Annotated in this window: 56 protein-coding genes (2 of these 56 only partly in view); 15 read left to right on the top strand and 41 right to left on the bottom strand. The window is 41.9% G+C overall.

Annotated features, from left to right (window positions below; all coding sequences use genetic code 11):
- The 14 genes from rplE to rpsJ all read right to left on the bottom strand — a co-directional run.
- Nucleotides 1-536, bottom strand: partial view of a 50S ribosomal protein L5 gene (gene rplE / locus I5907_RS11085; protein WP_196990775.1) — the 5' portion only. It extends 34 nt beyond the left edge of the window; only the first 536 of its 570 coding nucleotides appear in the window; it begins with the start codon at nt 534-536; the stop codon falls past the left edge of the window.
- Nucleotides 536-874 (bottom strand): 50S ribosomal protein L24, encoded by a 339-nt coding sequence (gene rplX, locus I5907_RS11080; RefSeq protein ID WP_196990774.1) that lies wholly within the window; start codon nt 872-874, stop codon nt 536-538. Before rplX ends, rplE begins: the two co-directional genes overlap by 1 nt.
- Nucleotides 875-962: 88 nt before the next feature.
- A complete protein-coding gene (gene rplN, locus I5907_RS11075) occupies nt 963-1,331 on the bottom strand; it encodes a 50S ribosomal protein L14 (RefSeq protein WP_147192307.1) in 369 nt (122 codons plus the stop codon).
- A 105-nt stretch (nt 1,332-1,436) separates the two neighbouring features.
- Entirely contained in the window at nt 1,437-1,694 is a 258-nt protein-coding gene (gene rpsQ, locus I5907_RS11070) for a 30S ribosomal protein S17 (RefSeq protein WP_196990773.1), read from the bottom strand.
- 16 nt (nt 1,695-1,710) lie between these two features.
- Nucleotides 1,711-1,920: a 50S ribosomal protein L29 gene (gene rpmC / locus I5907_RS11065; protein WP_196990772.1), complete on the bottom strand. Its 210-nt coding sequence runs from the start codon at nt 1,918-1,920 to the stop codon at nt 1,711-1,713.
- Between the two features lie 33 nt (nt 1,921-1,953).
- Nucleotides 1,954-2,376 (bottom strand): 50S ribosomal protein L16, encoded by a 423-nt coding sequence (gene rplP, locus I5907_RS11060; RefSeq protein ID WP_196990771.1) that lies wholly within the window; start codon nt 2,374-2,376, stop codon nt 1,954-1,956.
- Nucleotides 2,377-2,481: 105 nt separating this feature from the next.
- Nucleotides 2,482-3,270: a 30S ribosomal protein S3 gene (gene rpsC, locus I5907_RS11055; RefSeq protein ID WP_196990770.1), complete on the bottom strand. Its 789-nt coding sequence runs from the start codon at nt 3,268-3,270 to the stop codon at nt 2,482-2,484.
- Nucleotides 3,271-3,291: 21 nt separating this feature from the next.
- The gene (rplV, locus tag I5907_RS11050) at nt 3,292-3,636 is read right to left on the bottom strand and encodes a 50S ribosomal protein L22 (RefSeq protein ID WP_196990769.1); all 345 of its coding nucleotides are present in this window, start codon (nt 3,634-3,636) and stop codon (nt 3,292-3,294) included.
- Nucleotides 3,637-3,675: 39 nt separating this feature from the next.
- Nucleotides 3,676-3,945, bottom strand: coding sequence for a 30S ribosomal protein S19 (gene rpsS / locus I5907_RS11045; protein WP_196990768.1), 270 nt, complete (start codon nt 3,943-3,945; stop codon nt 3,676-3,678).
- A 249-nt stretch (nt 3,946-4,194) separates the two neighbouring features.
- Nucleotides 4,195-5,034: a 50S ribosomal protein L2 gene (rplB, locus tag I5907_RS11040; RefSeq protein ID WP_196990767.1), complete on the bottom strand. Its 840-nt coding sequence runs from the start codon at nt 5,032-5,034 to the stop codon at nt 4,195-4,197.
- 44 nt (nt 5,035-5,078) lie between these two features.
- Nucleotides 5,079-5,378: a 50S ribosomal protein L23 gene (rplW, locus tag I5907_RS11035; RefSeq protein ID WP_196990766.1), complete on the bottom strand. Its 300-nt coding sequence runs from the start codon at nt 5,376-5,378 to the stop codon at nt 5,079-5,081.
- A gap of 26 nt (nt 5,379-5,404) precedes the next feature.
- Nucleotides 5,405-6,040 (bottom strand): 50S ribosomal protein L4, encoded by a 636-nt coding sequence (gene rplD, locus I5907_RS11030; protein ID WP_196990765.1) that lies wholly within the window; start codon nt 6,038-6,040, stop codon nt 5,405-5,407.
- Nucleotides 6,041-6,057: 17 nt separating this feature from the next.
- Entirely contained in the window at nt 6,058-6,675 is a 618-nt protein-coding gene (rplC, locus tag I5907_RS11025) for a 50S ribosomal protein L3 (protein ID WP_196990764.1), read from the bottom strand.
- A gap of 278 nt (nt 6,676-6,953) precedes the next feature.
- Complete coding sequence (gene rpsJ, locus I5907_RS11020; protein ID WP_147192296.1) at nt 6,954-7,259, bottom strand: 30S ribosomal protein S10; 306 nt, start codon at nt 7,257-7,259, stop codon at nt 6,954-6,956.
- 268 nt (nt 7,260-7,527) lie between these two features.
- Here rpsJ and I5907_RS11015 point away from each other — a divergent pair, with 268 nt between their 5' ends.
- On the top strand, nt 7,528-7,917 hold the full coding sequence (locus I5907_RS11015) for a response regulator (protein WP_196990763.1): 390 nt from the start codon (nt 7,528-7,530) through the stop codon (nt 7,915-7,917).
- Between the two features lie 169 nt (nt 7,918-8,086).
- Here the strand turns inward: I5907_RS11015 and I5907_RS11010 are convergent, their stop codons facing one another.
- The gene (locus tag I5907_RS11010; protein WP_196990762.1) at nt 8,087-8,485 is read right to left on the bottom strand and encodes a hypothetical protein; all 399 of its coding nucleotides are present in this window, start codon (nt 8,483-8,485) and stop codon (nt 8,087-8,089) included.
- A 176-nt stretch (nt 8,486-8,661) separates the two neighbouring features.
- The gene (locus tag I5907_RS11005; RefSeq protein WP_196990761.1) at nt 8,662-10,083 is read right to left on the bottom strand and encodes a tetratricopeptide repeat protein; all 1,422 of its coding nucleotides are present in this window, start codon (nt 10,081-10,083) and stop codon (nt 8,662-8,664) included.
- 134 nt (nt 10,084-10,217) lie between these two features.
- Between I5907_RS11005 and I5907_RS11000 the strand changes: the two genes are divergently transcribed.
- Complete coding sequence (locus tag I5907_RS11000) at nt 10,218-10,562, top strand: hypothetical protein (protein ID WP_196990760.1); 345 nt, start codon at nt 10,218-10,220, stop codon at nt 10,560-10,562.
- 15 nt (nt 10,563-10,577) lie between these two features.
- Here I5907_RS11000 and I5907_RS10995 read toward each other — a convergent pair whose 3' ends face one another.
- The 4 genes from I5907_RS10995 to I5907_RS10980 form a co-directional block, all read right to left on the bottom strand.
- Complete coding sequence (locus I5907_RS10995) at nt 10,578-12,245, bottom strand: hypothetical protein (protein WP_196990759.1); 1,668 nt, start codon at nt 12,243-12,245, stop codon at nt 10,578-10,580.
- Nucleotides 12,246-12,286: 41 nt separating this feature from the next.
- Nucleotides 12,287-12,844 (bottom strand): hypothetical protein, encoded by a 558-nt coding sequence (locus tag I5907_RS10990; protein WP_196990758.1) that lies wholly within the window; start codon nt 12,842-12,844, stop codon nt 12,287-12,289.
- Between the two features lie 99 nt (nt 12,845-12,943).
- A complete protein-coding gene (locus I5907_RS10985; protein WP_196990757.1) occupies nt 12,944-14,656 on the bottom strand; it encodes a BamA/TamA family outer membrane protein in 1,713 nt (570 codons plus the stop codon).
- Between the two features lie 68 nt (nt 14,657-14,724).
- Nucleotides 14,725-17,769, bottom strand: a complete 3,045-nt coding sequence (locus I5907_RS10980) for a tetratricopeptide repeat protein (protein ID WP_196990756.1) — start codon at nt 17,767-17,769, stop codon at nt 14,725-14,727.
- Between the two features lie 224 nt (nt 17,770-17,993).
- Here I5907_RS10980 and I5907_RS10975 point away from each other — a divergent pair, with 224 nt between their 5' ends.
- Nucleotides 17,994-18,404 carry a DoxX family protein gene (locus I5907_RS10975; protein ID WP_196990755.1) on the top strand — a complete coding sequence of 137 codons (411 nt, stop codon included), beginning with the start codon at nt 17,994-17,996 and terminating at the stop codon, nt 18,402-18,404.
- A gap of 210 nt (nt 18,405-18,614) precedes the next feature.
- Here I5907_RS10975 and I5907_RS10970 read toward each other — a convergent pair whose 3' ends face one another.
- The 4 genes from I5907_RS10970 to I5907_RS10955 form a co-directional block, all read right to left on the bottom strand.
- The gene (locus I5907_RS10970) at nt 18,615-20,411 is read right to left on the bottom strand and encodes a peptidoglycan DD-metalloendopeptidase family protein (RefSeq protein ID WP_196990754.1); all 1,797 of its coding nucleotides are present in this window, start codon (nt 20,409-20,411) and stop codon (nt 18,615-18,617) included.
- A 165-nt stretch (nt 20,412-20,576) separates the two neighbouring features.
- Nucleotides 20,577-22,205, bottom strand: coding sequence for a hypothetical protein (locus I5907_RS10965; protein WP_196990753.1), 1,629 nt, complete (start codon nt 22,203-22,205; stop codon nt 20,577-20,579).
- Between the two features lie 110 nt (nt 22,206-22,315).
- Nucleotides 22,316-24,319 (bottom strand): tetratricopeptide repeat-containing sensor histidine kinase, encoded by a 2,004-nt coding sequence (locus I5907_RS10960; protein ID WP_196990752.1) that lies wholly within the window; start codon nt 24,317-24,319, stop codon nt 22,316-22,318.
- 195 nt (nt 24,320-24,514) lie between these two features.
- On the bottom strand, nt 24,515-25,156 hold the full coding sequence (locus tag I5907_RS10955; protein WP_196990751.1) for a response regulator: 642 nt from the start codon (nt 25,154-25,156) through the stop codon (nt 24,515-24,517).
- Nucleotides 25,157-25,541: 385 nt separating this feature from the next.
- On the opposite strand from I5907_RS10955, the gene trpS reads away from it, so the two are divergent.
- Both trpS and I5907_RS10945 read left to right on the top strand, forming a co-directional pair.
- The gene (gene trpS / locus I5907_RS10950) at nt 25,542-26,540 is read left to right on the top strand and encodes a tryptophan--tRNA ligase (protein WP_196990750.1); all 999 of its coding nucleotides are present in this window, start codon (nt 25,542-25,544) and stop codon (nt 26,538-26,540) included.
- 105 nt (nt 26,541-26,645) lie between these two features.
- Nucleotides 26,646-27,281 carry a deoxynucleoside kinase gene (locus I5907_RS10945; RefSeq protein WP_196990749.1) on the top strand — a complete coding sequence of 212 codons (636 nt, stop codon included), beginning with the start codon at nt 26,646-26,648 and terminating at the stop codon, nt 27,279-27,281.
- Between the two features lie 47 nt (nt 27,282-27,328).
- On the opposite strand, the gene cydB is transcribed toward I5907_RS10945, so the two are convergent.
- From cydB to I5907_RS10905, 9 genes are all read right to left on the bottom strand, one after another.
- Nucleotides 27,329-28,363 (bottom strand): cytochrome d ubiquinol oxidase subunit II, encoded by a 1,035-nt coding sequence (gene cydB, locus I5907_RS10940; protein ID WP_196990748.1) that lies wholly within the window; start codon nt 28,361-28,363, stop codon nt 27,329-27,331.
- A 123-nt stretch (nt 28,364-28,486) separates the two neighbouring features.
- Entirely contained in the window at nt 28,487-29,875 is a 1,389-nt protein-coding gene (locus I5907_RS10935) for a cytochrome ubiquinol oxidase subunit I (RefSeq protein ID WP_196990747.1), read from the bottom strand.
- A 258-nt stretch (nt 29,876-30,133) separates the two neighbouring features.
- Entirely contained in the window at nt 30,134-30,646 is a 513-nt protein-coding gene (locus I5907_RS10930; RefSeq protein ID WP_196990746.1) for a YeeE/YedE family protein, read from the bottom strand.
- Between the two features lie 3 nt (nt 30,647-30,649).
- Nucleotides 30,650-31,219 carry a YeeE/YedE family protein gene (locus I5907_RS10925; protein ID WP_196990745.1) on the bottom strand — a complete coding sequence of 190 codons (570 nt, stop codon included), beginning with the start codon at nt 31,217-31,219 and terminating at the stop codon, nt 30,650-30,652.
- Between the two features lie 46 nt (nt 31,220-31,265).
- The gene (locus I5907_RS10920; RefSeq protein WP_231402025.1) at nt 31,266-32,063 is read right to left on the bottom strand and encodes a sulfite exporter TauE/SafE family protein; all 798 of its coding nucleotides are present in this window, start codon (nt 32,061-32,063) and stop codon (nt 31,266-31,268) included.
- 54 nt (nt 32,064-32,117) lie between these two features.
- Entirely contained in the window at nt 32,118-32,759 is a 642-nt protein-coding gene (locus tag I5907_RS10915) for an NAD(P)-dependent oxidoreductase (protein WP_196990744.1), read from the bottom strand.
- Nucleotides 32,760-32,826: 67 nt separating this feature from the next.
- Nucleotides 32,827-33,168, bottom strand: a complete 342-nt coding sequence (ytxJ, locus tag I5907_RS10910) for a bacillithiol system redox-active protein YtxJ (protein WP_196990743.1) — start codon at nt 33,166-33,168, stop codon at nt 32,827-32,829.
- Nucleotides 33,169-33,180: 12 nt separating this feature from the next.
- Nucleotides 33,181-33,315 carry a hypothetical protein gene (locus tag I5907_RS21775; RefSeq protein WP_283016270.1) on the bottom strand — a complete coding sequence of 45 codons (135 nt, stop codon included), beginning with the start codon at nt 33,313-33,315 and terminating at the stop codon, nt 33,181-33,183.
- Nucleotides 33,316-33,687: 372 nt separating this feature from the next.
- A complete protein-coding gene (locus I5907_RS10905; protein WP_196990742.1) occupies nt 33,688-35,415 on the bottom strand; it encodes a M14 family metallopeptidase in 1,728 nt (575 codons plus the stop codon).
- A 29-nt stretch (nt 35,416-35,444) separates the two neighbouring features.
- Here I5907_RS10905 and I5907_RS10900 point away from each other — a divergent pair, with 29 nt between their 5' ends.
- Nucleotides 35,445-36,143: a response regulator transcription factor gene (locus I5907_RS10900; protein WP_196990741.1), complete on the top strand. Its 699-nt coding sequence runs from the start codon at nt 35,445-35,447 to the stop codon at nt 36,141-36,143.
- Nucleotides 36,140-37,522: an ATP-binding protein gene (locus I5907_RS10895; RefSeq protein WP_196990740.1), complete on the top strand. Its 1,383-nt coding sequence runs from the start codon at nt 36,140-36,142 to the stop codon at nt 37,520-37,522. The genes I5907_RS10900 and I5907_RS10895 overlap by 4 nt, the downstream gene beginning before the upstream one ends.
- Nucleotides 37,523-37,820: 298 nt before the next feature.
- Here the strand turns inward: I5907_RS10895 and I5907_RS10890 are convergent, their stop codons facing one another.
- From I5907_RS10890 to I5907_RS10875, 4 genes are all read right to left on the bottom strand, one after another.
- Nucleotides 37,821-38,831, bottom strand: a complete 1,011-nt coding sequence (locus I5907_RS10890; protein WP_196990739.1) for a bestrophin family protein — start codon at nt 38,829-38,831, stop codon at nt 37,821-37,823.
- A 61-nt stretch (nt 38,832-38,892) separates the two neighbouring features.
- Nucleotides 38,893-39,381, bottom strand: coding sequence for a hypothetical protein (locus I5907_RS10885; protein ID WP_196990738.1), 489 nt, complete (start codon nt 39,379-39,381; stop codon nt 38,893-38,895).
- Nucleotides 39,382-39,549: 168 nt separating this feature from the next.
- Nucleotides 39,550-40,920: a sensor histidine kinase gene (locus tag I5907_RS10880; protein ID WP_196990737.1), complete on the bottom strand. Its 1,371-nt coding sequence runs from the start codon at nt 40,918-40,920 to the stop codon at nt 39,550-39,552.
- An 8-nt stretch (nt 40,921-40,928) separates the two neighbouring features.
- The gene (locus I5907_RS10875; RefSeq protein WP_196990736.1) at nt 40,929-41,606 is read right to left on the bottom strand and encodes a response regulator transcription factor; all 678 of its coding nucleotides are present in this window, start codon (nt 41,604-41,606) and stop codon (nt 40,929-40,931) included.
- Nucleotides 41,607-41,792: 186 nt separating this feature from the next.
- Between I5907_RS10875 and I5907_RS10870 the strand changes: the two genes are divergently transcribed.
- Nucleotides 41,793-43,655: an ABC transporter ATP-binding protein gene (locus tag I5907_RS10870; protein WP_231402024.1), complete on the top strand. Its 1,863-nt coding sequence runs from the start codon at nt 41,793-41,795 to the stop codon at nt 43,653-43,655.
- Between the two features lie 301 nt (nt 43,656-43,956).
- On the opposite strand, the gene I5907_RS10865 is transcribed toward I5907_RS10870, so the two are convergent.
- Both I5907_RS10865 and glmS read right to left on the bottom strand, forming a co-directional pair.
- On the bottom strand, nt 43,957-45,939 hold the full coding sequence (locus I5907_RS10865; RefSeq protein WP_196990735.1) for a choice-of-anchor X domain-containing protein: 1,983 nt from the start codon (nt 45,937-45,939) through the stop codon (nt 43,957-43,959).
- Nucleotides 45,940-46,431: 492 nt separating this feature from the next.
- A complete protein-coding gene (gene glmS / locus I5907_RS10860; protein WP_196990734.1) occupies nt 46,432-48,267 on the bottom strand; it encodes a glutamine--fructose-6-phosphate transaminase (isomerizing) in 1,836 nt (611 codons plus the stop codon).
- Between the two features lie 218 nt (nt 48,268-48,485).
- Between glmS and I5907_RS10855 the strand changes: the two genes are divergently transcribed.
- From I5907_RS10855 to I5907_RS10830, 6 genes are all read left to right on the top strand, one after another.
- Nucleotides 48,486-49,085: a GNAT family N-acetyltransferase gene (locus tag I5907_RS10855; protein WP_196990733.1), complete on the top strand. Its 600-nt coding sequence runs from the start codon at nt 48,486-48,488 to the stop codon at nt 49,083-49,085.
- Nucleotides 49,086-49,176: 91 nt separating this feature from the next.
- On the top strand, nt 49,177-50,361 hold the full coding sequence (galK, locus tag I5907_RS10850) for a galactokinase (RefSeq protein ID WP_231402023.1): 1,185 nt from the start codon (nt 49,177-49,179) through the stop codon (nt 50,359-50,361).
- A 259-nt stretch (nt 50,362-50,620) separates the two neighbouring features.
- A complete protein-coding gene (locus tag I5907_RS10845; RefSeq protein ID WP_196990732.1) occupies nt 50,621-52,063 on the top strand; it encodes a circularly permuted type 2 ATP-grasp protein in 1,443 nt (480 codons plus the stop codon).
- 154 nt (nt 52,064-52,217) lie between these two features.
- Nucleotides 52,218-53,156: an alpha-E domain-containing protein gene (locus I5907_RS10840; RefSeq protein WP_196990731.1), complete on the top strand. Its 939-nt coding sequence runs from the start codon at nt 52,218-52,220 to the stop codon at nt 53,154-53,156.
- 9 nt (nt 53,157-53,165) lie between these two features.
- Entirely contained in the window at nt 53,166-54,113 is a 948-nt protein-coding gene (locus I5907_RS10835; protein ID WP_196990730.1) for a transglutaminase family protein, read from the top strand.
- Between the two features lie 214 nt (nt 54,114-54,327).
- Complete coding sequence (locus tag I5907_RS10830; RefSeq protein ID WP_196990729.1) at nt 54,328-54,801, top strand: hypothetical protein; 474 nt, start codon at nt 54,328-54,330, stop codon at nt 54,799-54,801.
- Between the two features lie 189 nt (nt 54,802-54,990).
- On the opposite strand, the gene I5907_RS10825 is transcribed toward I5907_RS10830, so the two are convergent.
- Both I5907_RS10825 and I5907_RS10820 read right to left on the bottom strand, forming a co-directional pair.
- A complete protein-coding gene (locus tag I5907_RS10825) occupies nt 54,991-55,926 on the bottom strand; it encodes an SGNH/GDSL hydrolase family protein (protein WP_196990728.1) in 936 nt (311 codons plus the stop codon).
- A 19-nt stretch (nt 55,927-55,945) separates the two neighbouring features.
- Nucleotides 55,946-57,250, bottom strand: a complete 1,305-nt coding sequence (locus I5907_RS10820; protein ID WP_231402022.1) for an MBOAT family O-acyltransferase — start codon at nt 57,248-57,250, stop codon at nt 55,946-55,948.
- 341 nt (nt 57,251-57,591) lie between these two features.
- Here I5907_RS10820 and I5907_RS10815 point away from each other — a divergent pair, with 341 nt between their 5' ends.
- Nucleotides 57,592-57,671 carry the start of a hypothetical protein gene (locus I5907_RS10815; RefSeq protein WP_196990726.1) on the top strand. Its footprint extends 1,957 nt past the window's final position, so the window shows 80 of its 2,037 coding nt (coding positions 1-80); its start codon is at nt 57,592-57,594; its stop codon lies beyond the right edge, outside the window.

Genomic DNA, 57,671 nt, shown 5'->3' with positions numbered 1-57,671 from the left:
AACTCTTTCAACAGTTCGTAAGCCTCTTCATTATTCTGGGCAGTAGTTACGAACGTAATATCCATACCGGTGATTTTAGATACTTTATCAATATCAATTTCAGGGAAGATGATCTGTTCGGTAACTCCTAATGTATAATTTCCACGGCCATCGAAAGCTTTATCGCTGATGCCCTTAAAGTCGCGTACACGCGGCAATGCAACAGAAACAAGGCGGTCAAGAAACTCATACATCTTCTCTCCACGCAATGTAACCCGTGCGCCAATTGGCATTCCTTTGCGCAACTTAAAGTTTGAAATATCTTTCTTACTCAAAGTAGGAACTGCTTTCTGACCTGTAATCATTGTCAGTTCTTCAACCGCAACGTCAACAGTTTTCTTATCAGCCACGGCACCGTTAACGCCACGGTTAATACAGATTTTTTCCAGCTTCGGTGTTTGCATTACACTTTTGTAAGCAAATTTTTTCATTAAAGCAGGAATCACATCATTTGTGTATTTTTCCTGCAATCTCGGAGTATATTTAGCAGTGCTCATTATTTAATTACCTCCCCGGATTTTTTTGCAATACGAACTAATTTTCCGTTTTCCCTGGTGCGTTTAACCTTGGTAGGTCCGCCAGTTTTAGCATCCCACAACATAACATTGCTTATGTTGATCGGAGCTTCCTTCTTTACAATACCACCTTTGGTATTTCCTGCAGAAGGTTTTGTATGTTTAGTTACAATATTAACGCCTTCAATAACCACGCGGCCCTTGTCAACGATAACGCTTAAAACAGTACGTGGCTTTTTCAGATCTTTATCATCTCCTGCGATAACCACTACTGAATCGCCTTTTTTAATATTGTACTTTGGTTTAAATCTGTTGCTCATTTTATTTTGTTTATGAAGTCAACTTTATAACTGTCTTCAACTTTTGTTGTGTCACTCACTTGTACATCCTGTACGCTATGCAGCACCCTTAAAGCACTTCCGGCGCAAGTGAAATAATCTTCATGTATCCTTTATCCCTCAGTTCTCTTGCTACGGGTCCGAATATACGGGTGCCGCGAGGTTCATCGGCATTGTTCAACAATACCACCGCGTTATCGTCAAAGCGGATATAAGAACCATCTTTACGGCGAAGTTTATTTGTTGTACGAACGATTACTGCTTTTGAAACAGTACCTTTCTTTATACCACCCGCAGGGATGGCATCTTTCACAGTTACCACGATTTTATCGCCTATTTTGGCGTAATCCTGGCCGCTATTACCCAATACGCGGATGCACAATACTTCTTTTGCACCACTGTTATCGGCTACATTAAGCCTGCTTTCCTGCTGAATCATTTTATTTAGCTTTAAACTCTAAGCGTCGGGCTTCGAGCAATTACTACAATTTTTATTAATCAGTGCGGCATAAAGCTTATAGCTCGCAGCCCGCAGCTTATTTCCTTATTTAGCTTTTTCAACGATCTCAACTAATCTCCAACGCTTTGTTTTGCTCAGCGGACGAGACTCCATGATCTTTACGATATCGCCTATACCGCACTCACTTTTTTCATCATGAGCATGGAATTTGGTAGTCTTTTTTACAAACTTACCATAGATAGGGTGTTTTACTTTTCTTTCCACAGCAACAGTGATAGTTTTTGTCATTTTGTTGCTGCTAACTACCCCAATCCTTGTTTTACGCAAATTTCTTTCGGCCATTGTTGTTTATTTTATATTAAATACCGAGTTGTCTTCTCCTTAATTCGGTCTTTAAACGAGATATATCTTTCCTTAGACCACGAATAGTCATTGGGTTCTCAAGTGGAGAGATCGCATGTGCAAATTCCAGCTTCTTTAAACGCAACTGGTCTTCCTGTATGCGTGCACTAAGATCTGTTTCGTTCAGATCTTTCAGGCTTTTATTAAATTCTAACTTCTTAGACATTGTATGTAAATTGAAATTCTTTAATTGAACTTACTATGCCTGTTGCAAATCTCTTCTTACAACAAACTTGGTTTTTATAGGAAGTTTCTGAGCTGCAAGCTTCATGGCTTCCTGTGCTGTTTGCAATGCAACACCGTCACATTCAAATAGTATACGACCTGGTTCAATAACAGCCGCGAAATATTCCGGGTTACCTTTACCTTTACCCATCCTCACTTCAAGTGGCTTCTTGGTAATTGATTTATCAGGGAATACTCTGATCCACACATTACCCTCACGCTTCATAGCACGTGTCATTGCCTGACGCGCAGCTTCTATCTGGCGGTTGGTTAACCAGATGGGCTCTAAAGCTTTCAATGCATAAGAACCGAAAGAAATGGTTGTACCACGTTTTGCAACTTCCCTAATACGACCTTTCTGCTGCTTTCTATGTTTCGTTCTTTTTGGCTGTAACATCTTATATGATTTTGAGTTGCCGGTTGTCAGTTTCCTTTTTGCCGGCTTTTCAATTGTTATTTTTAAAACCAGTACCTTTTGTCAGATAACCGGTAACAGCAATTATTAGTTTCTTCTGTCTCTTCTGTCGCCACCGCCTCTTCTGTCATTTCCACCACCTCTTCTGTCATCTCTGCGATCCTGTCTTTCTCCGCCATCCCTTCTGTCTCTTCTGTCACTTACATCACTCTTACCACCAGTGAAGTTCGGATTCAATTCACGTTTGCCTAAAACCTCACCTTTACAGATCCATACTTTAATACCAATTTTTCCGTACACAGTCTGGGCAAAAACATTCGCGTAGTCAATGTCCATACGGAATGTATGTAAAGGCGTACGACCCTGTTTAAATTCTTCGCTACGTGCAATTTCAGCACCGCCTAAGCGACCACTTACTTTTACCTTTATACCTTCAGCACCCATTCTGAGTGTAGAAGCTATCGCCATTTTGATAGCACGCTTAAAGTTGATACGGTTCTCGATCTGGCGGGCAATGGTGTCTCCCACAATGTTCGCATCAAGCTCAGGACGACGAATCTCCAGAATGTTTATCTGAACATCATCTTTGCTGGTAAGCTTTTTCAACTCCTCTTTAATGCGGTCAACTTCATTACCACCTTTACCTATAATGATACCAGGCTTAGACGTATGGATAGTTACAATCAATTTACCGAGTGTACGCTCAATAACAATTTTGGAAATACCACCCTTGTTAATACGTGCGTTCAGGTATGTTCTGATCTTGTTATCCTCGATGAGCTTGGAGGCAAAATCTTTCTTTGCGGCATACCAGTTGCTCTCCCATCCGCGGATGATACCTAACCTGTTACCTATAGGATTTGCTTTCTGACCCATATAATGGTTTAAAAGTTTTTATTAATTTTTTGAATCAACGATTAATGTTACGTGGTTGCTGCGTTTACGCACCCTGTAACCACGACCCTGTGGTGCAGGACGCATGCGCTTAAGTACGCGGCCTCCATCTACGAAAATTGTTTTTACCACAAGACCGGCATCAGCTGCACTGCCACCTTCATTTTTCTGTTCCCAGTTATTGATGGCACTCTTGAGCAACTTAGCCAAAGGCTTGGCGTTGTGTTGTGGATGATGTTCCAGGATAGCCAATGCTTTCTCTACTTCCATGCCACGCACCACATCTGCCAGCAAACGCATTTTACGCGGTCCTGTAGGATAATTTCTAAGTTTCGCTACTGCTTCCATTTTTTTTAGTTATACGTTGTAAGTACCTGGTACTTTAAACTATTTTTTTGTTCCTGCATGTCCTTTGAAGTTTCTGGTTGGCGCAAACTCTCCAAGTTTGTGGCCTACCATAAATTCTGTTACATATACAGGTATAAACTTGTTTCCGTTATGTACAGCAAAAGTGTGCCCTACAAAATCAGGAGTAATAGTAGAACGGCGGCTCCATGTTTTCAACACAGACTTTTTGTTCTTTCCTTCATTTATTGACAACACCTTACCTTCCAGCTTTGCTTCTACGTAAGGACCTTTTTTAATCGAACGACCCATAGTAATGAGTTAATTTGATAATTTGATAATTTGAAAATGTCTTTTATTTAGCGTGGCAGTTGAAAACCATTTTCAAATCTTCACATTGCCACATTTTCAAATCTGCTTTTTGTTACCGGCATTTGGATCTTTCTTCAGCTAACGTTGTGTCACTCACTTGTACGTTCAGATCATTTCTGATCAAACTGCTGAAGAGTGCGACGCAACCGGTGCTTAATGCTTATACCTCAGCCGGCTACATCATTGCCTTTATTTTGCCAGCTTCTTACCATCCCTGCGTTGGATGATCAGCTTATCGCTGCCTTTTCCTTTTGTTCTTGTTTTTTCGCCTTTAGCATATTTACCTGTGCGTGAACGAGGGTGACCTCCTGATGCTCTACCTTCGCCACCACCCATCGGGTGATCTACGGGGTTCATAGCTACACCACGATTACGTGGACGAATACCTTTCCAGCGGTTTGCACCAGCTTTACCTTTCTGCTCAAGGTTATGATCGCTGTTAGATACAACACCTACCGTTGCATAGCAGTTAATCAAAACTTTTCTCAACTCGCCACTTGGCATTTTTAATACCGCGTATTTTTCTTCTTTGTTGGCAAGCTGTGCTGATGCGCCTGCGCTTCTTACCAGTTTACCACCCTGACCAGGCTGCATTTCGATATTATGAATCATAGTACCAAGTGGCATATTCTTCATCATTAATGCATTCCCGATTTCCGGGGCTGCTGCATCACCAGACATTACAGATGCACCCACCTGTAAACCCTGCGGAGCAATGATATATCTCTTTTCACCGTCTGTATATTCCAGCAGCGCGATGAATGCTGTGCGGTTGGGATCGTATTCTATTGAAACAACTTTTGCTTCAATATCTTTCTTATTGCGTTTAAAATCTACAATACGGTAATGCTTCTTATGTCCGCCACCTATATAACGCATGGCACGACGCCCCTGAGCATTACGACCACCTGTGCTGTGAATCGGTTCCAATAAGCTTTTTTCCGGTTTGTTGGTAGTGATCTCAGCATAGGCATTACCGATTTTCCATCTGGTACCTGCGGTAATTGGTTTAAACTTCTTTAATGCCATTTTCTTTTCTTTTGTGCGAACTTATCAGCTTCGCTTACTATTAATTAAATGTTTGCGTACAAATCAATTGTTTCACCGTCTGCTACAGTTACATAAGCTTTTTTGTAGGCAGGCTTTACACCTTTGATAAAGCCGGCTTTTGTAAAGCGGGTTTTATTTTTACCGGGAACAACTATTGTATTCACATCTGTTACTGAAACACCATAGAACTGTTCTATAGCTTTCTTGATTTCCAGTTTGTTTGCCTTACGGTTGACCTTAAAGGCATATCTTCTCAGTTTATCCTGCTGAAGATTTGCTTTTTCTGTAAGTATAGGCTTTACTAAAATTTCACTCAGTTTCATTGTATAATTATTGAAACGTTATTCAATTATGCTTCTGCAACAGCTTCTTCAGAAAATACTTTGGCTGCGCTTTCTGTAATTACCAACACGTCAGCATTCATGATATCATAGGTATTGATATCTGAAAGGATAGTGTTAGCGATGTTTGGAACATTGCGTGTGCTGAGGTACAGGTTATCATTATATTCAGCAGTTACAAGCAACGACTTTTTGTTCGCTATGTTCAGCACTTTCATCACATCAACCAGTTGCTTTGTTTTAGGAGCATCGAGGTTGATTTCTTCCAATACTACTATAGCATTTTCTTTGGCTTTATATGAAAGGGCACTCATTTTAGCAAGATCCTTTACTTTCTTATTCAGTTTAAAACCATAACCATGGGGTTTTGGTCCAAAGATGGTACCACCACCTTTATACAAAGGGTTACGGATGTTACCTTTACGGCTACCACCTGTACCTTTCTGACGGTGTAACTTGCGGCTTGCACCTTTTACTTCTGCACGCGTTTTTACTTTGTGCGTTCCCTGGCGCTGTGCTGCCTGGTATTGTTTAACTGCCAGGTAAAGTACGTGGTCGTTAGGTTCAATACCGAATATATCCTCCGGCAACTCAATCGTTCTACCGGTTTTTTCACCTTTTATATTTAAAACTTCTACTTGCATGTTTCTTCGATTAAAGTTTATTTCTGGATTAAAACGATTGAACCGTTGTGGCCCGGAACAGAACCGCTCACAAGGATATAGTTTTTATCAGAGAAGATTTTTACCACTTTAAGGCCTTTAAGCTTAACACGGTCATTACCCATACGACCCGCCATTCGCATCCCTTTAAATACGCGTGAAGGATAAGAAGAGCCACCAATAGAACCTGGTGCCCTCTGACGATCGTGCTGACCATGTGATTTTTCACCAACACCACTGAAACCATGACGTTTTACTACACCCTGGAATCCTTTACCTTTTGTAGTGCCTACAACGTCAACTTTATCGCCTTCGGCAAAAATGTCAACAGTGATGGTATCACCTAAATTTTTATCCTCGAAATAATTGCGGAATTCTTTTACGAAGCTTTTTGGAGCTGTCTGAGATTTAGAGAAGTGATTGATCTCAGATTTGTTGGAGTGTTTTTCTTTCTTATCGCCGAAACCTAACTGTAGTGCGCTATAACCATCTGTATCTGCAGTTTTAACCTGGGTTACCACGCAAGGACCAGCTTCAATAATGGTGCAGGCAGTCTGCTTACCATCCGGGGTGAAGATGCTGGTCATCCCAATTTTTTTACCAATAATTCCTTTCATCTTTTTGCGGTTTATGCCCCGCAGGTTGTAAGGACATTCCGCTGATGAGAGCGGAACTCGATCCTCTGTTTGCCACCGACCTTTTCTTTTGTTTCTTCTGCTTTGAAGATTCAGAAGTACCGGCAGTAAACAAACCTCGAAGGGCTTGTTTATATGTACGCTCCTGTTTTAACAGGATTATTATCTTCTTCAGAGCTCTTTTCTCTCTCCGGATTTTGCGGAGCAGATTGAGAGGTGAATTGTTATAAGAACTTTGACCGCGTATCAAACGCGAAATTTTACGCTTTAATCTCTACTTCTACACCAGAAGGCAGATCCAGCTTGCTCAACGCATCTACTGTTCTTGAAGAAGAAGTGTAAATGTCTAATAAACGTTTGTGCGTGCAAAGCTGAAATTGCTCACGGCTTTTCTTGTTAACGTGTGGTGAACGTAGTACCGTGAAAATTCTTTTGCGCGTAGGCAAAGGAATAGGACCAGTTACTACGGCACCAGTACTGCGTACTGTTTTTACGATCTTCTCTGCAGATTTATCTACTAAACTGTGATCGTAAGACTGTAATTTTATTCTGATTCTCTGGGACATAGCGTGAACCAAACTTTCAATTTGGGAGCGCAAAGGTATAAGTCTCCATTGTAACAGACAAGAATTTTGAAAAGAATTTTTAAAAAAGCCTAAAAGTTTCTAACCCGGCTCGCTGCATATTTGCTGTTCCTGCAAAGATAGCCGCACTCAGGCGGTCTTTATAGTACAAATTCTACAGCATAACTTATTCATATAGTACAATAAACAAAGCCATTTGTCTATTTTTTACTTTTTACGGCCATTTTATTTTTGCAGAAATTAAACGGCATTGTTCAAAAACCTCAAAATATTGATCATTGAAGACTCTATACTGCTGATAGAACGCTTTCTTATGGTAATTGAGGAAACCGGCATTGTAAAAGGTGCTGAATATGCATTGAATTACCATGAAGCGCAGCTTTCGTTTAGTAAAATAACACCGGATATTTTGGTGCTGGATATAAATCTCCCGGACGTAAACGGAATAGAAATGCTAAAAATTTTCCGTAAGAATTACCCTTCACTCAAGATTATTATCTCTTCTATTCATACAGACGACTATTACCGGGTTGTATGCAGAAACCTTGGCGCTGACTATTTTGTAAGTAAAACCGATGCTTTTGAAGCACTTCCCTCAATCATTTATGAAATTGCCGCAGCCGAAGCTGTGCCTGCATAACGTTGAATCTGTAAATCAATGGTTTATATATTATTGTCCCGGCTGCAGTTTTTTATGGCATCGCCGGTTGTGTCACTCACTTGTACTTTCTGAACTTTGTGGAACAGCGGGTATATTTTCAATAAAGCCTTATTTGTCAATAAAAAAAGATGGCTTTCGCCATCTTTTTTTATTCCTGTGGTTTCATTCTTTTCTTCTTCATTTTTTCCCGCTGCTCCGGTGTTAACACATTGTTCAGTTTTGCTTTGGCGTCTTTTTCCGTCGCTTTCAGCTTTTCTTCTTTCTGTGCATCCGTTAATGTGGCATCGTTTTTAATTTTTTCCTTTTCCTTCTTTGTATTGATCAATATATCGTCTACCTGCTTTTTTTGATCCTGCGAAAGGTCCAGATCCTTCAGGTTTTCTTTTGTGATGCCTTTTTCCTTCAGATTTTGCCTGCGGGTACTATCCATGTTCTGTGCGTGATTCTGTATACGCTCTTTTTTGGTTTTCCTGGCAGTACTATCCTGTGCATTTGAAACCGAAGTAACAGCAACAAGAGAAAGAAGTAACAACATTAGTTTATTCATGATTGCATTTTGCGTTATTAGAGCTTGTGTTTGTGGGAAAGTTTAAAAGGGTGAGATGTTTTTTACCGCCTAAAGCGCTGACGTGTTATAAATCAGCATCGAAAAGCTCAATAATGTGTTGCAGTACAAGTGAGTGACACAACCGAAGCTTAATAATAATTCTTCAGCCGGCTACCTTATATTTTTTTTCTTTTTTTGTACGCTGCCAATAAATCTACCACCTGGTTATTTTGTAAAATGGCCGGATTTAATTCTATAAACTTTTTTACCAGTTTTGGCGCTTTGCTGAGGCCTTCTTCCAATTGCAACAACGCTTCTTTTGGCTTTGCCAACACAAAAAGTACGGCACTATAAAGAAAGAAAAACACAGGCTTATCATCTGTAGCTTTCCTGGCCTGGAGGCATTGCCGTGCCGCCTCTTCATAATGCCCGGCATTATAAAGACACCTGATCAACGCATCCCAACCGCTAACGTTTTTTGGCCTCAGGCGTACTACCACACTGAAATACTGGATAGCCTCGCGATAATTTTTCATTTGCATGTAACATTCGCCCATTGCCAGGTTATACTCCGGCAGGTGGCGGTGAATGCGCATTGCCTGCTCAAGCGAACCTAATGCCCTGCTGTATTGCTTTTCAGCAATATATGTGAGTGCGATTTTATAGTGCAGCTTACTATCATCGGGGTTCATATGAGAGGCTTTGCGGTAATTAAACCTGGCCTGTGCAAATTTATTCAGCCGGTGATAGCAGTGACCAATAGCTTCATGGATAACTTCTTCAGGTCTTGTGAGCTCCAGTACTTTTTCCAGTGTTTCAATTGCTTCTTTGTATTTGCGTAGCCGAATATACGCATCGCCCATGTTGCGGTAAGCATAATCGAATTTTTCATCTATTACTACGGCATACTGGTACGCATCTATTGCCTTTTCGTATAATTTGAGACCCTGAAATGCGGCCCCAAGATTGAACCATGCCAGCTCATTATATGGAAAATCTTCTATGATCCTGTGATGTAATTTTATACTTTCTTCATTCCGGCCTGTGAAATCTGTCCAGAAACAAATTTTATACAACGCTTCTTCGTTGGTAGGTTCTTTTTCCAGTATTAATGAAAGACAATCAAACACTTTATCGAATTCCTCGTAATCGTCATATACATCTGCCAATTCGAAAAGAAGATCAATTTTTTCTTCTCCTTCGAAGAGGGATAATGCTTCTTCAAGTAATTCTACTGCTTTGTCCTGCTCATCAAGGGCCAGGTATGCATCTGTCTTAAGTATATAGATATCAATGTCATTGTGATCGAACAAAGAGGCCTGATCGAGTATATCCAATGCATCGCGATAATGGCGGGTGGCAATAAGTAAATCTGCTTTTTTTATTAGCAGGTGAGATGAAAAAGGGAAATACTCCAAACCTGTTTCCACAGCTTGTATGGCTTTGGAAATTTCGTCGTTCTCGTCAAAATAGTCGATGATTCGTTCGAAGGCTTCTTCTTCAAGAAATGAGTGACTTTTACCCGCCCGCAGATTTTGATACTGTTTAAGTAGTTCTTTTAACTCATCCCGGTCTTCGCGTGAAGGATTTTCTTGCATAGGAACGTAGGTTTCTGTAAAATAGCCAGATATTTTTAAAATTCCAATAATTTTTGTAACAAATACAATACTTGTACGTTAATAATTTAGGAAAATATTTTGTTAACGAACTTTTACGTATTAATTTTGGCAAAATGAGAAAAGGACTGAGATATAGCAAATACATAGCTGCTGCACTAAGTGTGCTTGCTGTGCAATTTGTTTATGGTTCTTTTACAGGAAACTCAGATGGCTCGAAAGATAAATTTAGTCTAAGACACTTGAGCACTGTAAGTAAGTCTTATTCCCTGTCGTCGCTCAAAACAGGTACATTTCGTTACAAAGGTTCATCTGAGATATCTCAGCAGAATACAGGTGGTAATGTTGAAGTTACTTCAATGATTCGCCTGGAAAAAGGTAATACAACTTACGTTTACCCATATCGTTATAATGTAAAAGTTCCCAAATTTGTAACTCCCAAGGCGCCTTCCATGCGCTAGTTTTCGATACGCTTCTTAATCATTCTTTCCTTTTATTGTATCACCTAAACCAGTAAATATCGTTTTCCAGATAAGATTAAAAAACGATTTCTTCGGATCTCTTTTATATGAGACTTTTTTAGGGTCGCTGTTCTTATCACCTTCTTTATTGGACTTTTCGATAATGAAGCTGTTTGCAAGAAATGTGATGAGACCTTGTTTTTTTAGTTTGCCATTATTATCATCATCCTGCTTTAAAACTTCAACTTTCAAATTGTCATAGTAAAAAGCGACAGTACCCCTGGAATTAAAATCGTTAGCCGTCATATGCACGATAATTTTATCGATGTCAGCACTTTTGATTTCGAACAGTCCAAGTGTTTTTGTAGCTACGTTTAGCGCAGTACCATTCATTTTGCCTATTTCAACGTCCAATGCAAAAGCCCCCTTAACAGCATTTTGAAGATCAAATTTAAACATGGCATGTAAAGGACCCGTATTCATAAGTTGAGCATTTGCTTCGAGCGTCAAAAAAGGGTTTTGTTCAATAGCTGTTTCAATATTTGTGACATTGGAAAACTTTCCTTGCACATCTGCAAAAATTATACTACCGGTACGACCGGTTTTTTGATTTAGTTCTGTGTAAGTAACTGTAATGTTACGAATGTCTATATTATCAACCCTTACAGGGAGTTTAAGACGTGTAAGTATCTGATGCGGATAGTTACCAACTTTGTCTTTCTGTTCATCAGGCAACGTACGATCAGCAAACACCTCAACATTTCCATCAGCAAGTATCATTTTTCCAACATTGAACCCCTCCCGGGCAAGTAAGTTCCACCAATCTACTTTTTGAAGAGAAATTTTGTCAATTGCTATATCGTACCTGTCTTTGTAAAATTTTAATTTCCTGCTGAAGTCTTTTTTAGCACCCCGGGGTTTTAAAGATGTATTGATTAATTCCAGATTACGAGCACCTGCATTTAGTGTAAGCGAATCAATATGGAAAATGTAAAGACTGTCAGCTGTGGAAATGCTGTAATCGTTTAATGAGATAGCTGCATCTTTTGCATACAAAAACCTTGTTGAATCATTTTGCGTGCCCGAGTCAATTAAGATATCCCTGAAACTTGCATTCAGTTTTGTAAATTTTGTTACCTTATTTTCATCAGCCACATTATAATAAGTAAAATCGATATCCTTTACAATAAGATCTGTAAGGCTGAAATGACCAATTTGTTTTGCAATTTTTTTGTAAAGCGAAGTGGTATCCGGAGGCGTGTAATTATAAGTTCTTTCGTGGTGATAAATTTCTACAACCGGTTCATTAATATAAAGTGTTTTAAGGTCTATGGCGTTCTTGTTCAGCAAGTCATTTACGTTGATTCCTTCGATAACAAGATTATGGAGCGTTATTTTGTAGATATCATCAGGGGCTTGTTTTCTTTCATCAAGCTGACGCAACCTGTTTGAATCTATGTCTAACCTTGCGTTTGTTACAATAACCTGAGAATTAACAACATCTACCGTAATTCTGTCAAGGTTCAAAATATACAGGCTATCTGAACCATCCTGAATTGCCTGTTGTAGCTTTTCTTTAATGAGCGGTTCGAAATCTTTACTTCCGCGCAGCCTGAAGTACACAAAGATGCCTGTGGTAACAACAATGATGGCTGATAAAAGGATAATCCATTTTTTGCTCATGAAGTATTATGAGATAGAAAATGGTGCCAACGTTAAAGAAGCTATTTGGTGAGATAATAATAAAGAACCGCGGATACACCAATAACGCCCAATATTACGGCACCAATCCACCACCTGCTCGCAGTAGTTTCTGCTTGCAACAATTCCTGCATCTCTGAAGAGGTTCTGTGATCTTCTCCAACCCGAACGCTGTGCGGGGCATTTTGACGAATTATTTTACCAGCTGTAACGGCTGTATAAATTGTATGCAGTGTTTCGCTTTGCCGAAAATGATAGCCCAGGCCATTTCCTGAGAGTATGCCCAACCCGGGAATGGGATAAACTGTGCCAGCCTGCAATTTTGCAGACAGGTGGTGCATAAATTCTCTAAATCCGGCAGCCGCATCTGCAGCAGTTACCTTCATTTCGTAAGAAAGAAATGTGTTGATTTTTTCGTCATTGGGCGAATCATGTACGAATATAATGTTGTACTGCGGAGCGTGTAAGGTTTTTTCTACAAATTCCAGTTCTGCGGGTTTAGTTTCTGCAACCAGTGACCCTATACCGGGTAAAACGAGCCTACCATGAATAGAAAAATATTTGACGAGGTGCTGAATCATTAACTAAGGTGTTTACCTGTTGCATAAAGATATACCGTACAAGTGTGCGACGCAACGAAAGATGAAAAAAGTTATACAGCCGGGCTCCAAATGATCCAACTATTTTGCCATAACGGTTTTAATATCTCCAAACGACCAGATAACACCGGCCATAACATTAAAACCAAGTACCGGGTATTGTTTCCAGCGCTCATACTGATTATTGAAGATGTTGTTGATCTGCACCCAGCCTTTGAGTTGTGGAAGCACCTTAAACTCAACACCTGCATTTAAATCTAAAGCGGGGTCTAATTTGCCATAGCTTAAATCTTTGAAGCGGTAATTGGCACCGTCCCAAAAGAAAAGATCACTCTTTAGTGTAAAATCTTTGAATATCTGCCAGCGCAGTGAGGCGTTTATTTCCATGGGAACCAGCCCCCAGGGTTTGATGTTATCTTCCAGGCCGCTGTAGCGATTGATGGTTGCACCGGCAAGTAATGAAAATTTTTCCTGCACCGTATAGCCCAGTTCTCCATGCAGGCGAATTGCTTTCATTGCAGATTCGTTCAATACTTCGAATGAACGACCCGTGATTGTATCATTTACAAAAAGCGGTTGATTGGCAAATTCGATATAAGAAACTTTTGCATTGTATGTAAGATGAGAACCAACAGAACCTTTAAACCCTGCATACAACTCATTCATCTTTGTGTTGAGCAAAAACTTTGGCTGCTGCAACCATGGATTTACTGAAGCGAGGTATTGGTAACTTGTTTTGTTGAAGTAACCTGTATAACCGGCCTGTGCAATAAATTTTTTTTCGCTTAACTTAAATTCAACACCGATGTTTGGCAACATGGCAAATTCATTATTATCCCATGATGGCGTAATACCTGCGATAGCTTTAAAATTTTCCGTTTTATACGTTACTGAAGGAGTAAGATAATACAAGGTGTTATCTATGCTGGATGTGTCGCTTTTGTACGAAGTGATGTCTGCGGTAAGACCGATATTGAAGGAAAAATTCTCACCAAAATCTTTTGAAATGGGAGCCTTGATTACAAAGTTGCTTTCCCTTGCACCATGGTTGTCTCCAAACATATTTAACGAAACGGCAGGATTGTAATTGATACCTGCATCGTTTGTGGTTTTATTTCTTAATGCAACTGAGCCGCCCAAAGTGGAAAAACTTTGCCGCAGATCATCTTTACTAAATTTCAATGTGTCTGGCTGAAATCCGTACTGGTATTGCGTGTTATTATCAAAGAAAACCCTGCCGGTCCATTCATTCTTATTATTTGGAGAACTGAATATACCAATACCTTCCGCACCCGCTTTGCTAAACCTTTGAAACTCGTTTACAGCGCTTTTAGAAGAGGTGTAATAACCTCTTAAATTGATAGCAGATTTTACGCCATCGCCCAAGGAAACGCCAGCCTGGAGCAAAGGGCTTGTAAAATTACCATAGCCTGCTTTGAGATAGCCTGCATTTTCCCAATGTACAGACGTATCGATATTTTGTGCAAGCGGTTTTAAAGCCGGCGACTGATAAGTAAAAGAAAGATTCTGCGCAGGTACATTGTACTGCAAAACTGGTCTAACAGAATCAGGCAACGGAGATGCGCCACTGAAATTAATTTTTGCAGTTGTTTTCAATGATGGCTGAAATGCAGACGTAACAATGACAGTGCGTGTAGGCAATACTGTATCTGCTCTTGTCGCTTTTGTTTCAGCTTTTACTTCTTTCTTGGGCTGTTGCTTTTTTTTCCGTGCCTGTGCAAAAACATTTGATGTTAACGATACGAGTAAAACTATATAAACTGCTTTTTTCATTGTCTGCTTTTTCTTTGAGATCTAGATTTTGTAACCCTTGCATTGATACAGAAGCACAGCGTTAATCATTAACCTTGCTCAACTTTACTTTTGCTGTTTTTCTCAGCAACAACTGCATCCAGTTTTTTCTGCGCTTCTGTTTGCAATTCAGGTATAGCAGCATTTTCTACTACGCTCTTTAGCGTAGCTTCTGCATTGAAATAATCCTGTTGTTTGAAATAAATGTCGCCCAGCAGGATGTAAGATTTGGTGATCCAGTAATCGTAAGAACCTGCTTTGTTAATTACGTCGAAGCATGCTTTTTCTGATTCTGCATATTTGTTCTGGATCAATAATATTTCGGCTACCCTATACCTGGCTTCAGCCGCATATTCCGACTTACCCAATGCTATAACATCTTTATAAGCTGCAGCGGCTTCAAAGAGCTGGTTATTGTTCTGGTAGCTTTTTGCAATGATCATGTTTGCCATCATTTTATCATCTGTGGCAACGCCTTTTTGCTGCAATAATTCCTGGGCATTAGGTACAGCCTGTGCAAACTCAGACAATTTGTATTGGCAACGCAGCAGGCCGCGCATGCTTTCCAGTTTATTTTCTGTTGACACAGCAATATCTTTCAGCTGCTGAAAGTACTGTGCTGCTTTTGCATAATCTTTAAATTCAAAATAGGCAATACGCGCCGCCTGTAGTACACTGGCTTCTGCATATCTATTTGGCGATTTGGCAGCAACAATATTGTAGTAATTGAGCGCATTTTTAAAATCTTTGCGGTCATTGTAAATACCGGCAATTTTATAATTCGCTTCCAATGCATATTGCCCCTCAGGAAACTGGCGTAAATAATTACCAAACCCTTCCAGCGCCTTATCATAACTCCTGCCCTCGTAAACATTATTGGCAGAAACATAAGTAAGAGAGTCCTGCTCTGAATAACTTACATCTTTACCATTTTGCTTCATAAAATTGATGAATTCTGCGGGCCGCTGATTATCTACAAATATGTTTCTTACATAATCAACCGCATCATTGCTCTCTTCAGAATTAGGATACCCGGCAATAAGCTTCTGGAAATTCTTAAGGGCCTCATTATTATTCTGCTGATTGTAATACGCAATACCCAGCTTCAAAAATGCCTGCGGTTTAAGTGATTCTGCATTTTTATTTTTAAGGATATCATTTAAAGGCGGAATAGCAGCATCGTATTTCTCAGTAGCCAAATAAGTATTGGCCACTTCCATATTGGCATCAGGTGCAAGCATGGAAGAAGGAAAGCGATTGGGAATAGATTGAAGTATCGATATCTTTTGCGCATATTGCCCGGAAGCGCCATTGATGATCGCTTTTTGATACAATGCGTAGTCTGCACCTTTCAGGTTCTTTGCCAGTATGTTATCGTACATCTGTGAGGCCTTGCTGTAATTCTTTTTCATAAAATAACAGTCAGCAATTCTCGCATAGACATCCTGCTCTAGCGGTGAAGGATTGGAGGGTAAGCCATTTGTTATCTGCTCGAAGTATTTCAGCGCATTGTTGTAATCTTCCTGTCTCATAGCACTGTAACCCAGCGTGTACCTTGCATTTGTTGCATTCACCTCACCATAATTGATCGGGTTACGCATATATTCGCCGAGGTAGTAAACTGCGGAATCGTACTGGTTGGTGCGAAAAGCTATTTCACCCTTCCAGAAATTGGTATACGTTAACTGGTCTTTATTGTACTCACTGGCATACACCGCATTCAGCAGATTGTCTGCCTGCGCCAATTGCTGATCATTCACAAGTTCAACAGCACGACCGTATAAAATTTTTGGATACACTCTTTTTACAGTTTCCGTTTTACTCTTCATGTTATTTACCAGGTCCAGTGCTTCTTTATAGTTATTCGTATTGGCCAACACACTTACCAGTAAATCCTTGGCTTCAGTATTATATTCCGATTTTGGATACGTTGCTACAAAATCTTTGAGCTCATTCAATGCCACGTCCGTATAGCCCAGTTCGTAAGAAAGCTTACCGTAATTAAATTTTGATATTTCTTTTTGTATAAGGTTGCTGCTGTTTAATGCGCAAAATAAGAATGCACTTCTTGCACTGGGCTTCTGCCCTATCTGCAAATAGGAATCAGCAAGCAAATACATGGCATTTTGTGCAAGAGAATCCTGCTTGCCACCAATTTCCTTAAAGCCATCCACCGCCTTTTTATACTGCTTTGCATGGTAATAGCAGTAAGAAAGCTCATACAGGTCTTCCCTGCTTACTTTCGGCGTCTTACTTACATACTGCTCCAGGTAGGGAAGTGCTTTCGAAAAATTTCTTTTCTCAAAATAGATATGCCCCACAATCTGTTTTATCTGCAGATCGTAATATTGATTGCCACTCTTCAGCGCTTTTTCCGCATACTCTAGCGCCTGGTCTTTTTGGCCTTTAAAATAATATATCTCGGTTATGTAGTATGGTACAATGCCTTTGTATTTTTCTTTTCCGTCTGTAACCTTGAAAGCCCCAAGTGCCTGGTCGTAGCGTTTTTTACTAAATGCAATAAAACCGTAATAGTAATTGGCATCAACATAGTTAGGGTCAGTTGGTATTTGCCTGATGGCATCAAACAAGGGTTCTGCATCATTAAACTGTTTCAGCGTAAAATAAGCGTAGCCCTGGTGAAACTTCATATTCGATATCTCGGTATTACCAAGATTATCCGTAGAGGTCTTCTCGTAATATTTTACAGCATCGGTAAATCTCTGGCGGCCATAATAATATTCACCCAGGTGATAGCTCATCATTTGTGTGCGTGGCTCATTGTGCTCATACGCTATAAATTCAACAGCTTTTTTTTCTGCTGTTTCATCTTTCATTTCAAGTGCACAAACAATAGCATAATATTTAGCTTCCTCCTGCACAGAAACAGGAATGCTGCTGTTAATTTTATCGTCAGTATAAAGTGTTTTAAAAAGCGGGTAAGCAAGCGTAAACTGGTTATCCTGGTAAAGCGCTTTGGCCTGTTTAAAATCCGCATCAGGATCGTTATTGGCTTTTGTAAACTGAGCTTCCACAGATGTTGTAAAAGCAACTGCAATCGCAAATATGCTGAACTGCTTAGAGTATAGATTCATACGATGTTTCAACGGAGAGTTTTGTCAAATATTTTAAAACCTTTCTTAATAAAACGCAAAAACCTTTTAAAGGTAACAACTGCCCCTGCAAGCAAATGGCGTTCCGGGACTATGTGCATAAACTTTGCAAACACCAATATTTACTCACATCCGCTTAATTAACGCAAACATTTAACAAGCTAAAACTATTTTGCCCGTTACTTAAGTATTCAATATTTTCTCGTATGAAAAAACTGCTATCCACACAGTATAGTGACGGTGCCTTCAATTTCGCATTACTGCTGCTAAGGCTTTCGTTTGGTCTTTTGATCATCTTCAATCATGCCATTCCAAAGCTTATGGATTTTTCTTCATTGCAATACAAGTTTCATAATTTCATGGGCATTGGCTCCAGGTTTTCACTCATACTTGTTTTATTCGCTGAGCTTTTTTGCAGCATGTTTCTCGTGCTCGGCCTGTTTACAAGATTTGTTGTCATCCCGCTGATCATTACCATGATGGTTGCAATATTCAGTGCCCATGCCGGCGAACCAATTACAGAGTCGGAACTGGCAGTACTTTATGGAACCGTATTTATTACTATCCTTTTCATCGGGCCGGGAAAAATCAGTATCGATGGTATGATGAGGGGATAAGTTTTATGTTACCGGCATTTGTACATGTGGCATCGCCTGTTGTGTCACTCACTTGTACGTTCTGTCGTTAATGCAGCTTTTCGATGCCGGGGGTATAGCCAGCCTTATACAACAATTTACCCGGGCAATACAACTAAAATTTTACATGGTTTGCTTATAAACATAAACCCTGCACATAGCAGGGTTTATTACATTCTATATTTCCCGAGCTTATTGAATCATCACTTTCGATACTATTCTTTCATTATTAGTCAGCACTTCAACAAGATAAACACCTTTTGGTTTGCCTGCCAGGTTTACCTGCTCCTGCAACGTATTGTCGTATTGTTTCAAAGCGTTTTTATACACAACCTGCCCTGTAGCATTACGTATAACAATACCCGCAGAGAACTTTCCTTTTTTGCTGTATTGTACATTGAATAAGCCATCAGAAGGGTTAGGATAGATCTTTACAGGTGTTTTACCACCATTAGCAACGGCGTCTTTATAATTAACCGCATCGGTTGCCGGTGTTGCAGCCACGGCCCTACCAGAGCCTGCCGTGCTGTTGGCACAACCTTCCGTGTTGGCAACAAACCTGCAACCGGAAGTTGCCCTGAAACCGGGCTGCAGTGTTACATATCCATCAGCCATATACTTTATGTAGTTTGCAGAAGAAGCTGCAATTGTTTGAAAAGACGAAATAAAATTACTTACCATATAGCCTTTCTGACCACTAACCGCGCCGCTTAATCCCAACGATACCTGGCAACTTTTTGTGAAGTAATGCGAGTATGTTTTACCACCAAATGTCACCGTATACCTGTATGTGCCGGCAGGATCTGTTGAGGCTAATACATAAGATTGATCTGTGGGGTAAGCTTCCCTGTAAGCGTTTGCATTCGTCCTGGTGTAACTACGCCAGAGCGTGCCATCTGGTTTATAAATATTAAATGTAAGCGTGGCGCCATCTATCCAATCTCTTATCTTGGCCCTGAACCAAATGGTCTGCCCGCTGGTAAAAGCATTATCGGGACTAAGTGTTATAGTCTGATCACATGCATCGGTATAAAAACCGGGCTGTGCATTGTGTGTTTCCAGTGTAAGCACAGCGGGATCATTATACGGCAACTGGTTGAGCCATGATGTGGAGGCAGATTCGGTACAGGTGCTGCCAGCAAAAGGATCGATGCGGTTGCCGGTTTCATCATTTCCGTTGGCAATGTCTACATATCCTGTATTTACCTGGAAATGCAGGTGTGGTTCTGAAGAGCGCCCTGCGCTTGCAACGGTACCAACATAATCACCTGCATAAATAAAATCTCCTTCTTCCTTTGTGGTAAGCGATCCGTCTTTCAGGTGCATATAAAAGCTGGCGGTAGTTCCATCTTCGTGTAGAATAACCACGTTGTTGCCACGGCCGGTTGAGCCTTGCCAGTTATCGAGATTGCCGCAATTCTCATCAAACTCTCCCTGGTGTTTAAACACAATGATACCATCGGCCGCAGCAATAACTTTTATAAACCCACTGTTTTTTAACTCCCACCTGTAAGGGTCGATACTTATGTCGATGCCTGCATGACCATCGTATGTTCTGTCGCCGCAATTGTAATCGCCGATCTCATCGGGGTTGCGATCTGTGTTATCATTAAAGGAATCAGGATCGAGGTCTACAAAATTTACAATGTGCCAGGAAGCAAAATCCCTGTAAGATGCTGTTGCCATTGGCCAGCGAAACAAAATGTTGGCAGCAGGTGCCGCGGCCGCATCCGGGGCAGGTTTTTCGGCAGCCTGTTTATACTTTTTAAAGTCAAGCTTCCCTTCAGCTTTTAGCCGCGCAATATTGATGCGCACCTGCTGGTCAATTTCTTTCATGTCTGCACGTGTAACGCTACAGACGGCAGTTGTTTTTCCTGCTGGCTTTACAACCTGTGCATTGGTTGCAAAACCAATGCAAGCTGCAAAAACAACAAGAGTAATGCATTGCAGTGGTGCAGGTAAATACAGTTTCTTGAATGTTGATTTCATAACAAATAATTTTGAGGTAATAAATGAGCCTTTAAAAAACCAGCCTGACTGAACCGGAACAGCCCAAAAGCGAACAAGGCGTACAAGAGTGCGACGCAACAAAAGCTTAATAGCACTACTACAGCCGGGCTCCCAAAAAATTCAGCCATGCCAATGAGTGGGTTATTATTTGTTTTGCGCTTTCAACGTTTGAATTTCTTCATTTAACTGTATTACATAAAGTGTTAACTCTTCTACTTTTTGCATCAGCAGTTTATTGACTTTACCGACTTCAATGCCATCTTTCATTTCGTTTGCAGCGGGTACATCTGGCAGGTGGTTGTTTTGAAATACGTATTGTTTAAGGCTTTGCAAAGACATTAGCTTGTAATCTTTTGCAAACACATAATCAGGCCATGTACCATTTAACTCAACACGTACTTCTTCTGCCATTACTTTTCCTTTTACACTCAGTGCATAACCGGTTGCTGTTTTACCATCGTTGCTGATAGATACATTGCCCACAGCATCTACCCACAAGCGGCCTGTACCATTGGTGCGCAACACTACCCTGCCTGATGCATTGCCGGAATTTGTTGCCAGCAAAAGATCTTTACCACTTGCACGCAGGTAGGCATTTTCTGCTGTGGCATCTTTAAACTGTATATAAGGATCTGTGCCGGAAATTGTAAGTGCTTCATCATTTGCACCTATGTAGGTATGACCGCTGAAGAAACCTGCATAATTGGTACCGGTACCTGATGCACTGCCAAAAACACCATAACCGAACTGGCCGGTTGCAGTAACCACTTTACCATACACACCATAGTTGGCTATGCCGCCCTGCACATTGCCATATACACCATAGTTGAGCGCAGTGTTTGCAGTAATACTGTTACCATACACGGCATAGTTGTTTGCTGCAGATGCAGTAGCTGTGCCGTATACTCCATAGTTGTTGCTGCTGCCACCCTGGCTCCATCCGTATAAGGCAGCACCTTCTAACGATGTGTTTCTTTTTACGCCAAGCACACCAATTTCGCTGAACGTATTGTTGGGAAAAACCAGCGGGTACATGCCGGATGGATTGTTTACACCGAGGTAGCCAACAGAGTTTATAGTAGTGGTTCCTGAAGTGTTGCTTTCTCCTCGTATAGCAGAATACACCGTTGAAAACAAGCTGCCGGAAGAAAGCTGCCTGAGGGCGGAAAACCTGTGGTCATTATCGGGGGCGCTGTTAATACTGGCTCTTGTGCCATTATCCTGCAATGCACCTGCAACCAGGGCTGTACCATTCCAGCGGGGAACAAAACCTGTTTTGTTTACACCCACTTCAGGATCGCTTTCTGCTACCCCGTTTGCGGTAGATAACGTTGTACCATCAGCAAACTTTACATTGTTTACATATACATCGTTCCAGCTTCGTACTGCTGAGCCGAGCGATAAAGTATTGTGTGCATTAGGCAGCAAAGAGATGTTAACAGCAGTGGTATCGAGGTTACTGAGGTTCCTGTTGGCGGACTTAGGTGTAACTGCCACCCAGTTACTGCCGTTGTAATAATAAAACCCGGTAGTATTGTTAGTCTGGTAAACAAGCAGGCCTGATGCAGGGCTTACTATTGCTGTACGCTGGGCCTGCGTCATACGGGGAATGAGCATGCCTTTGGTGGTGGACTGTAATTCAAGAATAGCAGAAGCGTTTGGCGCTGTAGTGCCAATGCCGGCACTGCCTGTTGTTGGAAAAGTGTTGGTTTGTGCATTAGAAACTGCTGCAGTAAACGCAGCAAAACAAAGGGACAGAAGTGTTTTTTTCATAACAATAAGTTTTGTGCAGACAAAATTGATTTGTTATGAAAGCTCTATCAATACCACAATCGAGGGATAGATGATTGTTATCCGTTGCAGCAACATGTCTTGATTTTTATTTACTGAAGAGGTAAATCTGCAATAATTTCTGCGCCTTCGTTTACATTGGATTTTATAGTAAATTTTCCACGGTGTATCTCCACTCGTTTACGCATATTAGATAGGCCGTTACCATTTTTTGCATTGGCTACGTCAAAACCTTTCCCGTCATCGCTTATACTGATGCGCAAACGATCTCCGGCGATGTTGATCGAGACGCGGATATTTTGGCAACCTGCATATTTTACAGCATTGTTTATGGCTTCTTTAAAGATGAGGTAAATATCCCGGCGCAATTCCATATTCATGCTTAATATGTCTGCTGTCTGTTCGCAATTGAATTCAAAATTTATTCCCGCAGGTATGCAAAGTTCATTGGCGAAGTTGATCATGCGGCCCTGCACACTGCTGAAATCATCATTGCCTGGCTTGATCATCCATACAATGTCGCTCATCGTTTCAATCATCTCTTTACTGTTGCTGCTAATTTTATCAAGCAATTCCGCAGACACCGGTGTTTGATTGGGCTGATGTTTTACAATATCACTGTACATACGTATGCTGCTCAGGGTGCTGCCTACATCATCGTGCAGGTCAGATGCGATCTTGTTTCTGATCTCCACTTCTGTAAGCCGTTGCTTCAATACCCTGCGTTTATAAAGCACGTAAGCTATGACCGCAGTGGCAATGAGTAAAACAACAAGCAACCAGGTATATAAATTTTTACGTGCCAGTTGCTCATTAAATATCTTATCAGACTCATTCTTCTTTTTCAGGTACTCATATTCCAGTTCACTTTTTATACCCTGCTTTTTGAGGTTACTGTTTAGTGTACTGTCCTGCATTCTTTTGTATAGCTTGTAAAAAACGAGTGACTGCTCATACTCATGCTCTTCACTATAGAGGTTAGAAATCATCAAGGCCGATTTGGAAATATCCAAAGGGTTACCAAGACTCAGGCAAATACGATGAGATGCCAGTGCATGAAACAAAGCGCTGTCGGGCATTTTCAGGGTATCGTACAATTTTGCGTAATTATAGTGCAAGCTTTCCTGCAGGTCATCGTCCTGCAGGCTTTTATTCAGCTCAAGGCTTTCAGCAAGCGCGGCCCTGGCATTGTTGTAATCACCCGTTTCTATATAGTTGTATGCAAGATTACTGAGTGTTTGTACTACGCCATATTTATGATTCGCTTCCCGCCGCAAAGCAAGGCTTTCTTTATAATTACGAATAGCTTCTGCGAAATTGCCCATATCTCCATACAGCGTGGCAATGTTGTTTTTTATCAATCCCATATCTTTCTTATTGCCTCTTTTCTCTCTTATCGCAAGGCTCCGTTTGTAATACTCCAGCCCTTTGCTGTAATCCAGTAACTGCTGGTGATAAACCTGGCCTATGTTGTTTAGCGATGTTGAAATATCTGTCTCGTTTTTCATCTTTTCTGCAAGTGCAAGTGATTTAAAATTGAGCTCCAGCGATTCTTCAATAAGGCCGGTTTCTTTATAAATGAAAGCAATGTTGTTGTATGCGTTCCGCAGTTGTGCATCGTCATTCAATGTCTCACGTATTGCAAGGCTGCGCTTTAAATAATCTACCGTGGCAATAATGTCGCCTTTATAATATTTGCATACGCCAATATCATTCAATATTTGTGCTTCGCTAAAAAGGTTATTGGCTTTGCGTGCAAACTGCAATGCATCGTTTAAACTGCTAATTGCTTCGGTATAAGCTTCAGTATTGGCAAAATAGATTCCTTTAAAATAGATCGCATCAGACATGTAATTGTACAATGCTGCCTGCATTTTTCCGGTAGCATTTGTAAGCAGCCTTTTACCATGTGCTATTGCGCTGTCTGCGTACCACAGCGCTGTACTGTCTTCCGCGGCTTCTGCAATTTTTACATACAAGCCTATACGTACGGTATCAGGTTGAGGCAAAGCCAGCAGGTGCTTCAGCGAATCGGCTACCTGGGCTTTCGTTACAGTGCAGGTAAGCGTTGCCATAAGAAGTATATACTTTCTCATCAGCGTTTAGTTGTCAAGGTTAATTAGCGAAATGTTTTGGTTACCTGGTCCCTTTGCCGGCAGTTGTTCCTGCAATTGATTGAATAGATCAGGGATGTTTTCCAGGTGTTTTACATTTGGAGAGGTAGTTTTGAAAGGATATGGTATGCGTGGTAAAGCCTGTTTGAAGGTAAGATAAAAAATCCGGAAAAAAGGTTATACAATTTTTTCATTCAATGCTTTTGAAACAGCTTCTGTGTTACTGTTCACATGCAGTTTGGCGTAAATATTTTTCATGTGGGTGCGCACAGTTTCGTAGGTGCTGCCAATAGTGTCTGCAATCATTTTGAAGCTTTTACCTTTTACGAGTTGCTGCAAAATTTCCTTCTCTTTTGGGGTAAGCTGGTAATCTTTGGCCGCTGCCGGTGTAATGTTTTTTTGAAACAGTTCCAGCACGCGGCGGGCAATAGAGCCCGTCATGGGGCTGCCGCCATTGTACACATCTTTTATGGCCTCTATATAGCCGGCAGGTGAAGTAGTTTTTAAGATGTAGCCAGACGCGCCTGCACAAACGGCTTTAAAAATGTTTTCGTCATCATGAAAAACTGTCTGCATCAGCACCTGCACACCCGGGAAGTGCTCCCTTATTACCTTCACTGCCTCTATGCCATTAATACCCGGCATTTCAATATCCATAAGTATTACCTGTGGTATAGATTTTTTTAGCTGGAACACCAGGTCGTTTCCATCTGCAAAGGCCCCGGTACAAACAAAGCCTTCTGTGCCGTTTATAAGATAATAAAGGCTTTCGCGCAGGTGTTTATTGTCTTCAAATATGGCAACTTTTATTGGCTGCATATTGCGGTGTTGTTTTTACAAATTTCCTCTTTACAATATAAATTTTATCTACCACAAAAGGGTGAGTAAATTTTGGAGCCCGGCAGTAGTGCATGCATCGGGCACCTGTTGCGTCGCACTCTTGTACTGAAGCAACTGCAGCAGCTTTGGCTCCGGTTTGTACAGCGCAACAGTGTATACAGATCTTTTTATTGCCGCTGCGAACCTGCCGGTTCAATGTTCCGAACGGTGCAGTGAGTGACACAACCGGCGATGCCATGAAATACTATCGCCGGTACAACAATGCCTTATATAACGGAAATAACTTCAGCGCAGGCTGCGTAAAATATGCCTGCATTTATTGCAATAAAGTACAAACTGTAAACTCTCCTTATCTTCGCCGTCTATGAATAAGGAGAAAGTTTTGAGCGGTATAAGACCTACCGGTTTTGTACATCTTGGAAATTATTTTGGCGCCATGCGCAACTGGGTACTTATGCAGGATGAATATGATTGTTTTTTCTGCGTGGTAGACTGGCACAGCCTTACCACGCACCCGGACACCAAAGAGTTGAAAGCTAATGTTTACCGCCTGATGGGTGAACTGCTGGCCGTAGGCCTGGACCCGGAAAAATGCGTGTTGTATGTGCAGAGTGATGTACCTGAAATTGCAGAATTATACCTGTACCTGAATATGCTTTCTTATAAAGGTGAGCTTGAAAAAACTGCCACATTTAAAGACAAAGTACGCCAGCACCCGGAAAATGTAAATGCAGGTTTACTTACTTACCCTGTATTGCAGGCTGCAGACATTTTAATTCACCGTGCAGTTAAAGTGCCTGTTGGTAAAGACCAGGAACAACACATTGAAATGACCCGCAATTTTGGCGACCGCTTTAACAAGCGATACAGCGAAGTTTTCCCGATGCCGCAGGCTTTTAGTTATGATAAAAGTCTTGTAAAGATCATGAGCCTTGATGGTACGGGCAAGATGAGCAAGAGCGCCAACCAGATGGCCACACTATACCTGGCGGATGATGATGACCTTATTCGCAATAAAATAAAAAAAGCAAAAACAGACAGCGGACCAACAGAACCAAATGCTGTAAAGCCGGATTTTATTGAAAACCTTTTTGGCCTGATGAAGCTGGTAAGTACACCAGATACTACCACCAGGTTTGAAGCCGACTTCAATAATTGTGTGATACGATACGGTGACATGAAGAAACAACTGGCAGAAGACATGGTAAACTTTATGGCCCCCATAAGGGAAAAAGCGAAAGCTTTTGCAGCAGACCGTGAGTTGATAAAAAAAGTTATTGGCATTGGAAGAGACAAGGCGCGGGCCAGCGCAGATGCCACTTTACAGCTAGTGCGGAAAGCTGTTGGCGTAGACTACATTTAGTAACGCAACCAGAAAATAAATTTAGAAAGAACCGGTGGAATTGTACGACGAAATTTTATCTTCAAAAGTTCAAAGAAAAGCGCTTACTCAAATCATACATCTTACATGGCAAAGCTGAAGAAACCAAAACATATAGCGGTTGCAGGCAATATTGGTGCAGGCAAAACAACACTCACAGAATTATTGAGTAAACATTATAAATGGATTCCTCAGTTTGAAGATGTTGACCACAACCCATACCTGATGGATTTTTACGAAGACATGCCGCGCTGGAGCTTTAACCTGCAGATATATTTTTTGAACAGCCGACTTAACCAGTTGCTCGATATTCAGCGTGGTACAGAAACCATTATACAGGACAGAACCATATATGAAGATGCTAACATTTTTGCGCCTAACCTGCATGAAATGGGCTTAATGAGCAAAAGAGATTTTGACAATTACTACCAGTTTTTCCAGACATTGAAAACCATGGTTCAACCGCCGGACCTGTTGATATATTTGAAAGCTTCTGTACCAACACTGGTTGGCCAGATACAAAAACGCGGCCGTGAGTATGAAGAAAATATTCGCCTGGACTACCTGAAAAAACTTAACGAACTGTACAACAAATGGATCGACGGTTACAAAGAAGGGCAGCTACTTGTAATAGATGTTGACAAGAATAACTTTGCTGATAAAGACGAAGACCTGGGAGATATCATCAATAAAGTTGACGGTATGTTGTTTGGCCTTTTCTAAGCAGGTACTAAAACATTACCGGCGGCACGTATGCGCTGCATCATTAATCAATAGCTCATTTCATCGAGCTTTACTTTTCCCCTGAAGGTTTTATACACAAACGCTGTGTAAATAGCTACCAGCGGCACACCTATTGCTGCAACGGTTAGCATAATACCCAAACTTTTAGATGAAGAAGATGCGTTTTGCACGGTAAGATTATATCGTTCGTCCAGGCTCGATAATACCAGGTTTGGGTGTAACTCTACCACCACAAGTATGAGCAACAGGCTTATGACAACTGCAGAAGAAAGAAATGCCTGCCTGTAACGCTGCTGCGATATTCTCCTGGCAATATTTGCCACTGCCAGTACCATGGTTACCGGGATAAAAAACAACCAGCTGTTCTCCTTAATCGTGGCGGATAAATGTGGCACATAGAGCAATGTATAGAAGCTAAGCAGCAATACGCTTATAACAAAAAAAACGGTTGTATCTCTCACAATGATGGTAAGCTTTGTATACAAACGCTTTTCGGTTTTCATTACAAGATAAATGGCACCGTGCATCATAAATAATGCAAGCGTTGTTATGCCCACCAGTATTGCATATGGGTTTATAAAATCTAATGTACTGCCCCTGTATACACCACCTTTATCTATTGGCAAACCAAGTAAAACATTGCCCAATACTACACCCAGAGATAATGTAACAATTATGCTGGAGATGCTGTAACTGACATCCCACATTTTACGCCACCAGGGCATTGGCTCCTTACTCCTGAATTCTATGGAAATAGCACGAAAAATAAGCGCCACCAGGAACAACATAAAGGGAATATAAAACGCAGAAAATACTGCTGCATACACTTTTGGGAAACCGGCAAATAAGGTGCCGCCGCCTATTACCAGCCATACTTCGTTGCCATCCCAAACCGGGCCGATGGCATTCAGTGCAATACGCCTGCTTTCTTCTTTATTGAAAAAAAGATGGATGGCCCCGGCACCAAGATCAAAACCGTCGAGTATGGCATAACCGGTAAAGGTGGCACCTACCACCAGAAACCACCACGTACTGTAGTCTATACCAAGAAATGTTTCCATGCTAATTTAAATTGCTGTTATGGTAAATAAACAAGACCGCATATTGCCCCATTGTTGTACTGCTGCTGAAGTGTGCGACGCAACAAAAGCTTAATAGCAGCAAGACAGCCGGCGTCCAAAAAATTACCTGCTAAAATTTCCGGCCATGCCTTCCAGCTGAGGGCTATGTATCTCGCTTTCATCGTCGCTGTCTTTAAACCCGGGCCCGTGTTGTATTTTACGGTTGAGCAGGAAAATAAAAAGCGCAAAAAGCAGTGTGTACACAAACGTAAAAAGCACCAGTGAAAAAACCACCTGGTTTGCTGTAACCGCCTCAGACAATGCATCGCTTGTTCGCAACAAACCATATACCACCCACGGCTGGCGGCCTGTTTCTGCGGTGAACCACCCAACCTGGTTAGCAACCTGCGGCAGCAGCACACTCCACGCAAACACATGCATCAGCCAACGTTTCTCAAACAACTTTTTTTTCCTGAACAATATATATCCAACTGTGGTAAGGGCTATTAACGCAAAACCAATAGCAATCATAATGTGGTAAGACTGAAAAACAATATTGAGTGCCTGCGGCCTGTCTTCCGGTTTAAAAGCTTTGAGGCCCGTTACAGGTGCATCAAAACTGAAATGTGTGAGAAAACTCAGTGCGCCAGGTACGGCTACACCATGGGTACGTTCATTCTTTGTATCAATATAACCAAACAGGTACATAGCAGCAGCCGAACTGCTATCGAAATGGCCTTCCATAGCTGCAAGCTTTGCGGGCTGGTATTCTGCCACTACATGTGCAGACCTGTGGCCGGCAAACAATTGAGCGTAAGAAGATAGTAACGCTACCGTAAGACCGATGCCAAAAGCTTTTTTTGCAAATGCCATGTGCCTGTTCTTGATTATGTAATAGGCCGCAATACTTATAACCAGGAACGAGCCTGCAAGAAACGCCCCTATCCATACATGCAGTATCCTGTCTACTGACGATGGGTTAAAAACCATTGCCCAGAAGTCTGTGATCTCTGCCCTGGCTTCGAGCCCCTGCCCTACTATATGATAGCCTGCCGGTGTTTGCTGCCAGCTGTTTGCCACAACAATCCATATAGCGGAAAACATAGAACCGAGCGTTACCATTATGGTTGCTATAAAGTGTACTCTTTTGCTTACACGGTTCCAGCCAAACAACAACACACCCAAAAAACCACTTTCCAGTGCAAATGCAAAAATGCCTTCTGCTGCCAGAGCGCTACCAAAAACATCGCCCACATATTTCGAATACACTGCCCAGTTTGTGCCAAACTCAAATTCCATTACAATACCGGTGGCAACTCCAATACCGAATATCAATGCAAAAATGCGGGTAAAGAATTTTGTCATGTCTTCGTACAAAACATCACCGGTACGCAGGTACATGCCTTCCATAAAAACCATACACAACCCCAGCCCGATGCTCAACGGCGGATAGATATAGTGAAAAGCTATGGTAAAGGCAAACTGAATGCGGGAAAGAATTTCGACATCCATAACAAGAAGGTTTAGCAAATAAAAAAGCGGCAACAATGCGCCGCTTTTCTTACATGATTATAAAAAAGATGTTCTTATAAAAAGTCATAGTGCAAAGTTAAGCACCCGCTTAATTAAAGGAAGCATAATTATGAACCAGGCAAAAAATTACTATTAAGCTTTGGTTGCGTCGCACACTTGTGCTGCATAACAATATTCAACTGCTGCGGGTGCCACAGCGCAAATACTTTACTGCCCTTTACGGCGCTGTCAATACTTTTAATGAGGAAGTTTATCTCTCAGCAAACCATATACCCACGTTCCAGCAATAGCGCTTAACAGCACCACAATAACAGCTGTTGCGCCATTACCTATCAGCGCAAACAACGGACCGGGGCAGGCACCTGTTATTGCCCAGCCAAAACCAAATATAAGACCGCCGTATACCTGCCCTTTATTGAATGTTTTCGGGTGCAGCACGATCGGCTCTCCATGTATTGTTTTGATCTTAAACTTTTTGATGAGCCACACGCCTATCATACCTACCATAACAGCAGAACCAATAACGCCGTACATATGAAAACTTTGCAGGCGAAACATTTCCTGAATACGAAACCACGAAATTACTTCTGCTTTTACGAGCAATATGCCAAACAATATGCCTGCAAAAAGATATTTAAAATTGTACCACCATGGGTGTTTCAGGGTAGATTCGTTAATGCATACCGCATCAAGCGAGCGCACTTCAAAGTCTGTGTTTGTTTCCTGCCGGGTGCTTATAGTTGTATTCATTGTTTACAATTGAAGAATGAAAGGAAGAACCAGGTTGGCCATGATAAAGCCCCCGGCCATAAAACAAATGGTGGCTATTAAAGATGGCAACTGCAGGTTGCTTAAACCCATAATAGCATGACCGGATGTACAGCCGCCGGCATATCTTGTTCCAAAACCCACCAGGAAACCGCCTGCAACCATCATAATAAAACCCTTTGCCGTTAGCAAGGCGGGCCAGTTGAAAATTTGTACGGGAGCCAGTTTACTATAATCATCAATGCCATACCCTTTCAATTCGTCCACTAACTGCGGGTTAAGCTGCACCGGTTGCGGGTCTGCAAAAAAATACGCCACCAAAAATGCACCGGCAACTATTCCCGCAACAAAAAAAAGGTTCCATGCTTCTTTCTTCCAGTCATATTTAAAAAACGAAATGTTAGCTGGCAGGCAGGCTGCGCATATATGCCTTAAAGACGATGAAATGCCAAAGCTTTTGTTTCCCAGCAACAACAAAAGCGGAACTGTAAGTCCGATAAGCGGCCCGGAAATATACCATGGCCAGGGCTGACTGATCCATTCAATAAAATTCATGACGAAAAAAATGATAGTTATTCAATGATGTATACTGTACTAAATATCAGAGACCGGTTGTCTCTCTTATAATAATGTAAATGCCCATAACAAGTACAAACCAGCCAAAACCCTTTTTCAGTTTTTCGCCTTTTACCTGCTCCCCTACTTTAGCGCCAATGAATATGCCTGCAATGGCCAGTGCTGTAACAGATAAAAGCAATGCCCAGTTTACCTGCGTATGAAAAATGTCCCCGGTAAAGCCAAGCAGGTTGTTAATAGCAATGATCAGCAGCGAAGTTCCGATCGCTTGCTTTACAGACAACCTGAAAAGAAATATAAGTGCAGGAATAATGAGAAAGCCTCCGCCGGCACCCAGCAGGCCTGTAAGCAGCCCGATACCTGTGCCACTGTAAATAATTTTGCCGGGTTGCAGTTTGGTGGCGCATTCCGGGCAATCTGCTGGCTGCTCACCCATGATCATTTTTGTTGCAGCAATAATCATTACAACAGCAAATAAGATCATCGTCATCAGCGATTTGGTAACAACGTAATTACCCATGTTAAAAAGTTGATCAGGAATAATATGCAGCAAAAACTTCCTGGTGGCGAGTACAGTAATCGTGGAAACAATACTAAAGGCGAGTGCCGTTTTAATGTTTACGTTCCCTTTACGGTAATGTTTGATGGCCCCTACCAGGCTGGTAGAACCAACGATAAAAAGCGAGTACCCGGTTGCCAGCAGCGGTTGTACACCAAAAAGATAGACTAAAACAGGAATCGTTAAGATTGATCCACCACCACCGATAAGACCGAGCGAAATGCCAATTAATATGGCTGCTATGTAGCCTGCAGCTGTAATCATATATGTTTGCAAAACTGGGCACTATGTTTTGCAAGAGATGTAACATAAGTCACATCAGTTTAAGTTTGATATTCCGACACGCTGGTGCAAATATCTGTTTTCCTTCATCTCTTTCAGCATAAAATCTGCAATATTGCCGGCGTAGATTTTATTGATACCTGTAGCCGGGGGATAGTCTGCCGAAACGGTGTAATCATTGTCTGCCGGAGCATCAGGAATATCCGGTGCACCAATAAAAGTCCAGTCCAGCGTAGATTGATGTAAATAATTGTATGCCTGTAAATGCTCTTTACTTACAGGCAAAAACACCTGCGGGTAGTCCGGCTTATTCATTATAAGCCCGTATTCGTCGTGCGCCAGGCTGCCCATGCCACCCAGCACGATCAATCTTTTTACCGCAGCTTTTTGCATCTGCTCAATAATATTTTTTACGCCCAGGCTACGCGTTTTATCGCTGCCGTCTCTTGCACCACCCAGGGCAGATAATACGGCATCCGCGCCGTGCACTGCTTTCAACACATCTGCTTCATCAAAAACATATCCTTTAATGGCTTCAAAATTTTCATCTGCCATGTCTTTATCTATCAGCCCATCTACATTTCTGCCAAATGCACGAACGGTGTGGCCCTGTGCCAGGCCCATGTTCACGATATATTTTCCAACCCGGCCGGTTGCTCCAAATACAGTAATAATCATACGGGAAAGTTATGCATAAAAAAATAGCATTACCAAAGCGGTAATGCTATTATGTATATTGGAAAACCTAATTCAGTGTTGTAACCTGTTCGGTGATCTCTTCCATGTCAATACCAAAATGACTTTCGTTGTAGCGGCATTGACCATCTTTGATAATTAACACCTGTGGCGATTCGTGGTAAACTTTAAAGTCTGTTGCTATTTTGTCTGACAAATCCCTGTAACGGATAAGATCTATATAATAGAAATCAGCATCAGGAATAGCTGTGGCCCTTTCGAACCGGCTTTTTACCACACTGCTTGTTCCGCAACGTGTGCTGTGTTTAAACAAAACCTGTGGCTTTTGAAACGATTTTTCCTTGATGCTTTCCAGTTCATCAATATTGTTTAGTGTAATCCAGTTGAGCATCCGCAAAGATAACTATCTTCTGAAATACATTTTGTCATGAGAAGGACATGTTCTGGATTTACGGGAATCGTATGCGCTTGCGCAGGAGGCAGCAAACATGATTACCAGTAAAGAGAAAACAATTAATTGTAACATTGATCTTTTCATAAAAAATGGTTTTTCAAATTTTTTTTTGACGTAAAAATAAATAAAACAGCCAAACAGGTGCTGTTATTGTGCTTTTCTACTTAAATGTTGCTAAAACAAGCTGGTTTTTGGGTACCCGGCACCAGCAAAAAACCTGCAACACCGGTTGCGTCGCACTCTTCAACTGCAGGATGGCCGGTGAGCTGTCCGCAACCACGTAGTGTTTTTACAGTCAGTCACCCGCTATACTACGCAAAAATTGCAGCGCATTTACATTATGTTATCTGTACGCAGCCCGGTTTTTGGAACAGTTGCCCAAAGCTTCAAAAGTACAAGTGTGCGACGCAAGAGACGATGCCATGAAAACCCCATGCCCGGCCCATAATATTTCTCCTACTTCATTAACCGGTACACAGGATAGCGTAAGTGCGCCGGCTCGTAATAGGGCGAATTTTTATAGACGAAATCCAGTTGCGCATCTGCATTAGCGGCAAAAGCTGTATCAGTCATTCTTTTTTCATCCAACTTCGTTTTAAGTTCCGGATGTTGCGCCAGGTAGCCTGCAGCCACATCTTCCCACCTGTACCCGCTGTAGCCTTCCTTTTGCTGCAATATGGCATCAAAAAAATTCCAGTGGAAATAACTGTCATCTGCCTGTGGCTCGAGTGTTTCCACGATGTAGCGATCGGCACGCTGGCCGGTATAAATGATATAATCTCCTTTGAGAAAATGTATTGTATCGTGCCTTTCAGAAACCTTTACGTTATAATTGAAATGATGGCCCTCATAGGGTCTTGGTAAAGACTTGTAATCATCGATATGATAAAAGTTAATCATCATCGTTGTATCGCGCTTTAACTGCTGCATTTTTACGCCGTTAAGGGTAAGTAGTCCGATAGCTTTACCCCACCCCTGTGGTATAATATAGGCTTTGGGTTTTTGAATGGTTAGTGTGGGTATAAAATAATTGTAGAAGTTTACTTGTTGCTCAAAAGGTTTATTATGGTTGTAATACAGCCGCTGCATGCCTGTTACATCGCTTTTTTTATACGCTGCCGCATAGCCTTTGAAACTGATCATGTCGTGCCGTGAGGAATCGACCTTCCAGCCGATCGCAAAAACCTGTTGCTTTTTTATTGCTTCTACAGATGCTTTTCTTTTTGCAATAATGTCTTTACCGAAAGCCCCTGCCTGCTCCATGATGGCTTGCATAAAAGCGTAAGTGCTCTTCACACGCTGGGCGAAAGGTTTCAGCATATGTGTTTCCGGCACAAAGGCGATGGTTTGAAACAACGCCGCATACCCGCTGCTATAACGTGGCGGATCATAAAAGGCATCCCACCCTTTTTCCACGTTTCCTTCTTCAAAATTTACATACGGGCACATAGGCCAGTTTTTTTGCTGCATCGATTTATACAATGCAGGTTCAAATACATCATGCAGAAATGCACCTGTTTCGCCACCCAGTTTATTGTGTTGCGTGGTAAGCATCGTCATGGTGTGCTGGTAATCTGCGCCATCGCTTACATGGTTGTCGAGCATAATATCAGGGTCGAGCCAGTGAAATATTTCGGCAAAAGCCTTTGCATTTTTAGAATCTGATTTTACAAAATCTCTGTTAAGATCAAGATTCTGCGCGTTGCCCCGGAAACCGTAAGATGCAGGCCCATCCTGGTTTACACGGGAAAAAGCATTCCTGTTCAGGCTGCCGCCAATGTTGTAAATGGGAATTATTGCAATAACTACATTACCCGGAGCGTTCAATTTACCTGTGGCCAGGTCTCTTATAAACATCATGGAAGCGTCTATACCATCCGGCTCACCGGGATGTATACCGTTGTTTACAAGAATGATAACCTTGTTCTCTTCTTTCCATTTTTTTGGGTTGAATTGACGGGATTTATCATAAATAATAAGATTAAGTGGATAGCCTGCATCAGTTGTATAAAATTTTTTTATATTTATCGCGTTAAAGTTATCAGAAAGAATACGATAGTAATTATTACATTCTATATATGTAGCCGATTCCAATCCATTGGATTTTTCGAAAGTTGTAGTAAATTGTTGAGCAGAAAGCACTGAAGAACTCAAAAGAAAAATGCTTATTATTAAATTTTTCATAATTTGAACCCAGAATTTTACTCAAGATAATGGAAAACACGTACAGAATCCTTATTGCCGAAGATGAACCAAAACTTGGATTAGTTATTCAGGAAGAACTGACCCGCCAGGGTTACCTGGCAGATATGGCCTACGATGGAGCAGTTGCCGAAAAACTATTTAATCAGCACAATTATTCATTAATTCTTTTAGACATCAACCTTCCTTACAAGAACGGTCTTGCCCTCTGTAAAGAATTCAGGCAGCAGAACAACAAAGTGCCAATTATAATGCTTACCGCATTGGGCGAAATACAGGATAAGGTAGATGCCTTTAGTCTCGGGGCAGATGACTACCTGGTTAAACCTTTTCACTTTGATGAGCTGTTTGCCAGGATAAAAGTGTTCCTGAAAAGGGCGGAGAATACTGCCCAGTTCAGCGACAAAATCAATGTGGGCGACCTTGAGATAGACATGAACAAAAAAACGGTAACCCGGGCAGAAAAAAACATCAACCTTACAGCCAAAGAATTTTCCCTGCTGGTTTTGCTTTCCCGAAACAAAGGAAAAGTGATTTCCAAACAGGAAATAATGGAAAAAGTATGGGAACTGAGTTTTGATACCGGTACCAATACCATAGAAGTATACATTAGCTTTCTACGCAATAAAATCGACAAACCTTTTGAAACCAAGCTTATTCACACAAAACCCGGCTTTGGGTATTATGTGAGGGAGGCTCCTTTATCATGAGAGTACGGCTAAAGTTTGTTATAACTTTAACCCTGATTGTTTGCGCTATACTGGCTGTAGCTTTCCTGATTATTTACACCTTATACGCTCAAAACAGGAAGAAAGATTTTGATAACCGCTTATGGGCACAGGCCTATCGTATGTATAGGGACCATTACAATGTGTCTGACAACAATAAGCAACTGTTATCAAAACTTGCTTATTACCTGGATGGTGCCCCTGCCGAATTCCGCACCGTACTTATCGACAGCGATTACAACGTTATCGAATCGCAACCGGATGACATAGATTTTACCGTTGATACACTGCAGATACAAGCTATACGCGAAGCGCATGAACTGTATTTCATGCAGGGTCAGTCTCAATGCGTTGGGCTTTATTTTGATACGCCCGGCAGAGTTAGCTATGCCATTACTACTGGTTACGATAAATTTGGCATACTACGCCTGAAGTCTTTAAAACTAACCATGATCTATGTGTCTATCGGCGCACTTATCATCATGGCCATTCTTACTTACTTTTTTGTGATGAAGGTCTCCAAACCATTGGTGGCACTAAGTATACAAATGAGAAAAGTAAGTGAAAACAATTTAAAGCAACGTGTACAACTTGGCAAAGGAGACCCGCGGCACAACGAGTTAATAGCTATTGCAAAAAACTTTAACGGCATGCTCGACAGGCTGGAGAGGGCATTTACCATGCAAAAGAATTTTGTGCACCATGCATCGCACGATCTGCGTACGCCGCTGGCTACCATGCTTTCCCAAACAGAATCTGCTTTACGAAGAGAACTTACACCGCAGGAAGCAAGAAAAGTACTGGAGTCTCTTAAAGAAGACCAGCAGGGAATGATCGAACTTACCAATGCGCTGTTGCTGCTCTCCCAGTACGAAAACATTACCTATACAGCAGACTGGCCTGAAATACGGGTAGATGAAGTAATCTATGACTCCATCGCCTCTATGCATAAGATGTTCCCCGGTATTGACATCGCTTTCGAATTTAACCCCGACGAAGTGGAAGAAACACATCTTTACATAAAAGGCAACGAGGTGTTGTTGAGGTCAGCCATGGTGAATCTTCTGAAGAACGGCGTAAAATATTCTGTGGACGGCCACGTAGATATCAGCACACAGATCACAGAATCGAGAATTGTGATCAACTTCGAAAACCGCGGGCCGGTAATGCAACCCGAAGAAGTAGAAAGAATGTTTTTTCCTTTCTTCCGCGGAGAAAATGCACAGACCAAGAAAGGATTTGGGCTTGGTCTTTCCATCGTTAAAAGAATTGTTGAGCTGCATAAATGCCATATCAGCTACGAGGCTATCAACAACAACCTCAATCGTTTTACACTAACTTTCTTTCGCAGGCAATCTTAATTTTTTTGTTACGGGCAGCATAGCGCATGGCATCGCCTGTTGTGTCACTCACTTGTACTTTCTGAACTTTTATCAGCAGCCCACAGGCGAAACATGGTAAATATTACGGCTTGTACCGGCCTGTGGGCAAAACCCGTAAAAAATGTTGATACCATTTGCTTTGGTCTTCGCATTGCTCAATATGGTTTCTGCAGTACAAGAGTGCGACGCAACAGAAGCTCAATGCATATTCAATTGCCGGGTAAATAAAAAAGCGGTCATCATTTGTTGGTGACCGCTTTAAGTTTTGCAGCAGCGTTTACAGAACGTAAAACTGTTTTTCTTCACGCTTGCGATGAACTGATACCACGTAAGTGTTATGCTGCTCATAAATACCAATGCTTTCCTGCACGGCACTTGTATGGGCTTTGGTAGCATCAACTGCATGCCTGGCATTGTACTGCAGTTCATTTCCATACAACTGCATCAGGTTCTTTTCAATACTCTTTGCAATGGTGGTTACGGGTGTATCCGTTGGTTTATTTTCAAAAGGATCCTGCAGGTGTATTGCCATTTTTTCAATAAGCAAAAAACACGCAGAAATAGCAACGACGAGCGGCACTTCTACAAAACCAAAATATTCGATTACACTAAAAGGCAGCAATGCAATAAACAACATTAGTGCAAGATGTATGTATAAGCTGTAAGTAACCGGGAAAACGGTGTTCTTGATCCTCTCGCACTTACCCATGGAATCGCACAAACGCGAAAGCGTTCTGTCAAGTTCTACCTGCTGAAAACGGTTGATCCAGCCACTTTCCAACGCCAGTTTTATATCCCGGCCCATCAGGTCCATCAATGCTGAGGGAATATTATCAATTCCACGTACATATTCCAGCTCTTTCCTGTTGAGGTATTTTTCAAGACCTTTATCTACCTCTTCTTCCCGTAAATGTCTGCCCAATGCATAGCACCAGGCTATCTGCCGGCGTATGACTCTTTCTTTAAATGCATCTACTTCGTCGCCGTCATAACTATCATAGGTAAAAGACATTATTTGTCTGGCAAGCGATCGCGAATCGTTTACTATTGCACCCCATATATGCCTTGCCTCCCACCACCTGTCGTAAGCCTGGTTACTTCTAAAACCGAGAAGTAATGATATTACGGTGCCCAGCACAGCCGGTACTGCAAGCGGAATAGTAATTCTTGTAAAATGATACGAGTTGTACGCAAAAGCAATGAGTGTTGCGTATAACGCAATAACAACAATTTCATACCTGATCTTGCCAAATACATACTTAAAAGGAACATTTTTTTTTAACAGCATTGTTGATGATTTAACCGACCCCTTCAATAATCTTTTCCGACAGCATATGCAATGTTGTTTACTAATTCAACTCCATTTGCGGTTTTGAAAGTGTAATTACATTGAATTCGTTCTGCTTTCTTACCGGTTTAAAATCATTCAATACAGGTATGCCTGCTTTGTTAAAAAAAAGCGTTGGGTTTACACTGCGTTCATGTACCTTAAGATGCACATAATCATCAGGACAGATGATCGCATCAACATCATTTGCATCTACAAAATTTCTAAATACGGCTGCTGTGCTGCCATGCATACATTTAAAACCTATTTTTCCAATTGCTTTGGGATGTTGGTCCTTTAGCTGTTTGCACGCCTGCCGGAAATCATCTGTAAGTAACTCGTTATATGGCTGCCTGGCTGATTTTGTAAAAATATCCTGCACATAAAAAGGAATTTCAAAAGCATGGAACAGGATAATGTTCACAGGTTTTCTGTCAATAAACTGTATTACCTGGTTAACTGTAGTGGTAAATGATGTAGTAAAATCAGTTGGAATTAATATGTTTGCCATAATCTTCTTTTATACTACAAAATTGATACAGCAGCATTAAGTCTGCTTAAGAGCAAAATGAGAAGATAATTAGAAGTGTGTTAGAAAGAGATTAGAAAAGCCGAGCTTTTTAAAATCTGTTTACAGGTTACGGGCATTATTGCTTCAGGAGATTCAACAGTCAACATTTCAGGTGGTTGCCAGGGGTAAAACTACTTTTACTTTACTGCCGATATTTACCTTGGAATCTATTTCTATTCTTCCTTTGTGTAAGCGTATAATGTTATTAGATAAAGGCATGCCGATGCCATAGCCTTCGTAACCGCCGGTGTTCGAAGCCCTGAAAAAAGGGTCATAGATATGCTTGATCTCCGTTTCCGGAATACCAATTCCCCTGTCTATAATTGTGATCTCTGCACGCTCGCTTTCGATGGCCAGATCAATTGTGACATCGCCGCTGGAATACTTGCAGGCGTTTAAAACAATATTACCGATGGCTATTTTCAGCAGATCATAGTTTCCCTGTATTACATGATCATTGCCTCTTTCGAGAATATCGGAAAAAACAACTTTAATGCGGTTATTGCCCATCCACGAGCCCATACTTTCTTTTATATCTACCAGCAACTGTTCTATGTGTACAACTTCCCAGGTTTGTTTTTTCCCGTCAAAACCGGTGTGTGCAAGGGATAGCAGGCCTTTGGTCAGGTGCTGAAGCTTTTCTGCCTGCAGGATTATATTGTTCAGGCTTTGCTGGTATGCTTCAGGCGTTCTTTCTTTTGACAGCGCATAATCCGCTTCTGCAACAATTGCCGTAAGCGGTGTTCTTAATTCGTGTGATGCGTTGCTGATAAAGTTATTCTGTGTTTCAAAAGCAGTTTCCAGCCTGTCCAGCATGTTATTAAAAGTCTTGATCAGTTCGGCCACCTCATCAGTGCCTTCCTGGTTTTCCAGCCTCAGGTGCAGGTTTACTTCACTGATGTCTTTTACGCGGTTTGTTATCAACCTGAATGGTTGAAAAGTTTTGTTGGCAAAATAGCGGCCTACTGCATAAATGAAAATCACTGACACGATAAAAGTAATGATCAGAATACTGCGCAGGTGCATCATCAGTTCACTTACATAAGGGTTTGTGGCAGATTTTATTACGAGGAAGTCACCGGTTTCATCCGGGTAAAACAAACCTGCATAGTGCCTGTTCTTATCCCTGTAATAAACAGTGCCACCTTTAGCATCAAAAATATTCTTCAGGTAACTGAGCGGCAGATTTTTTGGCGAATCTTTTATCGGCTTCCCGGTGGTATCTACCTGCACAACAAAAGCTTTTTCATCAATCAGGCGTTCAAGATATTGGCGTTGTATTTCTGCAAATGCTTCAGTGGATACATGATCCTTCTCAAACCTGAACTTGGTGGATATTCTTGCCCTTAGTTCAAGCCTTTTGTAGAAATCGTTGTGTGCAAAGTTGTCTGAGAAATAGTAGATCGTAATACTAAGTACAAGAAATACGCCCGCAGTTATAATGGTAAAGAGAATAGTTGTCTTCGTTTGAATTTTCATGGCAAACCTTATGTTGTCTTAAGCATATAACCCATTCCAATTACTGTATGAATCAACTTTTGATCGGGTCTTTTGTCGATCTTTTTACGAAGGTAATTTACGTACACATCAACCACGTTCGTACCCATATTAAAATCAATTCCCCACACTTTTTCAAGGATCTCTATACGGGATAAAACTTTGTTTTTGTTCCTCACAAAATACTCCAGCAGCCTGAATTCTGTCGATGTAAGACTAACAGGTTCGTTATGCTGGGTAACTGTTTTAGCGTTGAAATCAATCACAATATCGCTGATATGAAAAACATCTTCCTCTTTAAGCGTTATTTGTTTGCGCCTGTGCAAAGACCTGAGCCTTGCTTCCAGTTCTGCAAATTTGAAAGGCTTCACCAGGTAATCGTCGCCACCTGCATTAAGACCGGCTACAATGTTTTCGGTTGTGCTCAATGCCGTTAAAAACAACACTGGCGTGTAAACCCCGTGCTCACGTAAACGCTTGCAGAGTTCCATCCCGTTCATTCCGGGCAGCATAATATCTATCATCAGCACATCAAACTCATTCGCGGCGGCCAGCTGGAAACCAACAATGCCATCTGGCGCAATGGTAATGCTGTAACCATTTTCAGTAAGGCCTTTATTAACAACAGATGCTATACTTGGCTCATCCTCTACAAGAAGTACTTTCATAATGCGGTAGTTGTGTTCAACACTTTTGCAACAATATTCCTGCGCAGTTGTTCTAAAAATATAGAATTAATCACAGGTGATTACTAATAAAACGCTAAATGAAACACATACGTTTATGACGAATATTGCGAAAGTACATGCTCCAGTTCCAGCAAATAGCTTTTCCGGATATATTAACTTTACGGCATGAGCAAGAGTACCGTTAGAATGGCACGTGAAAAAAGACCCGCAAATCAAAATACTGTTCCAACACCCTCTTTAAAAGAAAAGTTTGCAGCACTCAGTAATCTTCCCCGCTTCTTTAAACTTGTTTGGCAAACAAACCGCTGGTATACCATTTTAAATGCAATACTCCGCCTGTTGCGGTCGGCAATACCTGTCTCCATGTTGTACATTGGAAAACTGATCATTGACGAAGTGGTATTGTTAAGCAAAACCGCGGTGGCCGACCAATCACACTTATGGACATTGGTTGCAGCAGAATTTGCACTCGCCATTGTTGCAGATGCATTAAGCAGGGCCACCACACTTGTTGACAGCTTACTTGGCGATCTGTTTAACAACCATACTTCCGTAAAGATTATGGAACATGCGGCCATGCTCGACCTTGACCAGTTTGAAGATTCCAATTTTTACGATAAGCTGGAACGTGCCCGCCAGCAAACGGTCGGCAGAACAATCCTGTTATCACAGGTATTAACACAGGTACAGGATCTGATCACCATGGTGTTTTTAGCAGCAGGCCTTATGGCCTTCAATCCCTGGCTTATCCTTCTGCTCATTATCGCGATCGTACCTGCATTCGTGGGAGAATCTTACTTCAATGACCGCAGCTACGCTTTAACCCGTGGGCAAACACCTGAGCGGCGTGAGCTTGATTACATACGATATATTGGCGCCAGTGATGAAACGGCAAAAGAAGTAAAGCTCTTCGACCTCTCCGGCTTCCTGGTAAACCGTTTCAAAACGCTCAGCACAAAATTCTACACAGACAATAAAAAATTATCTACCAAAAGAGCAGGCTGGGGAACTTTTCTTGCATTTATTGGCAGCGCGGGTTATTATGCTGCATACATGGCCATTATTGCACAAACGATAAAAGGAAGTATAAGTATTGGTACACTTACTTTTCTGGCAGGCTCATTCAGGCAACTAAGAAGCTTGCTCGAAAATATTCTCAGCCGCTTTACCAGCGTATCCCAGGGTGCCATTTACCTGAGAGATTTTTTTGAGTTTTTCGAAATAAAGCCCAGGATATTTACGCCAAAAAAGCCGGTGCCTTTTCCTGCAACAATTCAACAAGGCTTTGTTTTTGAAAATGTCGGTTTTAAATACCATAACAGTACCAACTGGGCAAACAGGCACCTGAATTTTACTTTGCATGCAGGAGAAAAACTAGCCCTTGTAGGTGAAAACGGTGCAGGTAAAACAACACTGGTAAAATTGCTGGCAAGATTATATGACCCTTCAGAAGGGCGCATATTACTGGATGGTATAGACCTGCGCGACTATGATCTTTTTGAGTTACGCAAAGGCATAGGCGTTATATTCCAGGATTACCTGCGGTACCAGATGAGTTTTTCTCAAAACATTGCGGTGGGCAACATTGATGAAATGGATAACCGGGCACTCATTGAACAAAGTGCCGCCAAAAGTCTTGCGAGCTTACTTGCAGCAAAACTACCCAATAAATACGACCAGGCACTTGGCCGAAGATTTAACAACGGCGTAGAACTTAGCGGCGGTGAGTGGCAAAAGGTTGCGCTTGCACGTGCCTACATGAAAGACGCACAATTGCTGATTCTTGATGAGCCCACCAGCGCACTGGATGCACGTGCAGAATATGAAGTTTTTCAGCGCTTTGCCGAGCTTACCAAAGGCAAAAGCGCAGTGCTTATCTCCCACCGCTTTTCCACGGTACGCATGGCAGACCGCATTCTGGTGCTGGAAAAAGGCCAGCTACTGGAAATCGGCAGCCACGAAGAATTGCTTGCTTTGAATGGGCGGTATGCGGAGCTTTTTCATTTACAGGCCAAAGGCTACAGGTAGCTTTCTTTTGGAGCCGGGCTAATCAACATCATGCATCTTCCGTTGCGTCGCACACTTGTACGCAGGCAACATTGAGCAACTGCAGTCTGCGGATTTAACATACCGATATTTCCTGTAGTTCCGGAGGTTCGTATGGCACACCATGTTAAAAGCTTTCGCTTCGATCTTCGCGTTTGCTCACCCGTGTTGTTGCCGCTGAAGTGAGTGACACAACCGGTGTTCAATAGTAGTAATACAGCTGGCTACACATATAAAAAAACCGGCCATTAATGGCCGGCTCTCTATAATTTATCAAATGCTGTTAATGCACTGCGTGTACCGGTTTAAACATAAGCTCATTTCTTATTGCAAACACACTTAATGCTGCACATGGCGGGGACAATGCAAAGTCTTTCAGGTCTTTTGCCCTTCTTAAAATGTCGTTGAACATTCTTACAGAATTTGCTGCTCCACCTCTGTTGGCCGCATCTTTAATCATCATGCTGTCATTAGACGGGTTATTGTCGAAATCTACTGCACCGCCACGGCCTGCCGTACCGGCAAGGAAACCCGAAAGCGTTGCTTTGGTGCCAAACATTACCGGATCTACATGGGTAAAGAACGTTTGTACCTCACCTGCATGACAACCCGTGCAGGTATTGAGCGAGAATACGTGCCGTGTGGTAGTGTTTGTAATACGCGCCGGCCCGGTTTCCTGTACACCATCCCAGTGATATGGCTGGATGGGAACGCCAACAGGTGTATCAAGAATCTGGTTGTGACCACCAAGGAAAAATTTACCGCCCGTTAATGTATCCGGCACTGTATAGTTATCCTTATTGATGCCTGCTTTATTTGCGTTTACCCAATCTACCATTGCCCTTACGTCAGGGTTATCAACCTGGGCATTGTATTTATCCTGCGGTATCTGTGCTACTTTTCTTTGCGTTAATGAACGGGGCGAACCGATAAGGCCAAACTCCCTGAACTCCCAACGTCTTGGTGCATTGGTGGGTGCAAATTCCCGCTCATTTGTCCTGATTGAATTGAGGCTGGTATTACCGGCGCGGTTACCGGTTCCCCATAAAGCAAACTGGTCTGTAATGGCCTGCAGTGCAGCATTGTACTGGCTACTGCCCAGTGTAAAGTTCTTCAGGTTAAACCACTGCAGCGCCCAGTTTTGCAAACTGTCGCAATCATTTGGTTTGGGAATGCCGTATTCTACGACGAAAGTCATTTCGAGCGGGCGGGAACAGTCGCTTGCGATGGCACAGAAAGTAAATCTGCCCTCGCCGGCAGGAATGCCTGCTGCACGCTCCCTAATATCAAAACGGTTAACGATGGATGTTAACTTAAACGGAGCAAAACGCATATCTAGCTGGCCTTGTGGCGCACCTGCATTGCTGCTTTTGGTAAGCCATGGGTTAATGATCTTTTGTGTGATTAGTGCCCTTGCAGGTACAGTATCTCCGTTGATGATTTTTCTAACTGTCCAGCTATTCAGCCAGTTTCTTACAAAGGTAGAAAGTTCTGCATCTGTAGGATCTGTAGTTGACTTTGTCTTAGCCAGGTTTTTCATAATGGTTTTGAAAGTCCAGGCGCCATTTACATTCCCGGTTTGCGTGCAGTAATTCCACGTCCTGGCGGGATCTTCTACTACCGACAGGTCTGTTATGAATATACAATTTGCGCGTACAGAATCGATGAGGTTGTTTGTACCACCTATCAGGTTAGCAATGGAAACAGGTTGATTGGCGTCGAGCTTTTGCGTTTCAAAGGGCTCCACCAGGCAATCTTCTCTTTTTTTCATTTCCCTGCCTGTAAACTGCACCTGGTATTTATCCTGGCGCATTTCTTTGTCGAGGCGCAGGGCTTCTTTCCTGAAAAGGCTCACATCCGTACTGATCCTGGCAGTAAAGATTCCATCTCCGGCAACCTTATCGTCATTGGTGCCATCGTCTTTCAGCACTACATAGTTGCCACCATAATCTACCTTGATAGCCTGCCCGCTGTAGTCTGCAAATGAGTAAACAGCCATAATCAGCAAATGCTGGTTATCGCCGGGAATTTTTTGCACCAAAACATCCTGTGCAGGCGGCGCTTTGTCTACACCGGCGGTAAAGTCACTTTCATCTGCAAGCATTGCAGCCAACATGCTTTCATTTTGCATGATGTTGTTTACAGCTTCGTTGAAAGCAGCAGGATTATACGATGGTTTACTTTTTCCTGTTCTGTTCCAGGCAGTTGTGGTAAGAATAGCAGCGGTAATGATGATCAGCACCAGAACCTGTTTCGATTTTCTCATAATGAAGGGCTTTTATCTTTGGATTAAATGCAGCCAGCGGCTCGTGATACATTTAGCCATAATCATTCCATTTTTTTGACAATAACTTTTAAACACGGATATGTATTGGGAAAAAAAATTTCAGCAATCATTATATGTCTTTCCCGTATAGTCTAACGCTAAAGCCTTTCCTTCGCTGCTAACAACAGTTCGTATGTTGCAATTAGTGGAAATGCAATAACTGGCTATATGTACGAAATATTCAATCATTCCGTTTGGATATAAAACTATCTTCTGAAACAAGCAAAACGTTGCAGCATTGTTTTACATAAAGTGCCGGTTAGCAGGCTCAACCGCGGGCAAGCGTTTAAACCATATGCACATAAATTAAAAAGGTTCGGGAAGGAGGCGGCAGGTAATCCTGTAAATATACCACAAAAAACAGAAGGATGTTAAAACAAGTGCTGCCTTATGCAGGAAACACTTGTTTCAATTGGAAAACACCGGTGAACACTACTCAACCGTTACACTTTTTGCCAGGTTTCTTGGCTTATCTACATCGTAGCCTTTTGCAACGCCGATGTAATAGGCCAGCAATTGCAATGGTATTGTACTTATGATCGGAGCAACGATCTCATCTGCCTGTGGCAATTCGAATATATCATCAGCAATAGCGGCAGAAACAGTATCTCCTTCAGTGATCAGTGCAATGACTTTTCCTTTTCGTGCCTTGATCTCCTGCATGTTGCTTACAACTTTTTCGTGGTAAGAATCCTTAGTGGCCACAAATACAACCGGTAGCGTTTCAGTAACAAGTGCGATAGGACCGTGTTTCATTTCTGCAGCAGGATAACCTTCTGCATGTATATATGAAATTTCTTTCAGCTTTAGTGCGCCTTCCAGTGCAATCGGGAAGTTGTAGCCGCGACCAAGGTATAGTGCGTCTGATGCGTCTTTGTACTTTTCTGCAAGCGCTTTTACCTCGTCTGCTTTCTCTAAGACCAGCTCTACCTTTTCCGGTATGGCAGCCAGTTCCTGGCAAAGGTGCATATACCTTTCAGTACTTACAGAACCTTTATCATGCGCTATTTTAAGTGCAACCATGGTAAGAACCGTGAGCTGTGCAGTGAATGCTTTGGTACTCGCCACACCAATTTCAGGACCGGCATGCGTATAAGCCCCGGCATGTGATTTTCGCGAAATAGATGACCCCACTACGTTTACGATACCGAGGATAATGGCGCCCTGCTCTTTTGCATTTTCTATTGCCACCAATGTATCTGCTGTCTCGCCACTCTGCGATATGGCTACAATAACGTCGCCTTTGTGTATAATAGGGTTTCTGTACCTGAACTCAGATGCATATTCCACTTCTACCGGTATGCGGCACAACTCTTCAATAATGTACTCAGCTACCAGGCCCGCATGCCAGCTGGTACCGCAAGCCAGGATAATGATGCGCTGCGCATTCATGATCTGCTGAGCATATTGATCTATACCGCTTAAGATAACTTTTCCTTTGCCCGCATCTAACCGGCCTCTTAAACAATCGTAGATGGTCTGTGGCTGCTCGAAAATTTCTTTGAGCATAAAATGATCGTACCCGCCTTTTTCAATTGCTGCCAGCTCCATATCGAGCCTGGTTATGAAAGGTGTCTGTTTTTCATTACCAAGGTTTTTCAAAATCAGTTCATCTGGTCTTACGATTGCTATTTCATAGTCATTTACGTATACCACTTCTTTTGTGTACTCGATGATGGGAGAAGCATCGCTGGCCAGGAAATGTTCATCTTTACCAATACCAATGACCAGCGGGCTGCCTTTGCGGGCTGCGATGATCGTTTCGGGGTCGTCTTTGTGTATTAGTAACAAACAATATGCACCCACTACCCTTCTTAAAGCAATACGCAGTGCTTCTTCCAGCGTACAATCATTGTTTTGCTGAATGTCATCAATAAAATTGAGTAGTACTTCTGTGTCGGTATCACTTTTGAATTTGTAACCTTTTGCGAGCAAATCTTTTTTCAGCTTGTCGTAGTTTTCGATAATGCCGTTGTGAATCATAGCAATATTGCCGCTTTGAGAAACATGCGGATGTGCATTTCGGTCGCTGGGTTCTCCGTGTGTGGCCCACCGTGTATGACCAATACCTATATGACCACTAAGGTTCTCACCCATTGCCGCTTCTTCAAGGTCTGTAACCCGGCCTTTCTTTTTATATACTTTAAGCCCTTCATTGATCAGTGCAACGCCTGCGCTATCGTAACCACGATATTCCAGTCTTTTTAGTCCTTTTATTACTACCGGGTAGGCCTGTCTTTTACCTGTGTATCCTACAATTCCACACATAAGCTAAATGTTTAAATTGCGGCAAATTTCCTGAATTTTATTTGTTTTACCGGTTTCAACAACTTTTACCCGCAGCAGGCGCGAAAAAATATTAACGGAATAGCACCGGCGTGCTGAATATTGCTACTACAGTACAAGTGTGCGACGCAACAAAAGTTTAACAGCATTACAGGTGCCGGTAACACAACCATTATAACGGGCGATAATAAAACCAGTTTATGATACTATTTAACGGTAACCATGATTACCTGCTCGAAAACGAACGTGTATTACTGAGACCACTGCAACAGGATGACCATACTTTTTTGCTGCCTTTTGCACTGCACGAACCCGATACATGGCAATATTCGCTTGTATCTGCCGCGGGTAGCGAAGGGCTTGCCACATACATACAAACAGCACTGGCAGCCAGGGAACGCGGTACAGAATACCCTTTTATTGTGTTTGATAAAAGGACAAACGAATATGCCGGTTCAACAAGATTTTATGATATTAACCTGCCTTTCAAAACGCTGCAGCTAGGTTACACCTGGTATGGAGAACGGTTCAGGGGCACTGGTCTTAACAAACACTGTAAATACCTGTTACTGCAATTTGCTTTTGAAGATCTTGGGCTTGAGCGGGTGGAATTCAGGGCAGACAATGACAATGCCACCAGTATTGCAGCCATGAAAAGTATAGGGTGCAAAGTAGACGGCATTTTAAGAGCCAATATGCCCAAAAGAGCAGGTGGCCGGCGTGATTCTATTGTATTGAGCATGCTAAAAGAAGAATGGCAGACCGAGGTTAAAGCCGCGCTTGCGGCCAAACTTGACTAGTTTTTATGTAATATTTACACGAATCAATACATTTGTACACCTGCGTAAACGTTTACGCAGTTTTTCGCGCAATCATTTTTATAGCCTATTTATGAGTAATGCAGGCCAGCGCTACAGTGTAGCAGCCCAACACGCCATTCCGGCAATGCTGGAAAAATTTATATACGAGCATAGCATTGTTACGAGGTCTCCCGGCCGCATCAACCTGATTGGTGAACATACAGATTATAATAACGGCTTTGTATTGCCTGCAGCCATAGATAAAGCAGCCTGGATTGCACTTACGCCAAGGACAGATAATGAGATTAACCTTACTTCTATAGACCTGGATGAAACCTGCCATACAACTACCACACGTCTTATACCTTCTCAGAAACATGCCTGGTACGATTATATACTGGGCGTGGTTGACCAGTTTCAAAAGAACGGTATTGCAGTAAGCGGTTTCGATGCGGCGCTTACAGCCGATATACCTATCGGTGCAGGTCTCTCTTCTTCAGCCGCCATAGAATGCGCCGTAGCATTTGCCCTGAATGAATGGCTGCAATGTGGCCTCGGAAAAATTGAACTCGTTAAAATAGCGCAGAAAGCAGAGAATGATTACGTGGGTTTGCAATGTGGCATTATGGATATGTTTGCCAGTGTATTTGGGACTGCCGACCATGTAATCAAACTCGACTGCAGAACACTGGAGTATAAATATGAGCCCTTTAAGCTGGACGGTTATAAAATTGTACTGTTCGACACGAATGTTAAACATACACTTGCCTCATCGCAGTACAATGTAAGAAGACAACAGTGCGAAATGGGCGTGGCACTCATACAACAACACATACCTTTTGTGCACAGCCTGCGCGACGTAACCAAAAGCATGCTGCAGCAGTATGTACAACGGTTTGATGAGGAAGTGTACCGCCGTTGCCTTTACGTGGTAGAAGAAACAGAACGGCTGCAACAGGCATGCCTTGATCTTGAAAACAACGACATCAAAGCCTTTGGTGCAAAAATGTTCGAAACTCATGAAGGCCTCAGCACCATGTATGAAGTAAGCTGCGCAGAGCTCGATTTCCTGGTAGATTTTGTAAAAGACAACGACGCCGTACCCGGAGCAAGAATGATGGGTGGCGGCTTTGGCGGCTGCACTATTAACATCATTGCCAGCGAAGCAATCGAGACACTTACGGCCCAGCTTAAACCGGCCTATGAAGCAGCCATGCGCAAAGAACTAAAAATTTATATAGCACAAATAGGCGCTGGTACAGGTATCATAAAATAATATTTGGTTACCGGCAGCAGCACTTTGTTCAGCACCTGTTGTGTCACTCACTTGTACTGTAGAAACTTTACTGAACTACAGCGATCCTCCCTTACCTGCCTGTTACTTTCACTGCGTCGCGATTATTGTATCTAAAAAAAATAGATACACAGCGTTACCTAAAAATTAAACTATTATCATTTATTCTTATATTGAGCAGGTAAAGGGTTGCCTGCCATGTTTTATGGAGTGTAACCCTTTTGCTTTTTAAACAGTGCTTATGATTGAAAACTTTTTGCAGGATTACAATTGCGCCGATGGAATATGGGATGAAATGTGCCATAAGAAAGCAGTGCGGGAACCATACAATAAAGTGTTTAGTGCACTGCAGAACCTGCAGGTGAATGATCTTCACCTGAAAGACAGGCTTGCAGGTGAGCTGTTCATGAACCAGGGCATTACATTCACGGTATACAGCGATAATGCAGGCATCGAAAGGATCTTCCCGTTTGATATTATTCCCCGCATTATAACCGGCAAAGAGTGGGACCACATTGAAAAAGGTATACAGCAAAGGCTGAAAGCACTTAATCTTTTCCTGAAAGATATTTACAGTGAGCAGCAGATTGTAAAAGAGGGTGTAATTCCTGCAGCGCTTATTGCATCCTGCCCGCATTACCTGCGCGAGGTGCATGGCATAAAAGTACCGCATGATATATATGTTCACATTTCCGGTATTGATCTTATCCGCGGAGATGATGGCACATTTTACATACTGGAAGATAATCTTCGTACGCCATCAGGCGTAAGTTACATGCTCGAAAACAGGGAAGTGACCAAACGTATTTTCCCGGACATGATTGCGTCTAACAAAGTACGCATGATCAACAACTACCCGGTTTTGCTGCACCAGATATTGTTGTCTATGGCGCCGCAGCAGATTTCTAACCCTACCGTTGTATTGCTAACACCGGGTATTTACAATTCAGCTTATTATGAACATACCTTCCTGGCAAGGCAAATGGGTATTTCGCTTGTAGAGGGCAGAGACCTGGTAGTAGATAACCACAAAGTGTTCATGAAAACAACCAGCGGCCTCGAGCAGGTACATGTTATTTACCGACGCATAGATGATGAATTTCTCGATCCGCTTATGTTCAGGCAAGACAGCGTACTGGGTGTGCCAGGCATTATGAACGCTTACCGAAAAGGTAACGTGGCCATAGCAAATGCTGTAGGCAACGGCGTTGCAGACGATAAAGCCGTGTACGCTTATGTACCCGCCATGATCAGATATTATTTAAATGAAGAACCCATATTGCCCAATGTTCCCACTTACCAGCTGAGCGATGACGAACAACGGGAATATGTATTTAACAACATCGGTAAAATGGTTATTAAACGTACCAACCAAAGCGGCGGTTATGGTATGATCATGGGTCATTCGATTGAAGAAGAAGAATGGCAGAAAGCAAAAACCGTTATTGAAGCAGATACCAGAAGTTTTATTGCACAGCCGATTATCCAGTTATCAACAGTGCCCTGTTTCATTGACGGAAAATTCAGGCCGCGCCATGTAGATTTAAGACCTTACGCACTTTGCGGGCCCGGTGGTGTAAAAATAGTACCAGGCGGTCTTACCCGTGTAGCCCTGCGAGAAGGCTCGCTGGTGGTAAATTCATCGCAGGGTGGCGGCAGTAAAGACACATGGATCATCGATTAACATATATTGCTGCTGTTGTTGCCTGTAACAGGTTTGTACGGTACAATGCACTGTTCAAACGGCAGTACGCAAACAACGGTAGCACAGCCAGGCATTCACAACAAAAACGCGCTGTGAAGCTGGCCCATCATTTTCATCATTACATATTTACTACATGCTAAGTCGTATTGCAGATTCATTATTCTGGCTCAACCGTTACATGGAACGTGCAGATGGTTTGTTGCGTGTAACTTATACCAATTATATTCTTTCGCTGGATAAGGGTGTAAACAACAATCTTACCTGGAAACCGCTGCTTGAAATCTTTACTTACTTAACAGAGGAGGAGATTGCCACCATTGAAAATGATACAGATGCAGTATTAAAGTTGCTGATAACAGATACATCCAACCCCAACTCGCTGAAAGTAATACTTACACGGGCACGAGAAAATGCCAGGGGCGTGCAGGACCATATTACAAAAGAAGTGTGGGAGCAGGTAAACCATATGTACCACCTCGTAAACCACGACCTGCATCAAAAATTGCTGGGTTACGAAGCAGTGGAAACAATTGAAAATTTTTCGAGAAACAGCCTGTTGTTTATCGGTGTTACAGACACAACCATGCCACGTGGCCTTGGCTGGAGCTTTATGAATCTCGGCCGTCTTATTGAGCGTTGCACCCAGACAATAGAAATAACAGATAAGCAGTTTGCCTCAATAGACTACGAATTAAACAAATCCAGCGACATTATTTTCTGGCGCTATTTATTGTTGTCTTTATCGGGCTACGAGCTACACTTAAAAACATACCACACCAGCAGCACCAGTAAAGAAGTATTACACCAGGTATTAATCAACAGCGACTTTACGCGCTCTGTATTGTATACACTTAACAGGATCGAAAAATACCTGCATGATGTGATGCTTGAAAACAAACTCGACGGCAATGATGCATTATCGAAGTTTTACGGCCGCTTACACAGCCGTGTAAAATATGTGGATTTCGATACACTCAACGGCATTACCTTGCAGCACTTTTTGCAGGATGTAAGAGATGATATGTTAGAATTCAGCAGCCGTCTTGCACAATTATATTTCTCGTACACATAACAAGCAATCATGCCGGTTTTCAAAATTCATCACATTACCAGGTACGAATACGACAGGCAGGTAAGGGAAAGCATAAATGAAATAAAAATTTTTCCATACCGGTGTGATGAGCAGGAAACAAGATCGCAGCAGGTAACTGTTTCAACAAATCCCGACATCGAATATTTTACAGATTACTGGGGCAACCTTACCGGTGTATTCAATGTGTTGCCATTGCATGCCGACCTTGTTATTGAAAGCAGGCTGGTTGTAAGTACACAGGACAATCCTGCCAGGCAAATGCCCTATAATACCGGTTTTACGGAACTGCAAAAAGACAAACAACACAATATACGCTTAATCGAACTTTCACAGTCAGACGCCATACAAAACCAGGCCGCTATAGAAGCTATTTGTGCAGCCATTACACAAAACACAAACAGTATTGCCGGCATAGCAGAAAAATGTGCCGCATATATTTTCCACCACTTTGCATACACAAAAGGCATAACCAATATTGAGACTACAGTCGATGAAATTCTTGCGCATAAAGGTGGTGTTTGCCAGGATTTTGCACACCTTATGCTGCAGATATTAAATACACTCCACATTCCGGCACGGTATGTAAGCGGTTACATCTGCCCCAATAAAAGCGGGCTTCGCGGAGCGGGTGCAACCCATGCCTGGGTAGATGTATATGTACCCGGTTATGGATGGGCCGGTATAGACCCTACCAATAACATCTGGGTTAGCAACAACCACATAAAACTGGCTGTAGGCCGGCATTTCAACGATTGCAGCCCCATACGCGGCACTTTTAAAGGACCTGCCAAACAAAAACTTTCTGTGTATGTTTCGGTAGGCTATGAAGATGGTCACATCTTTGAAGAAATCAATAATGTAAAGATGGAAGTGTCACCGGCAAACCCCAAAGTGGAAGTAACGGATCATACCATTGCAGGTCAGCAGCAACAATAAATTTTGGTACCCGGCATCAGTTCTTTGTGCAGCACCTGTTGCGTCGCACTCTTGTACTGCAACAAATAAAGCAACTTCAGTCTCCGGTGCTAACCTGCTGCCAAATCAATCAGCACAGCTACAGCCAGTTGTGCCAACCGGTAATGTAAAAACATATTTTAAGTAACTGCAAAAGAACAATTATAACTTTCTTTGTGCCTTCAATTAAAAGTGTATGATGATCATTTACCGGATACTGGGTTTTATTGTTACCATATTCTCGTCTTTTGTAGCCATTACTGCTATCGTGGGGCTCTTTATGGCAGTATCAAATCCGTCGGTTTTGTTTCAGTGTTTCCTGCTGGTAAGTGTGGTTTTATATAGCTGGTATGCCAATAAATTTTTTGCACAGGTAGTTTTATTAAAAGGTGTAATGACCAAAAAACAAAAAGACTGGTTGCAGGTAAATGCTATTGTTGCTTTTGTATTTTCTGTTATGGGCATAATCGGAGCATGGGTGATGATAACACAACCAAAAGATTTTCTTGAAAAATTTACCCAAATGCCGGAAGGCGTAGCAGTAACGGAAGATATGATTATAAAGACAGGTTATTTTCTACTGGCTGTGTTTGCGGTATTGTTTACACACATTATATGGACATACATTCTGGTGAGGAAGCACAAACATCAGTTTGAGACCAAAGCATAATATTTTACATTTTAGCAGCGCATTGCAAACAGAGCCAATGCAACAGCAATCTTTATTTGTTGTGCTATGCGAGAAATTTAGGATGCTTTTGATGTACAAATCTGGCCGCTGCAGCCGCCATAAAACGGGAACGTACAAGTGAGTGACACAACAGGTGATGCCATGAAATACTGCAGCCGGCTCACAAACCTACCTTACAATGCCTTCTTTCTTTAACCGGGAAGCTATCTCCCTGGAAAAAAGCTCTGCACCTTCGGTATTCAGGTGATTCATATCGTAGAAGTATTCGCTCTTAACAAAACGTGGATCCAACGAATAATCCCAAACAGGCACATTATACCTGGCAGCAATTTTTTTGCTTTCGGTCATTGCATCATTTTCTTCAAAATCTTTTACGTACATGGGTGAGATAACGATTACCAGCGGGATCTTTTTATCGGTCACAGACTTGATAAAAAATTCCAGTTTCTCCCTGCTGTACTCATCGATCTTATCAACGCCTGCTGTGTATTCTTCGGGTTCATTGGCCACCTTGCTGCCCTTTAAAGGCTGGTAACCGTTGATATTGTCGTTGTGGCTGCGTGAGTAATTCCTGATGATGGAAATGATATGTGAATTGTATGCGTACAGTTTGGAAACTTTTGCCTTGTAATATTCTTTGGGGAAAAGATCTTTTGCCAGGGCAGCAAAGTTGTCATTGGTAAGTACGTAGGGCAGCAGCATGCCGGCAAGAATATCGCCACCATACTGGTCTGAACGCCATGAAATCTCTTTGGCTACCATGTCCATCAAAATCACTTTCGGTTTATGATCGCCATTTATTGCTGCAGGAAGAATAGCAGAAGAATAAATCACATTGGTTGCATTACGGCCGCAATTGAATGCCGAGATACCAAGCGAATCTTTGAAGATTCTTGGATCGTATGTATGCACCGCTCTTGAACTGCCATAAATAAGCATGTCTTCTTTGGGATCATTAATGGCATGAGAGAAAGAGGCTACATCACCCATTGGCTCGTGCAGGTAATAATATTCAACGATACCGCCCACAATCCTGTCGACTGCAAACATGATTGCAAGGAGTAGTAAGCCTTTCAGAATAAATTTTTTGTATCCTTTATGCATAGCAGTAGAATGTTTGAGTTTAGAATTGGAAGTAGATGAATTGTCCGCCATTGAATACCCCTACCATTAAGATCATGGTAAGAATGAGCACATAGCCGGTATAGCGTACCACTACATTGCTGTTACCAATAAGCTGGAAATTGGGATAATACTCCTGCACATGTTCTGTAATAACGAGCATGGCCACTGCAAACAGGTAATAGTAAAAGTTGGTTGGTGGTTCACCTTTAAAAAAGCCGCCTGGTTTCAATGTGAACATAGACTTTGTAATATACCAGCCCTGCTCAACGGTTAATGACCGGAACCATACTGCAGAGATGGTTACAAAAATGTACACCGTAATACAACGGAAAAAGTTAGCGGTAACACCCAGTAGCTTATGAATTTTACGCAGTACCGGGTTAATGATCCTTTCTATTGAGATAAGTAACCCGTTGATAAGGCCCCATATAACAAACGTCCAGTTTGCACCATGCCAAAGACCGCTTAGTGCAAAAACGATCAGTACGTTTCTTGAACTTATAAGTGCGCCTTTGCGGTTGCCGCCCAGTGGAAAATACAGGTAATCTCTAAACCATGTAGTGAGGGAGATATGCCAGCGTTGCCACAATTCGCCAATGCTTTTGGAGATAAGTATCGGTCTTCTGAAGTTGGTCATCAGGTCGAAGCCCATCACCCTTGCTGCACCAATCGCTATATCTGAATACCCGGAGAAATCGCAATAGATCTGGAAGCCAAAAAACGCCGTGGCTACCATCATACTAAGGCCGCTATGGTGCTCGGCATTATTGTACACCGCATCTACATATATACCCAGCCTGTCTGCTACCACCAGTTTTTTTATAAAACCCCACAACATCAGTCGTAAGCCGCTTACCACCCTGTCGTAGTCGAAATATTTTTTTTCATAAAACTGGTGAATAACATTTTGTGGCCTTTCTATGGGGCCTGCAACCAACTGCGGGTAAAACATTACATATAGTGCGTAAATACCAAAATGTTTTTCCGGTTTTTGATGACCGCGATACACTTCTATGGTGTAACTCATTGCCTGGAAAGTGTGGAACGATAAACCAACAGGCAGTAAAATGTCGAGGTGTGGAATTGGGTTCTTATAACCAAATTCTCCCATCACCTGAGATATATTAAAGTTTAAGAAATTGTAATATTTGAAGAATGCCAGCACACCAATGTTGGCAATAAGACTGCAGATAAGCCAGAGTTTTCTTTTTTTGCCTTCGCTTTTCGCTATATATAGTCCTGCGAAATAATCAACAACAATGGTAAAGCCAAGTATGAGTATATATATTGGCAAAAAATACATATAGAAGTAACAACTTGCTATAAGTAGTAAAAACCATCTATACTTATGGGGCAGTACGAAAAAAAGGGTGGTTACAATAATAAAGAAAGCAACAAAGATTAATGAATTGAATACCATTAAACGTTTAGTTTTGGATAGGAATTAAGGCACAATGATACTGAAAAAATCAACGCCAACGGGCTTTTCAGGCACTTGAAGGTGTTATTTAATTTGAAACACCATGCTTATTCCATCATATGAATTGAATAAATAAAAAATAATTATAATATCACTTCGGCACGATAATAGGTTAGTGTTGAAACTGCTGCCTTTAAAACAAAAAACTCAAAAATCAATACCGTATGTTACCTAACAAGATTTTTTTCGGTGTTCTATGTATGTTTCTCACGTCGTTTTGTTCTACCCCCGCAAAGAACGGTCA

It is taken from the genome of Panacibacter microcysteis, assembly GCF_015831355.1.
Taxonomy (GTDB): Bacteria; Bacteroidota; Bacteroidia; order Chitinophagales; family Chitinophagaceae; genus Panacibacter; species Panacibacter microcysteis.
The sequence above is the reverse complement of the archived record's forward strand: the minus strand, read 5'-3'. Positions and strand labels throughout refer to the sequence as shown.

Excerpts from the sequence above, each read along its gene's own strand:
- rplW (WP_196990766.1), bottom strand. The coding sequence starts at position 5,378 with ATGAAACTGAGTGAAATTTTAGTAAAGCCTATACTTACAGAAAAAGCA.
- I5907_RS10990 (WP_196990758.1), bottom strand. The coding sequence starts at position 12,844 with ATGATTCAGCACCTCGTCAAATATTTTTCTATTCATGGTAGGCTCGTT.
- ytxJ (WP_196990743.1), bottom strand. The coding sequence starts at position 33,168 with ATGCTCAACTGGATTACACTAAACAATATTGATGAACTGGAAAGCATC.
- I5907_RS10820 (WP_231402022.1), bottom strand. The coding sequence starts at position 57,250 with ATGTATTTTTTGCCAATATATATACTCATACTTGGCTTTACCATTGTT.
- I5907_RS10920 (WP_231402025.1), bottom strand. The coding sequence starts at position 32,063 with ATGATTACAGCTGCAGGCTACATAGCAGCCATATTAATTGGCATTTCG.
- rplX (WP_196990774.1), bottom strand. The coding sequence starts at position 874 with ATGAGCAACAGATTTAAACCAAAGTACAATATTAAAAAAGGCGATTCA.
- rpsC (WP_196990770.1), bottom strand. The coding sequence starts at position 3,270 with ATGGGTCAGAAAGCAAATCCTATAGGTAACAGGTTAGGTATCATCCGC.
- I5907_RS10845 (WP_196990732.1), top strand. The coding sequence starts at position 50,621 with ATGATTGAAAACTTTTTGCAGGATTACAATTGCGCCGATGGAATATGG.
- I5907_RS10985 (WP_196990757.1), bottom strand. The coding sequence starts at position 14,656 with ATGAAAAAAGCAGTTTATATAGTTTTACTCGTATCGTTAACATCAAAT.
- rplV (WP_196990769.1), bottom strand. The coding sequence starts at position 3,636 with ATGGAAGCAGTAGCGAAACTTAGAAATTATCCTACAGGACCGCGTAAA.
- rplD (WP_196990765.1), bottom strand. The coding sequence starts at position 6,040 with ATGCAAGTAGAAGTTTTAAATATAAAAGGTGAAAAAACCGGTAGAACG.
- rplC (WP_196990764.1), bottom strand. The coding sequence starts at position 6,675 with ATGAAAGGAATTATTGGTAAAAAAATTGGGATGACCAGCATCTTCACC.
- I5907_RS10970 (WP_196990754.1), bottom strand. The coding sequence starts at position 20,411 with ATGAAATCAACATTCAAGAAACTGTATTTACCTGCACCACTGCAATGC.
- glmS (WP_196990734.1), bottom strand. The coding sequence starts at position 48,267 with ATGTGTGGAATTGTAGGATACACAGGTAAAAGACAGGCCTACCCGGTA.
- rplP (WP_196990771.1), bottom strand. The coding sequence starts at position 2,376 with ATGTTACAGCCAAAAAGAACGAAACATAGAAAGCAGCAGAAAGGTCGT.
- rpmC (WP_196990772.1), bottom strand. The coding sequence starts at position 1,920 with ATGTCTAAGAAGTTAGAATTTAATAAAAGCCTGAAAGATCTGAACGAA.
- galK (WP_231402023.1), top strand. The coding sequence starts at position 49,177 with ATGAGTAATGCAGGCCAGCGCTACAGTGTAGCAGCCCAACACGCCATT.
- I5907_RS10890 (WP_196990739.1), bottom strand. The coding sequence starts at position 38,831 with ATGCTGTTAAAAAAAAATGTTCCTTTTAAGTATGTATTTGGCAAGATC.
- I5907_RS10935 (WP_196990747.1), bottom strand. The coding sequence starts at position 29,875 with ATGGATGTCGAAATTCTTTCCCGCATTCAGTTTGCCTTTACCATAGCT.
- I5907_RS10885 (WP_196990738.1), bottom strand. The coding sequence starts at position 39,381 with ATGGCAAACATATTAATTCCAACTGATTTTACTACATCATTTACCACT.
- I5907_RS10945 (WP_196990749.1), top strand. The coding sequence starts at position 26,646 with ATGGCAAAGCTGAAGAAACCAAAACATATAGCGGTTGCAGGCAATATT.
- I5907_RS10905 (WP_196990742.1), bottom strand. The coding sequence starts at position 35,415 with ATGAAAAATTTAATAATAAGCATTTTTCTTTTGAGTTCTTCAGTGCTT.
- I5907_RS10830 (WP_196990729.1), top strand. The coding sequence starts at position 54,328 with ATGATGATCATTTACCGGATACTGGGTTTTATTGTTACCATATTCTCG.
- I5907_RS10865 (WP_196990735.1), bottom strand. The coding sequence starts at position 45,939 with ATGAGAAAATCGAAACAGGTTCTGGTGCTGATCATCATTACCGCTGCT.
- I5907_RS10840 (WP_196990731.1), top strand. The coding sequence starts at position 52,218 with ATGCTAAGTCGTATTGCAGATTCATTATTCTGGCTCAACCGTTACATG.
- I5907_RS10855 (WP_196990733.1), top strand. The coding sequence starts at position 48,486 with ATGATACTATTTAACGGTAACCATGATTACCTGCTCGAAAACGAACGT.
- rpsS (WP_196990768.1), bottom strand. The coding sequence starts at position 3,945 with ATGGGTCGTTCGATTAAAAAAGGTCCTTACGTAGAAGCAAAGCTGGAA.
- I5907_RS10925 (WP_196990745.1), bottom strand. The coding sequence starts at position 31,219 with ATGAATTTTATTGAATGGATCAGTCAGCCCTGGCCATGGTATATTTCC.
- I5907_RS10980 (WP_196990756.1), bottom strand. The coding sequence starts at position 17,769 with ATGAATCTATACTCTAAGCAGTTCAGCATATTTGCGATTGCAGTTGCT.
- I5907_RS10870 (WP_231402024.1), top strand. The coding sequence starts at position 41,793 with ATGAGCAAGAGTACCGTTAGAATGGCACGTGAAAAAAGACCCGCAAAT.
- I5907_RS10900 (WP_196990741.1), top strand. The coding sequence starts at position 35,445 with ATGGAAAACACGTACAGAATCCTTATTGCCGAAGATGAACCAAAACTT.
- I5907_RS10965 (WP_196990753.1), bottom strand. The coding sequence starts at position 22,205 with ATGAAAAAAACACTTCTGTCCCTTTGTTTTGCTGCGTTTACTGCAGCA.
- I5907_RS10875 (WP_196990736.1), bottom strand. The coding sequence starts at position 41,606 with ATGAAAGTACTTCTTGTAGAGGATGAGCCAAGTATAGCATCTGTTGTT.
- rpsQ (WP_196990773.1), bottom strand. The coding sequence starts at position 1,694 with ATGGCCGAAAGAAATTTGCGTAAAACAAGGATTGGGGTAGTTAGCAGC.
- rplN (WP_147192307.1), bottom strand. The coding sequence starts at position 1,331 with ATGATTCAGCAGGAAAGCAGGCTTAATGTAGCCGATAACAGTGGTGCA.
- I5907_RS10995 (WP_196990759.1), bottom strand. The coding sequence starts at position 12,245 with ATGAGCAAAAAATGGATTATCCTTTTATCAGCCATCATTGTTGTTACC.
- I5907_RS11010 (WP_196990762.1), bottom strand. The coding sequence starts at position 8,485 with ATGAATAAACTAATGTTGTTACTTCTTTCTCTTGTTGCTGTTACTTCG.
- I5907_RS10825 (WP_196990728.1), bottom strand. The coding sequence starts at position 55,926 with ATGCATAAAGGATACAAAAAATTTATTCTGAAAGGCTTACTACTCCTT.
- I5907_RS10930 (WP_196990746.1), bottom strand. The coding sequence starts at position 30,646 with ATGAATACAACTATAAGCACCCGGCAGGAAACAAACACAGACTTTGAA.
- trpS (WP_196990750.1), top strand. The coding sequence starts at position 25,542 with ATGAATAAGGAGAAAGTTTTGAGCGGTATAAGACCTACCGGTTTTGTA.
- I5907_RS10895 (WP_196990740.1), top strand. The coding sequence starts at position 36,140 with ATGAGAGTACGGCTAAAGTTTGTTATAACTTTAACCCTGATTGTTTGC.
- I5907_RS10915 (WP_196990744.1), bottom strand. The coding sequence starts at position 32,759 with ATGATTATTACTGTATTTGGAGCAACCGGCCGGGTTGGAAAATATATC.
- I5907_RS10960 (WP_196990752.1), bottom strand. The coding sequence starts at position 24,319 with ATGAGAAAGTATATACTTCTTATGGCAACGCTTACCTGCACTGTAACG.
- I5907_RS11005 (WP_196990761.1), bottom strand. The coding sequence starts at position 10,083 with ATGCAAGAAAATCCTTCACGCGAAGACCGGGATGAGTTAAAAGAACTA.
- rplB (WP_196990767.1), bottom strand. The coding sequence starts at position 5,034 with ATGGCATTAAAGAAGTTTAAACCAATTACCGCAGGTACCAGATGGAAA.
- I5907_RS21775 (WP_283016270.1), bottom strand. The coding sequence starts at position 33,315 with ATGAAAAGATCAATGTTACAATTAATTGTTTTCTCTTTACTGGTAATC.
- rpsJ (WP_147192296.1), bottom strand. The coding sequence starts at position 7,259 with ATGTCCCAGAGAATCAGAATAAAATTACAGTCTTACGATCACAGTTTA.
- I5907_RS10975 (WP_196990755.1), top strand. The coding sequence starts at position 17,994 with ATGAAAAAACTGCTATCCACACAGTATAGTGACGGTGCCTTCAATTTC.
- I5907_RS10835 (WP_196990730.1), top strand. The coding sequence starts at position 53,166 with ATGCCGGTTTTCAAAATTCATCACATTACCAGGTACGAATACGACAGG.
- cydB (WP_196990748.1), bottom strand. The coding sequence starts at position 28,363 with ATGGAAACATTTCTTGGTATAGACTACAGTACGTGGTGGTTTCTGGTG.
- I5907_RS10880 (WP_196990737.1), bottom strand. The coding sequence starts at position 40,920 with ATGAAAATTCAAACGAAGACAACTATTCTCTTTACCATTATAACTGCG.
- I5907_RS10955 (WP_196990751.1), bottom strand. The coding sequence starts at position 25,156 with ATGCAGCCAATAAAAGTTGCCATATTTGAAGACAATAAACACCTGCGC.
- I5907_RS11000 (WP_196990760.1), top strand. The coding sequence starts at position 10,218 with ATGAGAAAAGGACTGAGATATAGCAAATACATAGCTGCTGCACTAAGT.